This window comes from Streptomyces sp. NPDC096136 (assembly GCF_044763325.1).
GTDB lineage: Bacteria > Actinomycetota > Actinomycetes > Streptomycetales > Streptomycetaceae > Streptomyces.
In genome coordinates this window covers 114513-172183 of the sequence record NZ_JBIWFZ010000012.1, presented here as the reverse complement: position 1 = coordinate 172183, position 57671 = coordinate 114513, and the positions used below count along the sequence as shown (strand labels likewise).

The window sequence follows — 57671 nt, the reverse complement described above, 5'->3', positions numbered from 1 at the left end:
CTCCAGGGCGCGCACCGACCCGTCCAGGGCGAGGTACGGGACGTCCTCGCCCCTCTCCAGGGGGCCGCCCGGCCCGTTCTGGGCCCAGAAGGAGAGCCCCTTCTCGCCCGGGGCGGCGAACCATATCCGGCCGTCGGCGGTGGAGGAGGCGCAGCAGCCCTCGAAGGTCATGCTGCCCCGCAGGTCCTGCCAGGCGGCCCAGCCGCCCTTCCTGTCCTGGCGCTTGACGTGGATGCCCCGCCCGTTGTTGCGGACGAAGACGTGCGGCGTGCCCTGGGCGTCCACCGTCACGGCCGGCGGGCCGCCGCGCAGCGACATCTCGACGTTGTGGTAGAGGGTGCCGAGGGAGTCCCAGGGGCCCATCGGGCGTCCGCTCTGGTACTGCACGGCGTGGTGGTAGGTGAGGGTCTCGGTGCCGTCGCCGCCCTCGGCGCGGGCCCGGCGCCGGCCCGCGAAGTGGGCGTATCCGTCGGGGCCCTGACCCACCGAGAGGTCGGTCAGCCCGTCGGCGGGGAAGAGGTCGGGGCCGCTCCAGTCGGGGCCGCCGGGGACGCGCTCGGTCCAGCGGAGCAGACCGCCCTCGGCGCGCGCGTAGGCGGTGAGCCGTCCGTCCTTGCCGGCGAGGACCCAGCGTCCGGCCAGGGGTCCCAGGGCCACGGAGTTCCAGTCGCGGGCGCCGGGGCCGCCGGGCCCCGGGGGGCGTCCGGGGGATTTGTTCGGACTGCGTCTGGATCGCGTCGCCATGGACCGCAAGCAACCCTTCCCCCGCACGATTCGAACAGAATCAGGATACCCCGGGGGTCGTCCGGCGGGCCTCTGCGTCTATGTTGGAGCCCGCGCTCCCCCGCCGCACTCCCCCCGCCACCCGTTCGGAAGGACCGGTCCCCGGGCATGACTTCAGACGCCACCGCCACCGCCACGACCACGCCGGAGTCGGAGCCGTCGCCGTCGCCGGAGCAGGCCCCGGCCCGCTCGCGCGCGAGCCGGATCCGCCGGGGGCTGGCCTGGACGGCGGCCGTCCTGGTCCTCGGCTCGGCCGGAGCGGGCTGGTGGGTCTACAGCCACCTCGAGGGGAACATCGACAGCGTCGACCTGGACCGGGCCATCGGTGCGGACAACCGGCCGCCGAAGGTGGTCGAGAAGGCCCAGAACGTCCTGGTGCTCGGCTCCGACTCGCGGGCCGGGGCCAACGGCGAGCTCGACCACGGCAACGTCAGCGGAGCCCGCTCCGACACGGCGATGCTGGTGCACATACCCGAGGGCCGGTCCCGGGCCACCGCGGTGAGCATCCCCCGCGACACCCTGATCACCCGGCCCGAGTGCAAGGACCAGGACGGGAAGACCGTCCCGGAGGCGAACCGGGTCATGTTCAACTCCGTCTACTCGGTGGCCGGCCCGGCCTGCGTGGTCAAGACCGTCGAGCAGCTGTCGGGCATCCGCGTCGACCACTTCGTCGAGGTGGACTTCGCCGGGTTCAAGGGCCTGGTGGACGCCCTCGGCGGCGTCACCGTCACCCTCGACCAGCCGATGACGGGTGCGAAGGGCGGCCTGAAGCTCGACGCGGGCACCCACCGGCTGAACGGCACGGACGCGCTGAAGTTCGTCCGCACCCGCTACGGCTACGGCGACGGCAGCGACCTCGGACGCATAGGCCTCCAGCAGCAGTTCATGCTCGCGATGCTCTCCGAGATCAAGAAGCAGGACGCCCTCGGCAACCCGGCCCGGCTCTACAAGCTCGCCGACGCCGGCACCAAGTCCCTGACCACCGACTCCGACCTGGCCTCGCTCAGCGCGCTGGCCGACTTCGCGCAGAGCATGAAGGGCGTGGACCCCTCCACGATGGAGACCATCATGCTTCCGGTGGCGTACGACAAGGTGGACCCGAACCGGGTGGTGATCGCACAGGAGCAGGCCTCCCGGCTGTGGGAGGCCCTGCGCACCGACCAGAAGGTGCCCGCCTCGGCGAAGGACTCCCCCGCCAAGGGAGGCGGCAAGGGCGCCAAGTCCCCGGCGCCCTCGCCGTCCCCGTCGGCCTAGGCCGTACGCGCTCCGGCGGCCGCTCCTAGAACTCCGCGTCCCGGCCGGCCTGGGCCAGGCGGCTCTTGCGCTTGCCGTACAGGAAGTAGACGACCAGGCCGATCACCATCCAGATCGCGAACCGCAGCCAGGTCTCGGCCGGCAGGTTGAGCATCAGCCAGAGCGAGGCCGCCATCGACAGGATCGGCACCACCGGCACCCACGGGGTGCGGAAGGACCGGTGCAGGTCGGGGCGGGTCTTGCGCAGGATGATCACGCCGAGGGCCACCACGACGAAGGCGAACAGGGTGCCGATGTTGACCAGCTCCGCGAGCTTCTCCAGGCTGGTGAACCCCGCGACGACGGCGATGATCGAGCCGAGCAGCACGGTGGCCCGGTAGGGCGTGCGGAACTTCGGGTGGGTGACGGAGAAGACGCGCGGCAGCAGTCCGTCACGGCTCATGGCGAAGAACACGCGGGTCTGCCCCAGGAGCAGGATCATGCACACCGTGATCAGGCCGATGGCCGCACCGAGGCTGATGGCTCCGGAGAAGAAGGGCTGGTCGACGGCTTTGAACGCGGCGGCGAGCGGGGCGGTCGGAGACATCTCCTTGTAGTACTGCATACCGGTGACCACGATCGTCACGGCGACGTACAGCAGGGTGCAGATGAGCAGCGAGCCCAGGATGCCGCGCGGCATGTCCCGTTGCGGGTTCTTGGTCTCCTCGGCCGCGGTGGCCACGACGTCGAAGCCGATGAAGGCGAAGAAGACGAGGGAGGCCGCGGTGAAGATGCCCATGACGCCGAAGTTGGTGGGCTGGTAGCCGAACATCAGCTGGACCAGGGGCGCCGTCCAGCCGCTGCCGCCCGTTTGCGGCTCGGCCGGCGGGATGAACGGGGAGTAGTTGTCGGCCTTGATGAAGAACGCGCCCGCGACGATGACCAGCAGGACCACGAAGACCTTGATGGCGACGACGATCGCGGTGATGCGGGCCGACAGCTTCGTCCCGATGACGAGGATCGCGGTCAGCGCCAGGACCAGCAGGAAGGCCAGCAGGTCGAAGTGCCCGCCGTCGTCGGGTCCGGACAGCGCGGTGGGCATGTCCCAGCCGAGGTTCGTGTGCATGAGGTGGCGCACGTACCCCGACCAGCCGACGGCCACGACGGCGGTGCCCAGGGCGAACTCCAGGACGAGGTCCCATCCGATGATCCAGGCGGGCAGTTCTCCGATCGAGGCGTAGGCGAAGGTGTACGCCGACCCGGCCACCGGGACGGTGGACGCGAACTCGGCGTAGCAGAGGGCCGCGAGGGCACAGACGACGCCCGAAACCACGAAGGAGAGGGCGGTGGCGGGCCCGGCGTTGTTGCGGGCGGCGATGCCCGTCAGGACGAAGATGCCGGTACCGATGATGACACCGACACCGAAGACGGTCAGGTCCCAGGCCGAGAGGGATTTGCGGAGCGCGTGCTCCGGCTCCTCCGTGTCCCGGATGGACTGTTCCACCGTCTTGGTACGGAACGGGCTGTTGAGATCCGAGCTCACCGACGCACCTCCCACGAAGTACGCGAACGGGCCGGGAGGCCCACCCTTCAAGGGTGATCTCCCGGCCCGTGTGGTGCAACCGCGCGACCGCGGCGCCCGCCGCGGTACGGCTAGTCGACGGTGGCGGCCGGCTCGCTCTCGAAGCGGCCGTCCAGCTTCGCGACCAGGCCGGTGACCTGGCGCGCGATGTCCGGGGCGGTCAGGCCGATCTCGGCCATGATCTCCTTGCGCAGCGCGTGGTCGAGGAAGCGCTGCGGGATGCCGAAGTCGCGCAGCGGCACGTCCACGCCCGCGTCCCGCAGGGCCTGCGCGACGGCGGCGCCGACACCGCCGGTGCGGCCGTTGTCCTCGACGGTGACGACGACCCGGTGCCGTTCGGCGAGCGGGGCCATGGCCTCGTCCACCGGCTTGACCCAGCGGGGGTCGACTACGGTCGAGGAGATGCCCTGCTTGTCGAGCAGGTCGGCGATCTCCAGGCACATCGGAGCGAGCGCGCCGACGGAGACGAGCAGCACGTCGGGGCGGGTGACCTCGGGGGCCGGCAGGCGCAGCACGTCCATGCCGCCGACCTTGCCGACGGCCGGGACGGCCGGTCCGACGACGCCCTTGGAGTAGCGCACCACGGTCGGGGCGTCCTTGACCTCGACGGCCTCGCGGAGCTGGGCGCGCAGCTGCTCGGCGTCGCGCGGGGCGGCGAGCCGCAGGCCGGGGACGACCTGGAGGATGGACATGTCCCACATGCCGTTGTGGGAGGCGCCGTCGTCGCCGGTGACACCGGCGCGGTCCAGGACGAAGGTGACCCCGCACTTGTGCAGGGCGACGTCCATGAGGACCTGGTCGAAGGCGCGGTTGAGGAAGGTCGCGTAGACCGCGAAGACCGGGTGGACGCCGCCGGTGGCCAGGCCGGCGGCCGAGGTGGCCGCGTGCTGCTCGGCGATGCCGACGTCGTAGATGCGGTCCGGGAAGGTGTCCGCGAACTTCTTCAGGCCGACCGGGTGGAGCATCGCCGCGGTGATGCCGACGATGTCCTTGCGCTCGTGGCCGAGCTTGACCATCTCGTCGGCGAAGACGGAGGTCCAGCTGGCGGCGGAGGCCTTGACCGGCAGGCCGGTGTCGGGGTGGATCGGGCCGATGCCGTGGAAGCGGTCGGCCTCGTCCTGCTCGGCGTGCGTGTAGCCGCGGCCCTTCTGGGTCAGGCAGTGCACGATGACCGGGCCGCTGAAGCGCTTGGCGCGCTGCAGGGCGGACTCCAGGGCCTCGATGTCGTGGCCGTCGATGGGGCCGATGTACTTCAGGCCGAGGTCCTCGAACATGCCCTGCGGGGCGATGAAGTCCTTGAGGCCCTTCTTGGCGCCGTGCAGGGTCTCGAAGAGCGGCTTCCCGACGACGGGGGTGCGCTCCAGGATCTCCTTGCCGCGGGCCAGGAAGCGCTCGTAGCCGTCCGTGGTGCGCAGGGTGGCGAGGTGGTTCGCGAGGCCGCCGATGGTGGGGCCGTACGAGCGCTCGTTGTCGTTGACGACGATGACGAGCGGGCGGTCCTTGGCGGCGGCGATGTTGTTCAGCGCCTCCCAGGCCATGCCGCCGGTGAGGGCGCCGTCGCCGATGACGGCGGCGACGTGGTGGTCCTCGCGGCCGAGGACCTCGTTGGCCTTGGCGAGGCCGTCGGCCCAGCCGAGGACCGTCGAGGCGTGCGAGTTCTCGATGACGTCGTGGTCGGACTCGGCGCGCGAGGGGTAGCCGGACAGGCCGCCCTTGGAGCGCAGGCCCGCGAAGTCCTGGCGGCCGGTGAGCAGCTTGTGGACGTAGGCCTGGTGCCCGGTGTCGAAGAGGACCTTGTCCTTCGGCGATTCGAAGACCCGGTGCAGGGCGATCGTCAGTTCGACCACGCCGAGGTTGGGGCCGAGGTGCCCGCCGGTCTTGGAGACGGCATCGACCAGGAAGGACCTGATCTCGGCGGCGAGCTGGGTGAGCTCCTCCTGGCTGAGCCGGTCCAGATCGCGCGGTCCCTTGATGCGGGTCAGCAGCACCCGTGCCTCCTTGCAGTTGCTGGCTGGTCTGTCGAGTCTAATGTTCCGCTCGCGGGCGGATTCATCGGGCGGTGCCGGGAGGGGTACGCCCATGGTCATACCTGTACACCTCACGGCGGAATCACACCTCCCAAACGGACGTATAACCGCACACTCATACGTACATACGTACGCACAGGTGCCCGGCGCCACGCGGAGTGGCACCGGGCACTGTGACGGGTCTTACCGTCGGGGGCGAGGCCCCGGGCGCGCGGTCAGGCGCGTCCGGCGGTCTTCTGGGTCTTGCGGGTGACCGAGTCGATGACCACGGTGGCGAGCAGTACGGCACCGGTGATCATGTACTGGATCGGAGTCGCGATCCCCTCCAGGGCCAGACCGTACTGGATGGAGGTGATGACCATGACGCCGAGGAGGGCGTTCCAGGTCCGGCCGCGGCCGCCGAAGAGGCTAGTGCCGCCGATGACGGCCGCCGCAATCACGTTCATCAGCAGGTCGCCGGCGCCGGCGCTCTGGTTGGCCGCCGCGATCTTGGAGGCCCAGAAGAGCCCGCCGACGGCGGCGAAGGTGCCGGAGATGGAGAAGACCGCGATGCGGATGGCGTTGACGTTGATGCCCGCGCGGCGGGAGGCCTCGACGCTGCCGCCGAGGGCGAAGACGTTGCGGCCGAAGGTGGTGCGGCGCAGGAGGAAGTCCGTGCCGACCAGGGCCACCACGAAGAGCACCACCGCGAGCGGCAGGCCCTTGTACTGGTTGAAGACGACCGCGGGACCGAAGGTGAACACGGCCAGCAGGCCGGTGCGGAGCAGGATCTCGGAGAGCGGGCGCGAGGGGACCCCGGCGGCCGCCCGGCGGCGGTTGTCGAGGAAGGTGGCGAGGAAGTACACCGCCGTGGCGAGCGCCGCGAGGCCGTAGCCGGCGGCCACGTCCGAGAAGTAGTACGTCGTCAGCTGCCCGACCACGCCGTCGGGGTCGAGGTTGATGGTGCCGTTGCTGCCGAGGATCTGGAGCATGGCGCCGGACCAGAACAGCAGGCCCGAGAGGGTGACGGCGAAGGCGGGGGCGCCGATCTTGGCGAAGAAGAAGCCGTGGATCGCGCCGATCAGGGCGCCGCCGGCGACGGCGGCGAGGATCGCGAGCCATTCGTTGACGCCGTGGGTCACGGCGAGGACGGCGACGATCGCGCCCGAGACACCGCTGACCGAGCCGACCGAGAGGTCGATCTCGCCGAGCAGCAGGACGAAGATGATGCCGACGGCGATCATGCCGGTGGCGACCATCGTGATCGCGATGTTGGAGAGGTTCTCCGGGGAGAGGAAGTTCGAGTTCAGGCTCTGGAAGATGCCCCAGATGATGATCAGGCCGAGGACGACCGGGATCGAGCCCAGGTCGCCCGCCTTCATCTTGCGGCCGAACTCGCTCAGGTAGCCGGACAGGCCCTGCTCGCGCACCAGGAGGCGGGGGTCCACCACCGGGATGGCGTCCGCCGGCGCGGCGGGGTTGGCCAGCCGGGCCACCTCTTCCGCGTGGGTGTGGTGTTCGGTGCTCACTTGCGGGCCTCCCCGGTGCGGGCCGCCCGGCGGGTCACGGCGTTGTCCGTGGCCCCGGTGATGGCGGAGATGATCTCTTCCTGCGAGGTGTCGGCGACGTTGAAGACACCGTTGTTGCGGCCCAGCCGGAGTACCGCCACCTTGTCGGCGACGGCCTTCACATCGGCCATGTTGTGGCTGATGAGGATGACGGCGTGGCCGCGCTCGCGCAGCCGCTCGACCAGGTCGAGGACCTGGGCGGTCTGCTCGACGCCGAGGGCGGCGGTGGGCTCGTCGAGGATGACGAGCTTGGGTTCGCCCAGCATCGAGCGGGCGATCGCCACCGTCTGGCGCTGACCGCCGGAGAGGGAGGCGATGGGGATCCGGACACTGGGGATCCGGATGGACAGGGTGGTCAGGAGCTCGCGGGCGCGGCGCTCCATCTCCACCTCGTCGAGCACGCCGTAGCGCTTGAGCTCGCGGCCCAGGAAGAGGTTGCCGACGACGTCGATGTTGTCGCACAGCGCGAGGTCCTGGTAGACGGTCGCGATGCCGAGGTTCTGGGCGTCGTGGGGCTTGCCGATGGAGACCGGACGGCCCTCCCACTCGATGACTCCGTCATCGATGGGGTGCACGCCGGCGATCGTCTTGACCAGCGTGGACTTGCCGGCGCCGTTGTCGCCGACCAGGGCGACCACCTCACCGGAGTGGATCTCGAGTTCTACGTCGGTCAGGGCCTGGACGGCGCCGAACCGCTTCGAGACCCCTCGCAACGCCAGCACGGGCGCAGCGGACACATGAACCATCTCCTTCGCCGCCTGACCGGCGGGGATGTCGTGCAAAAGAGCAGGAGCGGGGCGGATGGGATACGACAAGCGAAAGGTGAAACGTTTCTGCCCAGCGCCCCGCGGCTGGCGGGGGCATGAGGGGCGGGGCGCCGGGCAGGGCGGGGGGCCGGCTCTCCTCGGAGGGAGGCGGCGCGGGGCCTTACTTGAGGCCGATGGCGGCGCAGGCGGCCGCGTACTTGTCGGTGCAGATCTCGTCGACCGTGTAGACGCCGTCCTTGACGACGGTGTCCTTGATGTTGCTCTTGGTCAGCGAGACGACCGGGATCAGCACGGAGGGGACGCCCTTGGTGGTCGGGCTGTCGACCTTGTTGTTGATGATGTCGTCGGCCTTCTTGCCCTGGGCGAGGGCGACGGCCATCTCGGCGGCGGCCGAGGCCTCGGGGGCGTACGGCTTGTAGACGCTCATGAACTGCTCGCCCGCGACGATCCGCTGGACGCCCGCGAGTTCGGCGTCCTGGCCGGTGACGGGGGGCAGGGGGCTGAGACCGGCCGCCTTGAGGGCGGTGATGATGCCGCCGGCCATGCCGTCGTTGGCGGAGTAGACACCGATCACCTTGTCCTTGCCGAGCGCGGAGAGGGCGCCCGCCATGTTGGTGTTGGCGTTCTCCGGCTTCCACTCCTTGGTGTCGTACTCCTTGCCGATGTTCACCTTGCCGTCGAGGACGGAGTGCGCGCCCTTCTTGAACAGCGCGGCGTTCGGGTCGGTGACGGAGCCGTTCATCATGACGATCTGGCCGTCCTTGGCCTTGTCGCCCAGGGCCTCCAGCAGGGCCTTGCCCTGCACCTTGCCGACCTCTTCGTTGTCGAAGGAGGTGTAGCCGTCGATCGGGCCCTCCGCCAGGCGGTCGTAGGCGACGACCGGGATGCCGGCGTCCTTGGCCTTCTTGACCGAGCCCGCGATGGCCTTGGCGTCCACGGCGTCGATGATCAGGACGTTCACCTTGTTGGTGATCATCGTGTCGACCTGCGAGTTCTGCGTGGTCGCGTCCTGCTTGGCGTTGGCGTAGACGACCTGGGCCTTGCCGTTGGTGAGATCGGAGATCTTCTTCTCGATCAGCGGCTTGTCGAACTTCTCGTAGCGCGCGGTCTGGTTCTCCGGCAGGAGCAGTCCGACCTTGATCGCGTCACCGGCGGCCACGGGGCCCGAGGGCTTCTCGCCCCCCGCTTCCTTGGCGCTGCCACAGGCGGCCAGCGAGACGGCCATGGCGCCGGCGGCTACGGCAACAGCGGCTCTACGCATACGCGTGTTCATGAAGTGAACCTCCCTGACGAGGCCGCAACACCGCGGCCGAGGTGGATGTGAGTCAACCCCGGCCGCGAGTTTGCCGTCAAGGAGTGAATCCTTAACGAGATGACAACGGAGTCATCCGTTATCTAAATGAAGACACGACGGCGGGAGTACGCATCCCACCCCCATTTTCCGCCAAAAGCGTCGAATCGCCCATCTCGCTGAGTACGAGCGCGAGCGCGCCGAGCACCTCCGCGCGGGCTCCCAGCGACCCCGTCAGGACCGACAGCTGCCGGGCCGCGCTCGGGATCGCGTACCGCCCCACGGATTCGCGGATCGGCGCCAGGACCAGCTCGCCCGCCTCCGCCAGCGAGCCGCCGAGCACGATCCGGCTGGGGTTCAGGAGGTTGCACAGGCTGGCCGCGCCGCTGCCGACGTGCCGCCCCACGTCGGCGATGACCCGGCGGCAGCCCGGATCGCCCTCGCGGGCCAGCTCGACCACCCGCTCCATCGTCAGTTCCGGCCCGTGGCTGCCCTGGAGCAGGGGCAGCACGTAGCGGGCGGCGGCGAAGGTCTCCAGGCAGCCGCGGTTGCCGCAGCGGCAGACCGGGCCCGACTCGTCCAGGGTGATGTGCCCGATCTCCCCGGCCGTGCCGCCGGGGCCGCGGTAGATCTGCCCGTTGATCACGAGGCCGGCGCCCACACCGCTCGCGACCTTGATGTACGCCAGGTCCCTGACCCCGCGCCCGCTGCCCCACACCAGCTCGCCGAGGGCGCCGAGGTTCGCGTCGTTGTCCACGTAGACGGGCACGCCGAGGCGCTGCGAGAGCTCCTGGCGCGGGTTGATCCCCGCCCAGCCCGGCAGGATCGCGGTCGACCCGAGGGTGCCGGACTCCACGTCGATGGGGCCCGGGACGCCGAGCCCGACGCCGATGACCTTGTCCCGGGCCACGCCGACCTGCTCGACCAGCCGTCCGACCAGCGCCTCCGCGCGGTCGAAGCCGTCCACCCAGGAGGCGTCCACGTCCAGCGGCTCGGACTCCTCGGCCAGCACCTGGTGGGCCAGGTTGCCGACGGCCACCCGCAGGTGGGTGTGGCCGAAGTCCACGCCGATCACGATGCCCGCGTCCCCGCTGAGCGAGACGCTGCGCGCCCGCCGACCGCCCGCCGAGGTGTCGGTGACCTCGACGGTCCCGCCCTCCTTGAGCTCGCGGACGATGTTGGAGACCGTGGCCGCCGACAGTCCGGTGGTGCGGGCGATCTCCGCCTGCGTCAGCGAACCCGCGAGGCGCACCGCCCGCACGACCCGTTCGAGATTCGCGCGATGCAGCGAGGACTGCGATCCGGGAGTCTGCACGACCCATCCACTCCTGCCCATAAGCGACGGCCATCCGTCGCCCCCCGGCCGGTCGTCGCGGTAGGTGTTCCGAGACCCCGGCTTCTCTCCAACTTGTGAACCTTAAGTCGAGCCTTTGGCCCCTGAGACGTCAAGGCCCTGAGGCAGACGGAAAAGGACACCGCAGGCCAAAAGGGTGAACACCACCCTCCGAGATCGTGTTACGGTCGCTGAGGCGCCCCGTCCTCTGCGGCCTTCCGGCCGGACCCGGCGCCGTGTACTGACGGCGCGACGCGAGGAGGTGTTCGGGATGAGTCCCGATCGAAGTCTTCGCCGCGTCCTCGCCGGCTGACCGTTTCCGCAGGGAACCGTTCTCTCCGAACCGTTCTTTCCCGGGGAACCTTTCCCCTTCCTTCCGCATGCCCTGACTCTCCTGTCAGGCATACGTCATCCGTGTCCACGGCGCACCCCGTGGCGGCCCCCGCCGCCCCGCGCCGCACCATGACCACTCCACGTGACCGCGCGGCTCCGCGCTGCCCGGACGCGGTGGAGGGAGGTATTCGTCATGACCATGCTCACCCCCCGTTCCCCGGCGAAGCTCGCACCGCCGGGCCGGACCCGCCGCGAGCGCAAGGCCGCCGAGCTGGAGGCCGCCACCCGTCTCGTCGGCGAGCGCCTCGCCGCGATCAGCACCCGCCCGGTGGTGCGGGTCCTCCAGGAGGCCGACTCCTCCCGGGGCGGCCTCACCCACGGCGAAGCGGTGCGCCGCCTGGGGCTGCACGGCCCCAACGCCGTCGCCCGGGAGCGCACCCCGCCGTGGCCGGTGCAGCTCGCGAAGGCGTTCTGCAACCCCTTCATCGGCGTGCTGGTCTTCCTGGCCGCCGTCATGTTCTGGCAGGACCCGAAGGACCCCGGCGTCCTCATCCTCTCCGTGATGGTGGCGCTCAGCGGACTGCTGCGGTTCTGGCAGGAGTACCGCTCCGGCCGCGCCGCCGACGCCCTGAAGCGGCTCGTCACCACCACCTGTGCGGTGCAGCGGCGGGCCGGCAGCGGCTCGGTGGCGACCACGCTCGAGATCCCCATGGACCAGGTGGTCCCGGGCGACCTCGTCAGGCTGGCCGCCGGCGACCTGATCCCGGCCGACCTGCGGCTGATCACCTCCAAGGACCTGATGGTCAGCCAGGCGGCCCTGTCCGGCGAGTCGTTGCCGGTGGCCAAGGCCGACGCCTCCCCCGGCACCGAGGACCTCGGCCGGCCCGGGACCACCGACCCGGTGGAGGCCGACAACCTCTGCCTGATGGGCACCTCGGTCACTTCCGGCACCGCCACCGGCGTGGTCGTCGCGACCGGCTCCGACACCTACTTCGGCTCCATGGCCGGCACCCTCGTCGGCGAGCGCCCGCAGACCAACTTCGACAACGGCGTGCGCAGGGTCAGCTTCCTGCTGATCCGCTTCATGCTGGTCATGGTCCCGGTCGTCTTCATGGTGAACGGCCTGACCAAGGGCGACTGGAACGAGGCCTTCCTGTTCGGTGTCGCCGTCGCGGTGGGCCTGACCCCCGAGATGCTGCCGATGGTCGTCTCCGCCAACCTGGCGCGCGGCGCGATGGCCATGTCCCGGCGCAAGGTCGTCGTCAAGCGGCTCAACGCCATCCAGAACCTGGGCGCCATGGACGTGCTCTGCACGGACAAGACCGGCACGCTGACCGAGGACCGGATCGTCCTGGACCGCTACCTGGACGTGCACGGCGACGAGGACGGCGAGGTCCTGGAGTACGGCTACCTCAACGCGCACTTCCAGACCGGCCTGCGCAACCTGCTGGACCAGGCGGTCATCGACCGTGTGAACGAGGCCGAGGAGGTTGTCGTCGACGCACGGTTCACGATGGTCGACGAGATCCCCTTCGACTTCGCCCGACGGCGGATGTCCGTGGTCCTGAACCGCAACGCGATGGTGGACGGCCCCGGCCGCTCCGAGCACGTGATGATCACCAAGGGCGCGGTCGAGGAGGTCCTGGACCTCTGCGGCCACATGACCGACCGGGGCGAGCGGGTGGAGCTCACCGAGGAGCTGCGCCGGCGCGCCAGGGCGATCGCCGAGGACAACAACCGCAGGGGCCTGCGGGTGCTGGCCGTGGCCACCCGGCGGATCGACGTCCCGCGCGACACCTACACCGTCGCGGACGAGGAGCGGCTGACCCTGGTCGGCTTCCTCGCCTTCCTCGACCCGCCGAAGGCCTCCGCCGCCCGGGCCCTGCAGGGCCTGGCCGACAAGGGCATCGCGGTCAAGGTGGTCACCGGCGACAACGAGCTCGTCGCGGCGCGGGTCTGCGCCGACGTCGGCATCGCGGTGGGCCACGTGGTCCAGGGCTGCGAGGTGGACGCCCTCGACGACGCCGGCCTGCGCGCGCTGGCCGCCCGTACGACGGTCTTCGCCAAGGTCAACCCGGTCCAGAAGGCGCGGATCGTCCGGGCCCTTCAGGCGGACGGCCGCACGGTCGGGTTCCTCGGGGACGGCATCAACGACGCCGCCGCGCTGCGGGACGCCGACGTCGGCATCTCGGTCGACACCGCCGTCGACATCGCCAAGGAGTCGGCGGACATCATCCTGCTGGAGAAGGACCTGACCGTCCTGGAGCAGGGCGTGGTCCAGGGCCGGACCACCTTCGGCAACACGATCAAGTACATCAAGATGACGGCCTCGTCGAACTTCGGCAACGTCTTCTCGGTCCTGGTGGCGAGCGCCTTCATCCCCTTCCAGCCGATGCTCGCGATCATGCTGCTGGTCCAGAACCTGGTCTACGACATCGCCCAGCTGGCCACGCCCTGGGACCGGATGGACGAGGAGTACCTGCGCAAGCCGCGGAACTGGGACGCCAAGGGCATCTTCCGCTTCATGGTGACGATCGGCCCCATCAGCTCGATCTTCGACATCGCCATGTTCGTGATCATGTGGAACGTGTTCGCCGCGAACACCGTCGCGGAGGCCTCGCTCTTCCAGACCGGCTGGTTCGTCGAGGGCCTGCTCTCGCAGACCCTCATCGTGCACATGATCCGGACCCGCAAGATCCCCTTCCTCCGGTCCCGCGCCTCCTGGCCGGTGATGGTGGCGACCGTCCTGGCGGTGCTGACCGGGCTCTGGCTGCCCTTCTCGCCTCTGGCCCCCGCACTGGGCTTCACCGCCCTGCCGGCGGACTACTTCCCCTGGCTGGTCGGCGTGCTCCTCGCGTACTGCACGCTGACCCAGCTGGTGAAGACCTGGTACGTCCGCCGGTTCGGCACCTGGCTGTGAGGGGGCCGGCCTACTTGAGGGTGGCCGAGGTCAGCCCCGCCTGGATCTGGCGCTGGAAGGACAGGTAGACCACCAGCATCGGGATCATCGCGATGGTCACGCCGGCGAAGAGCACCGGCAGGTCGGTCTCGTAGCCCATCTGGTACTGGAGCTGGATCAGGCCCTGGGTGAGCATGTAGCGCTCGGGGTCCGATCCGCTCTGGGGCTGCATCAGCACGGAGGGCAGGATGTACTGGTTCCACTGGCCCAGGACGTTGAATATCCCCACGCTGATCAGGCCGGGCTTGGCCATCGGGAGCATCACCTGGAAGAAGATCCGGGTGTCGGAGGCCCCGTCGATCACCGCCGCCTCGTGCACCGCCGTCGGCAGGGTGCGGAAGAAGGAGTGCATGAAGAAGACGGTGAAGGGCATCGAGTAGGCGACGTAGACCAGGATCAGGCCCTGGTACGTGTTCAGCATGTCCAGGCGCTTGACCATGAAGAACAGCGGGACGAGCGCCAGGAACACGGGGAACATGGCCCCGCTGACGAAGAAGTAGTAGACGACCCGGTTCCCCGGGAAGGGATAGCGGGCCAGCACGTACGCCGCCATCGAGCCGAGCAGCATGGTCAGCGGCACGGAGAAGGCCAGTACGACGAGGGTGTGGCCGAAGTAGCCGCCGATCCCCTTGTCCCAGGCCCGGCCGAAGGCGTCGAAGTGCCAGTTGGTGGGCCAGCTCAGGGCGGAGGCGCCGATCTGGGAGTCGGTCTTGAAGGAGCCGAGCGCCAGCCAGACCAGGGGCAGGACGATCAGCACCGCCCAGACGGCGAGGAAGCCGTGGGAGAAGACGTTCAGCACCGTGCCCTCGGAGCGGGCCCTGCCGCCGCCGTCGGGGCGGCCGCCTCCCCCGGACCGTTCGGCGGCGGACTCGCCGGGTGCCTTGACAACTGTGGTCATCGGGTCTCCCGCTCAGAACTCGATGCGCTCGCGGCGGGTGGCGCGCAGCGTGACGACGGAGAGGATCATGGTCAGGACGAGCATCACGACGCCCATGGCGCACGCGTAGCCGCTCTTGCCGAAGTAGAGGAAGTTGCGCATCAGCACGGTCGCCATGACCTCGCTGTGGTGGTCCGGGCCGCCGCCGAACTGGCCGGAGGTCATGGTGGACACCAGGACGAACATGTCCATGGCGGCGATGCCCAGGTAGACCGCCGAGGTCTGCACGGAGTCCCACAGCAGGGGCAGCGTGACCCTCAGGAAGGTCTGGGCGCGGCCGGCGCCGTCGAGCAGGGCGGCCTCGTAGATGTCCTTGGGGACGGACTGCATGGCCGCCGAGAAGAGGACCAGGTAGAAGCCGACCCCGTGCCAGACCACCACGAGCAGCAGGCACCACAGGACCAGGTCGGGCTGGTTGAGCCATTCGACGGGGTGGGCCGGGTCGACCAGGCCCGCCTTGGCGAGGAATCCGTTCAGCAGGCCGCCCGCGTCACTGCGGTACACCGCCCCGAAGAGGACCGCGAGGATGGCGAGGGAGAGGACCTGCGGGAAGAAGTAGACGATCTTGTAGAAGGCCGAACCGCGGACGCCGCGCACCCCGCCGGCCCCGCTGCGCCCTCCCGCGTTCACCATGAAGGCGAAGAAGAGGGCCAGCAGGATGGTGATGACGGGGACGAACACCAGGAGCAGCAGGTTGTGCCACAGGGCGCCGCGGAAGACCTCGTCCTCCATCAGGGCCGAGTAGTTCTCCAGGCCGACGAAGTCGAACGTCGGCGACTGGCCCGACCAGTTGGTGAAGGAGTAGCCGAACGTCTGAACGTACGGCCAGATGACGAAGGTCAGATACAGCGCGAGCGGCAGGACGAGGAAGCCGGCGATGAAGCCGGTCCGTCCCCTGCTCCGGGCTACTTGGCTCATGGTGTCCGTCCCTGGTGACGCCGCCGGTGGACGTGGGGTCAGCTGCGGTGGTTGTTCTTGGCGTTGGGGTCCTTGGCGGCCTTGTCCACCGCGGCCTGGGCCCGCTTGATCCACTCCTTCGGCTGGATGCGCTGGGCCATCAGCTCATTGGACGCGTTCTGGATCTCGGTGTCCATTTCGCTGTACCAGTCGGGGTACAGGTAGTTGAAGGTGTCCGCCCCGGCGGCCTTGACGGCGGCCACGGCGGACTGGGTGCCCGGGCGGAGCTTGACGCCCGGGTCCACGCCGTCCTTGACGACGGTGAGCGAGTTGGCCTGCTGGGCGAAGATGGTCGACCATTCGCGCGAGAGCATGGAGCGCAGGAACTCCAGGCCGGCGGCCTTGTTGGCGGCCTTCTCGGGGACGATGAAGGGCTCGTTCGCGCCCGCCCGGATGGCGGTGAAGGGGAGCTTGCTGTCGGCGAGGACCGGGACCGGCAGGAACTTCATGTCGAAGTCCGGGGGGGTCTGCTTGAGCTGCTCGTTCTCCAGCCAGGAGCCGGAGGGGATGAAGGCGGCCTTGTACTGGTTCCAGGCGGTCTGCGACTCCGTGTGGGTGAGGCCGTTGGTGCCGGGCATCAGGTAGCCCTTCTCGACCACCTCGTAGACGGCCTCGACGGCGGCCAGGGCGGCCGGGTTGCCCTCGAAGGCGTTCGGGGCGAGGTTGTCGATGGCCTTCATGGCCTCCAGACCGCCCTTCTTGGCGATCAGGTCCATGATCACGACATTGATGTAGTAGGGGTACTTCCCCTGGTGGGCCAGGCCGCCCATGCCGGCCTCCTTGGCCTTGGCACAGATCGCCAGGAACTCGTCCCAGGTCTTGGGCTCGGTCCAGCCCTTCTCCTGGAAGAGCTTGCCGGAGTACCAGAGGCCGAAGACGGTGTACACGTAGTTGAGGGAGACGAACCTGCCGCCCTGGGTGCCCTGTTCGACGGTGCCCGCGATCAGGGTGTCGCGGACCTTCTTGCCCGGATCGTCGAGCGAGGGGGCGTCGAGCACCGCGGTGAGGTCGGCGAGCTGGCCGCCCTTGGCGAGGACGTCGACCTTGATCTGCTGGGCGCCGGAGTCGTCGATGACGTCCGGCGGGTTCCCCCCGTTGAAGCGCGGCTGGAGCTTGGCGGCGATCTCCTGGGTGCCCAGGTGGGAGCTGGTGGTGCCCCACTTCTTGTCGAAGGCGGCCTCCCAGGCCTTCGCGTAGTCGTCGCCGAACCCGCCCTTGAAGACGACCACGTCGAGCTTGCCGCCCTTGGCGACTCCGAACGGGTTCTCCTTGGACACGAGCCCCTTGTCGGGCCCCTTCGTGGAGGTGTCCCCACCGCCGGAGGCACAGGCGGACAGGAAGCTCATCGTCGGCACGGCGATCAGTCCGAGCGCTGCGGAGCGCTTGATCAGATCACGGCGGCCGAAGCCCTCACCGGTGGATCCCATGCTCAAGTCCTCGCCTTCGTCAGGATTGGGGCACAGGTATAGTCCACTCCCGCTTTGCTGAGCAAGATCGTGCACAAGGATCGTTCCCGGCTTTTCCGAGTTGAGACCTGTCCGTCACCCGATTCCCCCGCCCCGAAAAGCGGAAGGGCCGCACCCCCTTTGACGGGGGTACGGCCCTATGGTGCCGACAAGCGGCGGATCACTCCGCCTGGCGCGCCCTTAGCCGCGGATGAGGTTGCGGAGGACGTACTGCATGATGCCGCCGTTGCGGTAGTAGTCGGCCTCGCCCGGCGTGTCGATGCGGACGACCGCGTCGAAGGAGACACCGGTGTCGGTGGTGACCTTCACCGTGCGCGGGGTGGTGCCGTCGTTCAGCTCCTCCACACCGGTGAAGGAGAAGGTCTCCTCGCCGGTGAGGCCCAGGGAGGCCGCGGTGGCGCCCTCGGGGAACTGGAGCGGGAGGACGCCCATGCCGATCAGGTTGGAGCGGTGGATGCGCTCGTAGGACTCGGCGATGACGGCCTTGACGCCGAGCAGCGCGGTGCCCTTGGCGGCCCAGTCGCGGGACGAGCCCGAGCCGTACTCCTTGCCGGCCAGGATGACCAGCGGGATGCCGGCGGCCTGGTAGTTCTGCGAGGCGTCGTAGATGAACGCGACCGGCGCGCCCTCGACGGTGAAGTCCCGGGTGAAGCCGCCCTCGGTGCCCGGCGCGATCTGGTTGCGCAGGCGGATGTTGGCGAAGGTACCGCGGATCATGACCTCGTGGTTGCCGCGGCGGGAACCGTACGAGTTGAAGTCGCGGCGCTCGACGCCGTGCTCCGTGAGGTACTTGCCGGCCGGGGTGTCGGCCTTGATCGCACCCGCCGGGGAGATGTGGTCGGTGGTGACCGAGTCGCCCAGCTTCGCCAGCACGCGGGCGCCGGCGATGTCGGAGACCGGGGTGGTCTCCATCGTCATGCCCTCGAAGTAGGGGGGCTTGCGCACGTAGGTGGACTCGGCGTCCCACTCGAAGGTGTTGCCGGTCGGGATCGGCAGCGCCTGCCACTGGGCGTCGCCCGCGAAGACGTCCTGGTAGGACTTCGAGAACATGTCCTCGCCGATGGCGTTGGCCACGACGTCGTTGACCTCGGCCTCGGAGGGCCAGATGTCCTTGAGGAAGACCGGGTTGCCCTCGGTGTCGGTGCCGATGGCGTCCGCCGTGATGTCCACCTTCATGGAGCCCGCGATGGCGTACGCGACGACCAGCGGCGGGGAGGCCAGGTAGTTCATCTTGACGTCGGGGTTGATGCGGCCCTCGAAGTTGCGGTTGCCCGAGAGGACCGAGGTGACCGCGAGGTCGTGCTCGTTGATCGCCTTCGAGATCTCCTCGTCCAGCGGACCGGAGTTGCCGATGCAGGTGGTGCAGCCGTACCCGACGAGGTTGAAGCCCATCTTGTCGAGGTACGGGGTCAGGCCGGCCTTGTCGAAGTAGTCGGTGACGACCTTCGAGCCCGGGGCCAGGGTGGTCTTGACCCACGGCTTGCGGGTCAGGCCCTTCTCGACCGCCTTCTTGGCCACGAGCGCCGCGGCGACCATGACGTAGGGGTTCGAGGTGTTGGTGCAGGAGGTGATCGCGGCGACGGTGACGGCGCCGTGGTCGATCTCGAAGGAAGTGCCGTCGGCCAGGGTGACCTGGGTCGGGCGGCTCGGGACGCCGTTGGTGGCGGCCGGGGCGTCGGAGGCCGGGAAGGACTCCTTGCCCGCCTCGTCGGCGTCGTCGACGTAGTTCAGGACGTCCACGGCGAACTGCTGCGCGGCGTTGGCCAGGACGATGCGGTCCTGCGGGCGCTTCGGGCCGGCGATGGACGGGACGACCGTGGAGAGGTCCAGCTCGAGCTTCTCGGAGAAGTCCGGCTCGGCCTTCGGGTCCAGCCAGAGGCCCTGCTCCTTGGCGTACGCCTCGACCAGCGCGACCTGCTGGGCGTCGCGGCCCGTCAGGCGCAGGTACTTCAGGGTCTCGTCGTCGATCGGGAAGATCGCGGCGGTGGAGCCGAACTCCGGCGACATGTTGCCGATGGTGGCGCGGTTCGCGAGGGAGGTGGCGGCGACGCCCTCACCGTAGAACTCGACGAACTTGCCGACGACGCCGTGCTTGCGCAGCATCTCGGTGATGGTGAGCACCAGGTCGGTGGCGGTGGTGCCGGTCGGCAGCTCGCCGGTCAGCTTGAAGCCGACGACGCGCGGGATCAGCATGGAGACCGGCTGGCCGAGCATCGCGGCCTCGGCCTCGATGCCGCCGACGCCCCAGCCGAGCACGCCGAGGCCGTTGACCATGGTGGTGTGCGAGTCCGTGCCGACGAGGGTGTCGGGGTAGGCCTGGCCGTTACGGACCATGACCGTGCGGGCCAGGTGCTCGATGTTGACCTGGTGGACGATGCCGGTGCCCGGGGGGACGACCTTGAAGTCGTCGAAGGCGGTCTGGCCCCAGCGCAGGAACTGGTAGCGCTCCTTGTTGCGGCCGTACTCCAGCTCCACGTTCTGGGAGAACGCGTCCTTGGTGCCGAACTTGTCGGCGATGACCGAGTGGTCGATGACCAGCTCGGCCGGGGAGAGCGGGTTGACCTTGGACGGGTCGCCGCCGAGCTCCTTGACGGCCTCGCGCATGGTGGCGAGGTCCACGACGCAGGGGACGCCGGTGAAGTCCTGCATGATCACGCGGGCCGGCGTGAACTGGATCTCCTGGCTGGGCTGCGCCTGGGAGTCCCAGCCGCCGAGCGCCCGGATGTGGTCGGCGGTGATGTTCGCGCCGTCCTCGGTGCGGAGCAGGTTCTCCAGCAGGACCTTCAGGCTGTAGGGAAGGCGCGCGGCGCCCTCGACCTTGTCCAGCCGGAAGATCTCGTACGACTCGTCGCCCACCTGCAGCGTGCTGCGGGCGTCGAAGCTGTTCGCCGACACGACAGTCTCCTTCATGCATGATTTCGCGCGTATGACCGCATCCTGCCGCCACGCCCTGTGGCCAATCCGCTAAGGTAAGGCTAAGTTAGGTAACCCTTACCCACGGGGGCGGCTGCGGTGCGCCTTCGGCAGATATCTCGATGTCGAGATAACTCTAGTACATGGCCGCGCCTCGGGTCAGCACGCCTCCGTGTCCGTCTCGGCACGTCGCACCGCCCCTCACCCGCCGTCCACTGCTGCCGCACATCTGGTCACGGCGCGCTCAACGGACGGAGGAGGTCCGGTGGAGCAGCGTCGCGGGGACGGTGAGCCCCTCCGGGGCGGCGGGGGCGCCGTCCTCCAGCAGGGCCACCAGGGCGGCCACCGCCGTCTCGGCGAGCGCCTCCGGGTGGAGGGTGACCGTGGTGACCGGAGGCAGGCAGTCCGCGTACGCCGGGTCCTCGCTCGCGCAGACCAGCAGCAGGTCGCCCGGCACCGACAGGCCGTGCCGGGCCGCGGCGGCCAGCGCCTGGCGGCCGCCGGGGTCGTACAGGGAGTAGACGGCGTCGGCCGCACCCCCGGCGAAGGCCCGGTCGAAGGCGTGGCCGGGCCCGTCGTGCGGGTCGAACCGGATCGGCAGCGGGGTCCGGCCGCGGCGCGCGCACCAGTGGCCGTACGCCTCGGTGACGGCCCGGGTGTAGTGCTCGTCGCCGAACCCGGTGTGCAGCGCGATGCGGCGCGCCCCCGCCCCGGCGAGGTGGTCGAGCACCTCGTGGGTGGTGGCGGTGTGGTCGTTGTCCACCCAGACGTCGCCCGGACGGGGGTCGGCGGGGCGCCCGTCGAAGACCAGCGGGATGCCCCGGGCCCGCAGGGCGCGCAGCACCGGGTCGTCGTAGGGGCTGTCGAGCAGCAGCATCCCGTCCACCGCGAGGTGGTGCCAGGGGGTTCCAGCGCCCCGGTCGGCGGGCAGGGTGGTCAGGGCGTAGCCGTGGGCGTGGGCCGCGGAGGTGGCGGCGGTCAGCCAGCGGGAGAAGTAGGCGACGGCCACGAAGTTCCAGGGCGCCCCGGCGAAGGTGGTGACGGCCAGGCCCAGGGTGCGGGTGCGGGGCGCGCGCGGGGCGCCGTACCCCAGGCCGGTGGCGATCTCGCGGACCCGGCGCCGGGTGCCCTCGGCGAGCCGGCCGGTGCCGTTGAGGGCGTGCGAGACCGTGGCGGTGGACACCTCCGCGGCGCGGGCGATGTCGGCGAGGGTCGGTCCGGGCGGCACGCGGGTCATCGTACGGATTCCGCGCCCGGCGGGGTACGGCGGCGACCGGCGGACCGGGGTCGGTCCGCCCGGGGGGCCGGCCGTGGCCCGCCGGGCGCCCCCGGTGCGGCGCGCCGTGCGGAATCCGTCGCGGCGGGCGGGTTCTGGTTAAGGGGTTAATCACCCAGTGTCCTGGCCACAGCCAACGGTTTGGAGTGGTCATGACGTCTTCTGTTTCCCGGCGTGGGCTCCTCGCGGCGGCCGGGGCCGCCGGAGCGGCGGGCCTGCTGGGCCCTGCGGCCGGCAGCGCCTCGGCGGCCCCGGCGCGCGGACCGGCCGCCCTGGTGGTGCACGGCGCGCGGGTGTTCACGGGTACGTCCGGCGGTGCGCCGGTGACGGCCGTGGCGGTCGGCCGCGACGGGCGGATCCTCGCCGCCGGCTCCGACGCGGAGGTGCGCAGGCTGGCCGGCCGGGACACCGAGGTGGTCGACGGGCGCGGCGCCACCCTGATGAGCGGGATCCACGACGGGCACGTCCACCCGCTGGGCGCGGGCGACCGGTCGCTGCGGCCCTCGCTGGAAGGGGCCGAGACCACGGCCGCCGAGCTGACGGAGATCCTCACGGGCTTCCTCGCCGACACCGGCGGCGCCGGGGCGGAGCCCGACACCTGGCTGGTGGTGGAGGACTGGAACCCGGTCGGGCTGCTGCCCGCCGGCACCCTCCCGCACCACGCGCTGCTGGACGCGCTGCCGACCCGGCGTCCGGTGGTCCTGGTCGGCGGCGACGGGCACAACCTCTGGGCGAGCCGGCGGGCGCTGGACATCGCGGGCATCACGGCCGCCACCCCCGACCCGGCGGGCGGCAGGATCGTCAAGGGCGCGGACGGGCAGCCGACGGGCGTGCTGAAGGACGACGCCCAGGACCTGGTGAAGCGGCACGTGCCGGAGCCCACCCGGGCCGAGCTCGTCGAGGCCTGCGCCAAGGTGCTGGCCCAGGCCGCGGCCTCCGGGGTGACGACGATGATGGACGCCCTGGTCGGACGGCACGAACTGGAGCTCTACCAGGCCCTCTCGGCGGCCGGGCGGCTCCCGCAGCGGATCGTGCCGGCGATCCGGCTGGACGTGGAGCAGACGAAGGACCCGGCGGCCTCGAAGGCCTACGCGCTGGGGCTGGAGCGGGAGTTCCGCGGTGTGGCCGGGCTGCGCTTCGGCACCGTGAAGGTGTTCCTGGACGGGGTCATCGAGTACCCGGCGCAGACGGCCGCCCTCCTGGAGCCGTACCTCGACGGCCAGGGCCGCCCCACCGCCAACCGGGGCGAGCTGTACACCTCGGCCGCCGACTACGGGCGGCTGACCGCCGCGTTCAACGCGGCCGGCTGGCAGATGCACGCGCACGGCCTGGGCGACCGGGCGGTGCGCACCGCGCTGGACGGGTACGAGGCCGCGCTGCGGACCACGGGCCGGCGCGACCTCCGCAACACGATCGCCCACCTCCAGCTGGTGGACCCGGCCGACCTGCGGCGGTTCGCCCAGCTCGGGGTGGCGGCCTGCATGCAGCTCCAGTGGGCCACCGCCGACACCTGGACGATGGAGGCGCTGCTCCCGTACATCGGTCCGGAGCGCCACCGCCGGATGTACCCGGCGCGCAGCCTGGAGCGGGCCGGGGCCCGGCTGACGGGCGGTTCGGACTGGCCGGTGGACGCGCTCCAGGTGTGGAACCAGCTCCGTACCGCCATCGACCGCCAGGGGGCGTACGGCGCGGGCGCGCTCCACCCGGAGCTGGAGGCGCTGGGCCGGACCTCCGTCCTGCGGATGCACACCCTGGGCACGGCCTGGCAGCTGCGCCAGGACGGGCTGACCGGGACCGTGGAGCGGGGCAAGGCGGCGGACCTGGTGCTGCTGGACCGGGATGTGACGCGCTGCCCGGTCGCCGACATCAGCGGGACGCAGGTGCGGATGACCCTGGTCGGCGGGCGCGTGGTGCACGACGCCGGGTCGGCGGCGGGCCGCGCCGCCGCGGCGGGCCTGGCCCGCGGGGCGGCGGCCCCGCGCCCCGCCTCGTACGCGGCGGTCCACGGCGGCCGCCACCGCGCCTGCGGCTGCACGGGCCACTGAGGGAGGGGCGGGTGGGGCCCCGGCCCCGCCCGCCCTCCCCCTCCCCCTCGTCCTGGGCCACGACCTGACGTCCGGTAAGCCCCTTCTCGCCCGCAACACCCTTATGTCACCCATTCGTACCACCCGATGCGATCACCATCTCATATCTGAGATAACGTGCACCCATGGCAGACGACTACCTCGTACGCATCGGCAAGCTCATCCGTGACGCCCGGCAGCACCGGGGCTGGACCCAGACCCAGCTCGCCGAAGCGCTCGGCACCAGCCAGAGCGCGGTGAACCGCATCGAGCGCGGCAACCAGAACATCAGCCTTGAGATGATCGCCCGAATCGGTGAAGCGCTCGACAGCGAAATCGTCTCCCTGGGCTACGCCGGACCGATGCACCTGCGCGTGGTCGGCGGCCGCCGCCTGTCCGGTGCGATCGACGTCAAGACGAGCAAGAACGCGTGCGTCGCCCTGCTGTGCGCCTCGCTGCTCAACAAGGGTCGCACGGTGCTGCGCCGGGTGGCGCGCATCGAGGAGGTCTACCGGCTCCTGGAGGTCCTCAACTCCATCGGCGTCCGCACCCGCTGGATCAACGACGGCGTGGACCTGGAGCTGATCCCCCCGGCCGTCCTCGACATGGACGCCATCGATGCGGAGGCGGCCGTCCGCACCCGCAGCATCATCATGTTCCTGGGCCCGCTGCTCCACCGGATGGACCACTTCCGCCTGCCCTACGCCGGCGGTTGCGACCTCGGCACCCGCACCATCGAGCCGCACATGATCGCCCTGCGCCGCTTCGGCCTGGACATCACCGCGACCGAGGGCATCTACCACGCCAAGGTCGAGCCCGGCGTCTCCCCCGGCCGCCCGATCGTCCTGACCGAGCGCGGGGACACAGTCACCGAGAACGCCCTGCTGGCCGCGGCCCGCCACGACGGCGTCACCGTCATCCGCAACGCCTCCTCCAACTACATGGTCCAGGACCTGTGCTTCTTCCTGGAGGCGCTGGGCGTGAAGGTCGAGGGCATCGGCACCACCACCCTCACCGTGCACGGCATCCCGAACATCGACGCGGACGTCGACTACTCCCCCTCCGAGGACCCGGTCGAGGCGATGAGCCTCCTGGCCGCCGCCGTCGTCACCGAGTCCGAACTCACCATCCGCCGGGTGCCGATCGAGTTCATGGAGATCGAGCTGGCGGTCCTGGAGGAGATGGGCCTGGACCACGACCGCTCCGCGGAGTACGTCGCCGACAACGGCCGCACCCGCCTGGTCGACCTCACGGTCCGCCCCTCCAAGCTCGAAGCCCCGATCGACAAGATCCACCCGATGCCCTTCCCCGGGCTGAACATCGACAACGTCCCGTTCTTCGCGGCCATCGCGGCGACGGCCCAGGGCCAGACCCTGATCCACGACTGGGTGTACGACAACCGCGCCATCTACCTGACGGACCTCAACCGCCTGGGCGGCCGCCTCCAGCTCCTGGACCCGCACCGCGTCCTGGTCGAGGGCCCCACCCGCTGGCGCGCGGCCGAGATGATGTGCCCGCCGGCCCTGCGCCCGGCGGTGGTCGTCCTCCTGGCGATGATGGCGGCGGAGGGCACCTCGGTGCTGCGCAACGTCTACGTCATCAACCGCGGCTACGAGGAGCTCGCCGAGCGCCTCAACTCGGTCGGCGCCCAGATCGAGATCTTCCGGGACATCTAGGACCGCAGCGTCCGCCCGCCCGCCGGACCGGGGGCGTTATTCGGCCGGTTGGCGCGCGGACGCTCGCCCGGGCGGGCGCGCGGACGGCAGAATCCCCCTCGTCGGTACGGAGTCGAGGGGGCGGCCATGGCAGTGGGGACGAGTGCGCAGACGGGTGCGGGGACGGAGGTCCCCGGCCTGGAGGGGGTGCCGCTGCTCGGGTCGCTCCTCGACCTGAAGGCCGACTCCCTGGGCACCTACCTGCGGGCACAGCGGCGCCACGGCGACGTCGTACGGATCGACGTGGGCCCGCCCGGACTGCGCATGGAGATGTACTGCGTCTTCTCCGCCGAGGGCGCGCAGCAGGTCCTGGCCTCCGAGTCGGCCAACTTCCGCAAGGACAACCCCTTCTACCAGGAGATCCGGGACACCTTCGGCAACGGCCTGCTGACCGCCCAGGACGAGGACTACCTGCGCCAGCGCCGGCTCGTGCAGCCGCTGTTCACCCGCAAGCGGGTGGACGGCTACGCCGGGGCGGTCGCGGCCGAGACCGCGGCCACCCTCGCGGCCTGGACGGATGCGCGGGACGGGATCGTCGACGTCTCGGACGAGATGATGCACCTGGCGCTGCGCGCGGTGTCCCGGATCCTCTTCGGCTCCGACGTGGACGCCACCGTCGACGTCGTCCACCGGTGCTTCCCCGTCATCACCGACTACGTCCTGGCCCGCGGCTACTCCCCCGTCAACGTCCCGCGCGGCTGGCCGACCCCGGGCAACCGGCGGGCCGCCGCAGCCATGGACGAGCTGTACGGGGTCTGCGACCGGATCATCGCCGAGCGGCGCCGGTCCGCGGACGCGGGCGGGGCGCCGGCCGAGGACCTGCTGACCCTGCTGGCCGGGGCGCAGAGCTCGGGCGACGCGGCCTTCGACGCCGCCGAGCTGCGCGACCAGGTGCTGATCTTCCTGCTGGCCGGCCACGAGACGACCGCCACCTCGCTGGCCTTCGCCCTGCACCTGCTCGGCCGCCACCCCGAGGAGCAGGCCCTGGCGCGGGAGGAGGTCCTGCGCGTCCTGGGCGACCGTACGCCGCAGGCCGCCGACCTCGACCGGCTGCCGTACCTCACCCGGGTGCTCAAGGAGGCGATGCGGCTGTACCCGGCCGCGCCGGTGATCGGGCGGGAGGCGGTGGCGGCCACCGAGATCGACGGGTACGCCGTGCCGGCGGGCGCCACGGTGATCCTGGCCCCCTGGGTGACGCACCGCCACCCCCGCTACTGGAGCGACCCGGACCGCTTCGACCCCGACCGCTTCACTCCGGAGGCCGAGGCCGAACGCCCGCGCTACGCCTGGTTCCCCTTCGGCGGCGGGCCGCGCGCCTGCATCGGCCAGCACTTCTCGATGCTGGAGTCGGTGATCGCGCTGGCGATGATCCTGCGGGCCTACGAGTTCGAGGCGGTGGACACGGAAGTCCCCCTCGGCGCCGGGATCACCCTGCAGACCAAGGGGCCCGTGCGCTGCCGGGTGCGCCGCACCGGGCGGTAGCGGACCGGCCGCGGTCCGCGGTGGCCGGCGTGGTCAGCGGCGGATTGCCGGGGCGGCGGCGGGCCGCGCGGTCAGCGGTAGTCCTCGGGGTGGTCCTGCATCCAGGTGGCGACCCCGTCCCGGGCGCCGAACACCGCGGGCTGGTGCCGCTTCAGGTTCTCGAAGCCGTGGTCGGCGCCCAGCTCCCGGTCGAGGCCGGCGATCAGGGCGATCGGCTCGGGGAAGTGGCCGGGGCCCTTGGGGTCCGCCTTCATCGCGCGGTCCACGCGGTGGAGTTCGTCGTGGACCCTGCCGAGGAGGTACGCGCAGTTCGCCGGGGTGCAGGAGTCCTCCAGGGTGGCCTGGAGCCCGGCGAAGGCGTCCCGGACCCGCTCCGGCTGCGGGGACGGCGGCTGGGGACCGGCGTCGGAGGCGGAGGCGGCGAGGGCGGCCGCGGCGGGCCCGGGCCCTGACGTCCGGCCGCTGTCGCAGGAGACGGTGAGCGCCGCCAGGGTGACGGTCAGGGCCGTCACGGCGGCGCCGCGCAGGATGGGTCGGAGCATCGGTTTCCCCCCGGTGATCGATGACCAGCCGACCCTACCCGGGGGATTCCCCCGGAACGCCCGCCGGGGTGTGGTTGCCCTTGAACCGCTCCAGGTCGGAGGCCCGGACCCGGATCACGAACACCGCGATCAGCGCCCCGACGAGGGTGAAGGCCGCCGCCGCCTCGAAGGCCGCGCTCACGCCCGAGGTGAGCACCAGGTCGGACCAGGGCTTGGGGAACTGGTGCGTGCGCAGGAAGAAGGCCTTCTGCTCGGGGGTGGAGGCGCGCACGAAGGGCAGCGCCTGGTCCTTCGCCTCGTTGCGGCTGGCGGTGCCGAAGACGGTGACGAGGATCGACAGGCCGAGCGAGCCGCCGACCTGCTGCATGGAGTTGAGGAGTCCGGACGCCGCGCCCGACTCGCGCTCGGGCACGTTGGACAGGGCCGTCAGGGTCAGCGAGACGAACTGCATGCCCATGCCGGCGGCGAACACGAGGATCGGGCCGAGGATGTTGCCCGGGTAGGTGGAGTGGACGTCGATCCGCGTCAGCCACGACAGTCCGGCCGCGCAGCAGAGCGCGCCGGTGACCATGAACGGTTTGGGCCCGAACCGGGGCAGCAGCCGGGAGGTGGCGGTGGCCGTCAGGGCCACCATGACGCTGACGGGCAGGAAGGCGAGGCCGGCGCGCAGCGGGCTGAAGCCGAGGACGTCCTGCACGAACAGGGTCAGGAAGAAGAACATGCCGAAGATCGCGCAGGCGAGGAAGAGCATGATCCCGTAGGTTCCGGCCCGGTTGCGGTCCGCGAACATGTGCAGCGGGGTGATCGGCTGCGGCGAGCGCCGCTCGTTGAGGACGAACAGGGTCAGCAGGACCACGGCCGCGCCGAAGGAGCCGAGGGTGCCGGGGTTGCTCCAGCCGTCCTGGGAGGCGCGGATGAACCCGTAGACCAGCGCGACCATGCCGCCGGTTCCCAGCAGCGCGCCCGCCAGGTCGAAGTGCCCGGGATGGCGTTCGGACTCGTGCAGGACCCTGCGCGCCATCACGGCGATGACCAGCGCGATGGGCACGTTGACGAAGAGCACCCAGCGCCAGTTGAGCCACTCGACGAGCAGGCCGCCCATCAGGAGCCCGATGGCACCGCCGCCCGCGGAGACGGCGGCGAACACCCCGAAGGCCCGGTTGCGGGCGGGCCCTTCGCGGAAGGTGGTGGTGATCAGCGCCAGGGCGGTCGGGGAGGCGATGGCGCCGCCGACGCCCTGGAGGGCCCGGGCGGCCATCAGCTGTCCGGAGTTCTGGGCGAGTCCGCCGAGCAGGGAGGCCAGGCCGAACAGCAGGACGCCGGAGACGAAGACGCGCTTCCTGCCGAGGATGTCGCCGGTGCGGCCGCCGAGCAGGAGGAGTCCGCCGAAGGTGAGGGTGTAGGCGTTGACGACCCAGGAGAGGCTCTCGGTGGAGAAATGCAGTGCCGTCTGGATGTGCGGAAGCGCTATGTTCACGATGGTGATGTCGAGGACGACCATCAACTGGCAGGAGGCGAGGACGAACAGGGCCAGCCCGTTGCCGTTGCCGGTGCCCTTCCCTCGGACCGTGCCGTCGGTCCCGGTGCTGTGCGGCGATGCGTTCGGGTCCACCAGTCGACGCTACGCCCGCCCCCCAAGGGTCACCACTCGAATGGGTTAGCCCATGTGATATTTCACATGGCAGACTGAGATCATGGACGATTTCCTCAGGCGGTCCGCCGCGACGGCCCGGTTCACCCACGGCTCGCCCCGCGCCTTCTCCTTCGGCGACGCCGGGCGCCTCCTCTGGTTCCTGCGCTCGACGGGCCCCGCCGACGCGGTCGAAAGCCTCTGGGTCCTCGACACCGCCACCGGCGAGGAGACCCTGCTCGCCGACCCCCGCGTCCTCGCCCCCGAACCCGGCGGACTCCCCGCGATCGAGCGCCGGCTGCGCGAGCGCACCCGTCTCGTGGCCGCCGGGATCGGCACCTACGCCCTCTCCGGCGACGGCCGCCGCGCCGTCTTCCCCCTCTACGGGCGGCTCTACGAGGTCGCCTGCGACGGCGCACCCGCACCGGTCCCCACCGCCGGACCCGTCTTCGACCCGCGCCCCGCCGCCGACGGCTCGCGCACGGCCTACGTGGCGGACGACGCCCTCCACACCGCGCCCGGGGGCCGGATCAGCCCCGACGACGGGGCCCGCTGGGGCGTCGCCGAGTTCGCCGCCGCCGAGGAGCTCGACCGCACCCGGGGCCACTGGTGGTCCCCCGACGGGCTCTCCCTGCTCGCCGCCCGGGTGGACGAGAGCGCCCTCCAGCGGCGCCACTTCACCGACCCCGCGCACCCCGAGCTCCCGGCCGAGGACTTCGCCTACCCGGAGGCGGGCGGTCCCAACGCCGACGTCCAGCTGTGGGTCCTGCGCTCCGACGGCGGCCGGGTTCGGCTCGACTGGGACGCCGCCGCCTTCCCCTACGTCTCCGACGCGGGCTGGGAGTCCGAGGACGAGATCCTGCTGACCGTCCAGGACCGGCTCCAGCAGTGCGTCCTGCTGCTCACCGCCGACCCCGCCACCGGCCGCACCCGCGAGCTCTCGCGCACCACGCACCCCCTGTGGGTGGACCCCCTGCCCGGCACCCCGGCCCGCCTGCCCGACGGGCGCGTCCTCACCTCCGCGGACGTCGGCGAGGCGGCCGCGCGCGGCCTCGCCGTCGACGGCAAGCCGCTCACCGGCGAGGACGTCCAGGTCCGCGCCGTGGTCGGGATCCACCGGGACCGGCTGCTCGTCGAGGCCGCCCTGCGCGACCCCTCCGAGCAGCAGGTGCTCCTCCTGGACCCGGCGACCGGCGCGCTCACCCCGCTCGCCGACGGGCCCGGCGTGCACACCGTGAGCGCCTGCGCGACCGGGGCGCTGCTGCTGACCTCCGCCGACGCCGACGGCGTCCGGCGCACCCTGTACACCGCCGACGGCCGCGAGCTCAGCCCCCGCGACCTGTCGGCGCCCCTGCCCTTCCGGGTGGTCCCGGCCCTGGAGCGGGTCACCGAACGCGCGATCCCCACCGCCCTCGTCCTGCCCCGCGGCCACGTCCCCGGCCGGCGCCTGCCCGTCCTGATGGACAGCTACGGCGGCCCCGGCGCCCAGGACGTCTGCGCCGAGCCCCGCCGCTGGCAGCACCGCCAGTGGTGGGCCGACCAGGGCTTCGCCGTCGTCACGGTCGACAACCGCGGCACCGCGAACGTCTCCCCCGCCCACACCCACGCCATGTACCGGGGCTTCTCCGAGGTCACCCTCGACGACCAGGTCGCGGCCCTGCGGGCACTCGGCGCCCGCCACGGCGACCTCGACCTCGACCGGGTGGGCGTCCGCGGCTGGTCCTACGGCGGGTACCTGGCCGCGATGGCGGTGCTGCGCCGCCCGGACGTCTTCCACGCGGCGGCCGCCGGGGCCGCGCCGACCGACTTCCGGCACTACGACACGGCGTACACCGAGCGCTACCTGGGCCTGCCCCAGGACCACCCCGAGGTGTACGAGCGGGACTCCCTGATCCCTGACGCGCCCCGGCTGGCCCGGCCGCTGCTGCTGGTCACCGGTCTGGCCGACGACAACGTCCACCCGTCGCACACCCTGCGGCTGTCGCAGGCGCTGACCGACGCGGGCCGCCCGCACCAGCTGCTGGCGCTGCCCGGCGTCACGCACATGACCCCGGGCGGGGCCCGGGAGAAGATCATGGCGCTGGAGCTGGAGTTCTTCCGCCGCGAACTGGCGTAGTCCCCCGGACCACCGGCAGGGCCCCGCGGACGCCTTCGCCCGCGGGGCCCTGCCTTCTTCCCGTGATGCCCGTCGCCACCCGGGCCCTTCCGCCTACACCACGTGGCAGGCCACCTCGCGCGAGGCGACGACCCGCAGCAGCGGCCGCTCGGTGCGGCAGATCTCCTGCGCCCGGGGGCAGCGCGGGTGGAAGGTGCAGCCCGGGGGCGGGGCGGCCGGGCTCGGCGGGTCGCCGAGCAGCACGATCCGCTCGCGCCGCCGCTCCGCCGCCGGGTCGGGCAGCGGGACGGCGGACAGCAGCGCCCGGGTGTACGGGTGCTGCGGGTTCTCGTACAGGGACCTCTTGTCCCCGATCTCCACGATCCGGCCGAGGTACATCACCGCGACCCGGTCGCTGACCCGCTTGACCACCGAGAGGTCGTGCGCGATGAACACGTAGGCCAGGCCCAGTTCGGCGCGCAGCCGCTCCATCAGGTTGACGATCTGCGCCTGGACGGAGACGTCGAGCGCCGAGACCGGCTCGTCGGCGATCACCAGCCGGGGGCTGGTGGCCAGCGCGCGGGCGATGCCGATGCGCTGGGCCTGGCCGCCGGAGAACTCGTGCGGGTAGCGGTCGATGTGCTCGGGGATCAGTCCGGTCAGCTCCATCAGCTCCGCGGCCCGGCGCCGGGCGTCGGCCGCGCTCCAGCCCTGCACCAGCAGCGGGTCGGAGATGATCCGGGCCACGGTCTGGCGGGGGTTGAGGGAGGAGTGCGGGTCCTGGAAGACCATCTGGATGTTCCTGCGCAGGGGCCGCAGGGCGCTCTGGGAGAGCCGGCCGATGTCCCGGCCGTCGAACACGACGCTGCCCGAGGTGGGTTCCAGCAGCCGCACCAGCATCCGGCCGGTGGTGGACTTCCCGCAGCCGGACTCGCCGACCAGGCCGAGGGTCTGCCCGGCCTCCAGGTCGAACGAGACCCCGTCCACGGCCCGGACGGGCGCCGAGCGGCGCCCGGTCAGGGTGCGCTTTCCGGGGAAGGCCATCGTCAGGTCGCGGACGCTCAGCAGCGGCCCGGACGAAGACCCCTCGCGCGCGGCGGCGGGGTGGGGGCGGGTGGCCGGGGCGGTCATCGGGGCACCTCCGGGGCAGGGGCGGCGGCGGGGAGCGCGCCGGCGAAGTGGCAGGCCGCCAGCCGGTCCGGGGAGCCGTACGGGCGCAGTTCGGGCCGTTCGTCCGTGCAGCGTCCCGCGTCCCCCGCGGGGGGCGCGGCGGCCACGGCGCAGCGCGGGGCGAAGGCGCAGCCCGGCGCCGGGTGGAGCAGGGAGGGCGGCGAGCCGGGGATGGACGGCAGCGGGACGTCGTCCGCGCTGTCGAGGCGGGGCAGCGAGTCGAGCAGGCCCCGGGTGTAGGGGTGGGCGGGGCCGTGGAACAGCTCCTCGGCCGGGGCCTGTTCGGCGGCGCGGCCGCCGTACATGACCAGCACCTCGTGGGCGACGCGGGCCACCACCCCCAGGTCGTGGGTGATCATCACGACGCCGAGGCCGCGCTCCTGCTGGAGGCGGGCGATCAGCTCCAGGATCTGCGCCTGGACGGTGACGTCGAGGGCGGTGGTGGGCTCGTCCGCGATGAGGAGGTCGGGTTCGCAGGCCAGGGCCATGGCGATCATCGCGCGCTGGCGCATGCCGCCGGAGAACTGGTGCGGGTACTCCCCCGCCCGGCGGGCCGGTTCGGGGATGCCGACCTCGCCGAGCATGTCGACCGCGCGTGCGCGCGCGGCGGCCCGACCGGCCCGGAAGTGCACCCGGAAGTGCTCGGCGATCTGCTCGCCGACGGTGTAGTAGGGGTGCAGGCTGGACAGCGGGTCCTGGAAGATCATGGCGATCTTCCGGCCGCGGACCGTGGCGAGCTGCTTCTCGGGGAGCCCGGTGAGCTCCCGTCCGGCGAGCCTGACGGAGCCCGTCACCTCGGCGCCGGCCCGGTGCAGGCCCATGACGGCGAGGGAGGTGACGGACTTGCCGGAGCCCGACTCGCCGACGATGCCGAGGGTGCGTCCGGCCTCGACGGTGAAGCCGAGGGAGTCCACGGCCCGTACGGTGCCGCGCGGGGTGCTGAACGTGACGCTGAGGTCGCGCACTTCGAGGAGGGGTGCGGCGGGGGCGGTCATCAGTACCTCACCCTCGGGTCGATGACGGCGTACAGGAGGTCGACGACGAGGTTCGCGACGACGATGAAGAAGGCGGCGAGCAGGGTGACCCCGAGGACCACGGGCTGGTCGGAGCTGGCGAGCGCCCCGTAAAACAGCCGGCCGATGCCGGGGAGCCCGAAGATGGACTCGGTGATCACGGCTCCGGCGAGCAGGCCGCCGAGGTCCATGCCGAAGAGGGTCAGGATCGGGGTCATCCCGGAGCGCAGGCCGTGCTTGACGACGACGGTCCGCTCGGGCATGCCCTTGGCGCGGGCGGTGCGGATGTACGGCTCGGCCATCGCCTCGATCATCGAGCCGCGGCTCTGGCGGGCGTACATCGCGGCGTAGAGCAGGGCGAGCGCGGTCCAGGGCAGCAGCAGGTTGCCGGCCCAGCCGAGCGGGTCGGCGGTGAGCTCGTGGTAGCTGGGGTAGGGCAGCAGCCCGGCGATGCGGATCACCCCGTAGATGAGCATGACGGAGGTGAAGTAGACCGGCAGGGAGGCGGCGGCGACCGCGCCGACCATCAGGGCCTTGTCGGTGGCGGTGTCCTTGCGCAGGGCCGCGGTGACGCCGGCGCCCAGGCCGAGCAGCAGCCAGAGCAGGGCGGCGCCGAAGGCCAGGGAGGCGGAGACCGGGAGGCGGTCCATGAGCAGGTCCCAGACGGGCAGCGAGTTCTCGTACGAGTAGCCCAGGCAGGGGAAGTCGCACTGGACGGCGTACTGGCCGGTGCCGAGGGTGCGGCCGGTGAAGATGCCGGTGAGGAAGTGGGCGAACTGCTCCCAGACCGGCCGGTCGAGGCCGAGGTACTCCCGTACGTCGGCCAGCCGTTCGGGGCTGCAGGTCTTGCCGCAGGCCGCGGCGGCGGGGTCGGTGGGCAGGACGTAGAAGATGAGGAAGGTGACGGCGGCGATGGCGACGAGCACGCCCGCCAGGGCGAGGAGCCGGCGCAGGAGGTAGAGGATCAACTGCGGCCGCCCCTCGGGTCGAGGATGTCGCGCAGGGCGTCGCCGAGGAGGGTGAAGGCGAGGACGGCGAGGAAGAGGAAGACGCTCGGGATGACGAAGTACATCGGGTCGGTCTCGTAGAAGGCGACGGACTCGGCGATCATCTGGCCCCAGGACGGGGTGGGCGGGCGCACGCCGACGCCGAGGTAGCTGAGGGCGGCCTCGGTGCTGATCATGCCGGGGATCAGCAGGGTGGTGTAGGCGATGACGGGGCCCGAGACGCCGGGGAGGATGTCGCGGGTCAGGATCCGCCAGGGGCCGGATCCGCCGACGCGGGCGGCGTCGACGTACTCGCGGTGTTTGAGGGAGAGGGTCTGGCCGCGCACCACGCGGGCGACGCCGGGCCAGCCGAAGAGCCCGATGACCGCGGTCATCAGCACGATCCGGTTGACGTCCTTGGCCACCGACAGCATCGCGATCATGAAGATGAGGGAGGGGAAGGACATGGTGAGGTCCATGAGCCGGGACAGGACGGCGTCGGTGCGGCCGCCGAAGTAGCCCGCCGCGATGCCGGCGGCGGTTCCGGTGAGGACGACGATGGCGGTGGCGGCGAAGGCGATGAGCAGGGAGACCTGGGCGCCGTGGACGACGCGGGCGAACAGGTCGCGGCCGGTGACGGGTTCGACGCCGAGCCAGTGCTCGGGGCTGATCCCGCCGAAGGAGCCGAGCGGCTGGCCGGCGAGGTAGGGGTCGACGGCGGACTTGTCGAACTCCTCGGGGGACCAGCCGCCGAGGGCGCCCAGCCAGGGGGCGGTCACGGCCGTCAGGACGAAGAGGAGGACGACGCAGAGGCTGACGCGGACGGCGGGGCGGCGGCGCAGTTCCCGCCGGGCGAGCTGCCAGGGGCTGCTGCCCGGGGGGACGGCCGCGGCGGGCGTCCCGGCCGGGGCCGCCTCGGGGGCGGCGCCGGGTGCGGTGGTGGTCATGGCGGCTTCGGGTCCCGGTCCCGGCCCCCTCAGCCCTGGCTCTTCGACGGGTCCTTGAGGCCGATGCTGCCGTAGTCGACGGTGCCGGTCCACACGGGGTGGCCGTAGGCGCCGGCGATGTTGGGTCCGACGAGGAGCGGCTTGCGCTCCAGCAGGACCGGGATGGACGGGGACTTCTTCATGACCTCGGCGTCGAGGTCGATCCAGGCCTGGTTGGCCTGCTTGGCGTCGGCCATGGCGTTGATCTCGTCGATCCGCTTCATGGTGGCGTCGTCGCGGAACTGGGAGTAGTTGCCCTGGTTGCCCTTGTCCTTGATGGTGCGCCCGTCGAAGACGAACGGCATCCAGGTGGAGCCGGAGGGGTAGTCGGGGCACCAGCCGGTGTAGGTCATGTCGGGGGTGGTGGAGAGGTCGCCGATGACGTCGTAGTACGCGCCGGGGTCGACGGTGTCGATGACGACGTCGATGCCGGCCCGGGACAGGCCCTGCTGGAGCGCCTCCGCCTTGGCCTTGTCGCCGGTGGAGACGGCGAGGGAGACCTTGAGGTGCTCCTTGCCGGCGGCCTTGAGGAGCTCCTTGGCCTTGGCGGGGTCGCCGGAGGCGGGGATCTTCAGGGTGTCGGCCTGCTTGCCGCCGGTGAGGGCGGGGGGCAGGTAGGCGGTGGCGACCTCGTTGAGGGCGGGGCCGCCGGCCGCGGTGACGACGGCGTCCTTGTCGACGGCGTACTGCAGGGCCTCGCGGACCTTGGGGTCGTCGAAGGGGGCGCGGGAGTTGTTCAGGTGGAGCATGGTCGTACAGCCCTGGGACTCGGCGAGCAGGCGGGCCTTGACGTCCGGCTTGGGCAGGACCTTCGGGGCGCTCTCGGGGCGCATGTTGAAGTACTCGACGGCGGAGGCGTCCGCGCCCTCGCCGGCGATCAGGCGGTCGTCGATCTGGCCGCCCTTGAGGCCCATGACGACGACGAACCGGTCCGGGTAGGCCTTGCGGACGGAGTCGGTCCTCGGGTCCCAGTGCTCGTTGCGGACCAGGACCAGCTTCTTGTCGCGCTCGTAGCTCTCGATCTTGTACGGGCCGGAGGAGAAGGGGCGGGAGTCGTACTGGGTGCCCTTCTCCTGGGACTGCGGGACCGGGGCGAAGGTGGGGAGGGTGGCGGTCTGGGAGAACTCGGCGACGGGGCGCTTGAGTTCGAAGACGATCGTGCGGTCGTCGGGGGTCTTGACCGAGTCGAGGTGCTGGCCCTGGAGGGGGCCCTTGTAGCCCTCGGTGCCGGCCAGGTACTGGGCGGCGTAGTCGGGGCCGCCGGTGAGGTCCGGGGCGAAGGAGCGCTCCACGTTGTACTTGACGTCCTGGGCCTTGACCGGGCTGCCGTCCTCGTACTTCAGGCCCTCCTTGAGGGTGAAGGTCCAGGTGCGGCCGCCGTTGGAGGGGGTGCCGAGGTCGGTGGCGAGGTCGGGGACGAGCTCGCTGCCGCCCTTGCCGGGCTCGGCCTTGAAGGTGACGAGCGTGCGGTAGAGCAGGCGGGTGCCGAAGTCCATGGCCGGCATGACCCAGTTGCGGGCGGGGTCGAGGTGGGAGAAGTCCTGGTTGGACAGGACGGTGAGGGTGCCGCCCTTGACGGGGGTGCCGCCGAGGGTCTTGCCGTCGTTGGCCGCGGCCGGGTTGGCGCCGCCCTTCCCCTCGGAGCCCTTCTTGGGGTCGGAGCAGCCCGAGGCGCCGAGTGCGAGCGACGCCACCAGGGCGGTGGCGAGGGCGAGTTGGGTGCGCTTGGTCATGGTCACTCCAGGGAAGGGCCGCGCTTTAGGATGTGACCGGTAACATAGTAATGTGAAATTGTACTGACAACCCCTTGTCGCCGACGTTATCCAGCCGTGTCCAAATCGGCTTCACGGCAGGGGAGTTGGGAGAAGAAAGGGCGCGCCGGACGCCGGACGCGAAAAGCCGCCGGGCTGGTGCCCGGCGGCTTCCGTGCGCGAGGAGCGGCCCCTACAGGCCAGAGCCCAGGCCCCCCTGGGGGCGGCCCACCGGTTCGTCGCGGCCCTGGGCCCACAGGGAGCGGACGTGGCCGAGGTGGCGGTGCATGCACTCCTCGGCCGCCTCCGCGTCCCCGGTCAGCATCAGGTCCAGCAGTTCGAGGTGCTCCTCGGCGGAGGAGACCAGCTTGCCGGCCTCGTCCAGGCCCGTCAGCCCGTACAGCCGGGAGCGCTTGCGCAGGTCGCCGACGGTCTCGACCAGGCGCTCGTTGCCGGCGAGGGCGAGGAGGCTGAGGTGGAAGCGGCGGTCGGCCTCCAGGTACCCGATGAGGTTGTGCTCGCGTGCGCTGCTGACGATCTCCTCGGCGATCGGGCGCAGCTCCTCCAGCTGCTCGCGCGTGGCCGTGCGGGTGATCCGCCCGATGGTCGGGACCTCGATCATCGTGCGCAGCTCGGTGTACTGGTCGAGGTCGCGCTCGCTGACCTCGGTGATCCGGAAGCCCTTGTTGCGGACCGGCTCGACCAGGCCCTCGCGGGCCAGGTCCAGCATCGCCTCGCGCACGGGCGTGGCCGACACGCCGAGTTCGGCGGCGAGGCCCGGAGCCGAGTAGACGCTGCCGGGGCGCAGCTCGCCCGCTATCAGCGCGGCCCGGAGGGCATGACCGACCTGGTCGCGCAGCCGTTCCTGGGCCTTGATGAGACTGTGCTGCTTCAGGTCACCCATTGCTCTTCCTCCGAGACCCCGCACACCACCGACGTGCGGAGGAACAGCGTACAATGTCACGTTTCGCTGTTCGCTCCGGTCGCGTGGTAGATCGCCACCGCGACGGCAAGATCTTCCCAGGCCATGCCCACGCTCTTGAAGAGCCGCGGGGCGTCCGCCCGCCCCCCGGGGAGGTCGCGTCCGGCGACCAGGTCCGCCAGCGTGCCGTGGATGTGTCCGGGGCCGATCGCCCCCTCGGCCTCGGGGACCAGCAGGTCCCCCGCCTCGCGCAGCGCCGCCGCGCGCGACTCCACGTACACCGCCGCGCGTCGCACGAGGGCGGTGTCCGTCTCCCGGGCGTCCGGCTCGTGGGAGCCGACGGCGACGACCACCGCCCCCGGGGCCACCAGCCCCCCGTCGAAGAGCGGCTCGCGGGCGGTGGTGCAGCACAGCACCAGGTCGGCCCCCGCCACGTCCTGCGGCGTGCCCGTGCGGGCCGGGACGCCCAGGGCCCGGGCGTGCGCCGCCAGTTCGCCGGCCCGGCCGGGGTCGCGGGCCACGACCACCGCCTCGGCGAGCTCCCGCAGCTCCAGGACCGCGTCGAGGTGCCCGTACGCCTGCGGGCCCGCGCCGAAGAGCACCAGCCGCAGCGGGCGCCCGGGGGCGGTGAGGTACCGCAGGGCGAGGGCGGAGACCGCCGGGGTGCGCAGGGCGGTCAGGGCGGCGCCGTCCAGGACGGCCAGCGGGCGCAGGGTGGGGCCGTCGAGGAGGAGGTAGCTGCCGGTGATCCGGGGCAGTCCGCGGGCCGGGTTGCCGGGGGCCACCCCGGCGATCTTCACCCCGGCGTACGCGCCCGACGCGGCCGGCATGAGCAGGAGTTCGCCGCCGGGGGTGGCCACGCCCGTGCGCTGCGGGCAGGCCTCGGGGTCGAGGCCCGCCCGCAGGGCGCCGGCCAGGGCGTCGGCCGCCCGCGCGGTGGTGAGCAGGCCCGCCGTCTCGTCCGCGCCCAGCAGGACGGGGCCCGGCGCGGGGGCGGCCGTCACAGCAGGAAGCCCGTGCCGAGGGCGTCGGACGGGTCGACGGTGAAGAGGTGCTCGCCCGTGCGGTAGGCGGTGCCGGTGACCTCGGTGACCCCGCCGTCGAGGATCCGGCCGGTGAACACCGTGCCCGTCACCGACTCGTGCAGCAGGTCCTCCCCCGCGCCCAGCCGGCCGTCCTGCGCCAGCAGCGCGAGCCGGGCGGAGGTGCCCGAACCGCAGGGCGAGCGGTCGATCTGCCCGTCGGCGAACACGGTGACGTTGCGCTGGTGCGGGCCGAACGGGGTCTCGGGCAGCTCTTCGTGGAGGATCACCCCGTAGACGCCGGAGAGCAGCGGGCCGTCCGGGTGCCAGGTCGCCGGGTGGGTGGCGAGGGCGGCGCGGATCTCCCGCCCGACGCCGACCAGGGCGGGCAGCGCGGCGCGGGTCACCTCCAGGCCGAGGTCGCGCGCGGAGACGGAGGCGTAGCAGGCCCCGGCGTGCGCGATGTCCACCTCGGCGAGGCCCAGGGTGGTGGCCACCGGAACCTTGCGGGCGCCCACCACGGCCGGGACGTTGCGGAAGGTGACCCCGGTGGTGCGGCCCCCGGCCCGGTGGACGGTGGCGGTGACCCGGCCCGAGGGCACGTCGATCCGCACCTGGGCGTCCCCGTCGTCGGGGGCCGGGACCCGGCCGGAGTCCACGGCCCAGGCGCCGAGGGCCATGGTGCCGTGGCCGCAGGCGGTGGAGTAGCCGTCCTTGTGCCAGAACAGCACCCCGAGGTGGGCCCCGTCGTCGTCCGGCGGCACCACGAACCCCCCGTACATGCCGGCGTGTCCGCGCGGCTCCTGGACCAGGAGCCGCCGTACGTCGTCCAGCGGGCCGCGCCGCGGCGCCGTCCCGGACCCGCCCGGGCCGATGGCGGTGGCGCAGCGCTCGGCGACGGTGTCGCCGGGGACGGGGGGCGTCCCGTCGCGGGCGGTGTCGACGATCCGGAAGGGCTCGCCGGCGGTGTGGTAGTCCACGGTGCGGACGGAGGTCGGGGCGGTCACAGCAGGAACCCTCCGGGGAAGGGGTCGGACGGGTCGAGGAAGTACTGGGCGGTCCCCGTGATCCAGGCCCGGCCGGTGACCGTGGGGACGACGGCGGGGCGGCCGCCGACGGTGGTCTCCCCGATCAGGCGGCCGGTGAACTCGGTGCCGATGAAGGACTCGTTGACGAAGTCGGTGTCGAGGGGCAGCAGGCCCCGCGCGTGCAGCTGGGCCATGCGCGCGCTGGTCCCCGTGCCGCAGGGCGAGCGGTCGAACCAGCCGGGGTGGATGGCCATGGCGTGCCGGGAGCGGCGGGCGTCGGAGCCGGGGGCGGCGAGGTAGACGTGCTTGACGCCGGAGATGGAGGGGTTCTCGGGGTGGACGGGCCGGTCCGGTGAGGCGTTGACCGCGTCCATGACCGCGAGCCCGGCGGCGATCAGGTCGTCCTTGCGGGACCGGTCGAAGGGCAGTCCCAGGGCGTCGAGTTCGACGAAGGCGTAGAAGTTCCCGCCGTAGGCGAGGTCGTAGGTGACGGTGCCGAAGCCGGGGACCTCGGCCTTCAGGTCGAGGCCCACGCAGAAGGAGGGGACGTTGGTGAGGGTGACGGCGGTGGCCGCGCCGTCCTCGACCCGTACGTCCACGCCCACCAGACCGGCGGGGGTGTCGAGCCGCACGGTGGTGACCGGTTCGGTCACCGGGACCATGCCGGTCTCGACCAGGACCGTGGCCACCCCGATGGTGCCGTGCCCGCACATGGGCAGCAGGCCCGACACCTCGATGTACAACACGCCGAAGTCGGCGTCGGGCCGGGTGGGCGGCTGGAGGACGGCACCGCTCATCGCCGCGTGGCCGCGCGGCTCGTACATGAGCAGCGTGCGGACGTGGTCCATGTGCTCGATGAAGTGGAGCCGCTTGTCGGCCATGGTGGCGCCGGGGATCACCCCGACTCCCCCGGTGATCACCCGGGTCGGCATGCCCTCGGTGTGGGAGTCCACCGCGTGGTAGACGTGGCGTGTGCGCATCGGTTCGCCCCTCCGGCCGTTCGCTGGTTCGTGCTGGGTGGCTGGGTAGCCGGGTGGCTAGTTGAGGCCCTCGGCGAGGGCCTTCTCGGTCGCGGCGCGCACGGCGGCCTCGGTCTCCCCGGTGAGCGGGAAGCGCGGGGGGCGGGTGGCGCCGCCGGGGCGGCCGGCCAGGTCCATGGAGAGCTTGATGGCCTGGACGAACTCCGTCTTGGAGTCCCAGCGCAGCAGGGAGTGCAGGGACTTGTAGAGCGGCAGGGCGGTGGCGGTGTCGCCGGCGACGGCGGCCCGGTAGAGGGCGGCGCAGGACCGGGGCAGGGCGTTGGGGTAGCCGGCGATCCAGCCGACGGCGCCGGCCAGGGCCAGTTCGAGGAGGACGTCGTCGGCGCCGATGAGCAGGTCGAGGCCCGGGGCGAGCTCGGCGATCTCGTAGGCGCGGCGGACGTCCCCGCTGAACTCCTTGACGGCGACGATGCTGCCGTCGGCGTGCAGGCGCGCGAGGAGGGCGGGGGTCAGGTCCACCTTGGTGTCGTACGGGTTGTTGTAGGCGACCACCGGCAGGCCGGAGCCGGCGACCTCGGCGTAGTGGGCGCGGACGGTCTCCTCGTCGGCACGGAAGGCGTTGGGGGGCAGGAGCAGGACCGAGCCCGCTCCGGCCTCGGCGGCCTGGTCGGCCCAGCGGCGGGCCTCGGCGCTGCCGTACGCCGCGACGCCCGGCATGACGCGGGCGCCGTCGCCGGCGGCCTCGACGGCGGTGCGCACCACGCGGGCCCGCTCCTCGTCGGTGAGGGTCTGGTACTCGCCGAGGGAGCCGTTGGGCACGACGCCGTCGCAGCCGTTGGCGATCAGCCAGGCCACGTGCTCGGCGTAGGCGTCGTAGTCGACGGAGAGGTCCTCGCGCAGGGGCAGGGCGGTGGCGACCATGATGCCGTGCCAGGGGCGGGTGCGGGTGTCGGGGCCGTGGTCGGCGGAGGGCGCGGGGGTGGGCGCGTCGGTCATGGAAGGACTCCCTAGTGTGGTGTGTGACATTTTACTAGTGGGTGTGGATCGGCCACAAGGGGCCGGAGGGCGCCGGTCGGGGCGCGGTGGTGGCGCGGGGGCGCGGCCCCGGCGCCTCAGGCGCCGGGCGGGGTCGGCGCCTGAGGCGCGGTGCCCGTCGGGGCCGCCGCCTCCGCCGGGGGCAGCGCGGCGAGGTGGCGCAGCGGGACCGGGCAGGACAGCGGCCGCCGGTCGGGCGCGGGTTCCCCGCCGGACAGGGCGGCCACCGCCGGACCGCACATCCGTCCCTGGCACCAGCCCATGCCGGCGCGGGTGAGGAGTTTGACGGTCCGCGCGTCCCGCGCCCCGAGCTCCTCGACCGCCTCGCGGATCCGGCCGGCCGGCACCTCCTCGCAGCGGCACACGTCGGTCTCCTCGCGCAGCCAGCCGGTCCAGCCGGAGCCGGGGCGGTGCGCGGCGGCCATCGCGCCGGCGAAGGCGCGCAGGCGGGCGCGGCGGCGGACGAGGGCGGCGGGGACCGGCCGGCCGGCGATCGCGTGGGCGGCGATCTCCCCCTCGGTCAGGGCCAGTCGGGCCCCGCCGATGCCACCGGTCTCGCCGGCCGACCAGACGCCGGGGACGGAGGTCCGCTGGGCCGCGTCCAGTTCCAGGGCGACCGTGCCGTCGGGGTCCGTGCGGGTGGCGCAGCCGAGGCCGGTGGCCAGTTCCAGCTGGGGTACGAGGCCGTGTCCCACGGCGAGGGCGTCGCAGGGGATCCGGCGGGCGGTGCCGGGCAGCGGGCGCCAGTCCTTGTCGAGGCGGGCGACGGTGACGGCCTCGACGCGGTGGGTGCCGTGCGCCTCGGTGACGGCGTGGCGGGTGAACAGGCGGATGCCGTGGCGGAGCAGGGCCCCGCCGTACGTGGCGCCTTCGGCGAGTTTGGCGGGGTTGCGCAGGAGGGCGGGGGCCTGGGGGGCGTACGCCGTGTAGGAGGCGGCCTCCAGGACGGCCGGGACGGTGGCTCCGGCCGCGGCGAGGGAGCCGGCCACGGCGAGGAGGAGCGGGCCGCTGCCGGCCACCACGACGCGCCGGCCGGGCAGGACGAGGCCGTCCTTCAGCATGGCCTGGGCGCCGCCGGCCCCGACCACGCCGGGGAGGGTCCAGCCGGGGAAGGGGAGCTGGCGTTCGTAGGCGCCGGTGGCGAGCAGTACGGCGCGCGCCCGGACGGTCTCCCGGGTCTCGTCGGGGGCGTGGCCGGCCACCGCGTGGAGGGTCCAGGCGCCGGAGGTGCCGTCGGGCACCACCGTCCACACGTGGTGCCGGGGGAGGTACGTGACGCGGCCCGACCGCTCGTGGGCGCGGAGGGCGGCCTCACGGGTGGCGAAGGCCCGCCAGTCGTGGTGCAGGGCCTCGGGGCGCTCGGCGCCGAGGGCGGCGGCCGGCCGGCGGTAGTACTGGCCGCCGGGGCGGTCGGCGGTGTCGAGGAGGGTGACGCGCAGGCCGAGCCGGGCGGCGGTGACGGCGGCCGCGAGCCCGGCGGGGCCCGCGCCGACGACCGCCAGGTCGGCGGGGGTCGCCCCGGCGCAGGGCGTGGACTCAGACGGCGAGGTCGGCATGGCCGGTGCCCTCCTGGGTGGTGACGGTGTCCCCGGGGCGGGCCGGGACGAGGCAGGCGCGCTGGTTGGGGCGGCCGTTGACGGTGACGAGGCAGTCGTAGCAGGCGCCGATCCCGCAGAAGGCGCCGCGCGGGGCGCCGCCCTCGCGGGTGGTGCGCCAGGCGAGGATCCCGGCCGCCCACAGGACGGCGGCGATGCTCTGGCCCTCCTGGGCGGGCAGGGCGCGGCCGTCGAAGTCGATCGGGTACGTGGCCGCCGGGCTGCCGCCGACCAGCTCGCGGGGGCTGCGCTTCAAGGGGGCTCCTGGGGTGTGCGGGGGTCGGGGCGGCCGGGGGTCACGGACCGAAGCGGTCCGGGCGGAAGGGGGCGGGGTCCAGCGGGGGTTGGGCTCCGGTGAGGGCCGCCGCGACGAGTACCCCCGTCGCGGGGGCCAGGCCGATGCCGGCGCCCTCGTGGCCGCAGGCGTGGAGGAGGCCGGGGGCGCGGGGGTCCGGGCCGATGGCCGGGAGGTGGTCCGGCAGGTAGGGGCGGAAGCCGTGGTAGGTGCGCAGGGCGCGGACGTCCGCCAGGACCGGGAAGAGGGCCGCCGCCTGGGCCGCCAGGCGGCGCAGGGCGTCGGTGGAGAGGGTGCGGTCGAAGCCGACCCGCTCGCGGGTGGCGCCGATCAGGACCGGGCCCGAGGGGGTGCCCTCGACCACCGCCGAGGACTGGAGGGCCGCCGAGTCGCTGGCCACGTCCGCGATGTAGTCCGCGGCGTAGACCTTGTGCCGGACCACCCGCGGGAGGGGTTCCGTCACCAGGACGAAGCCGCGGCGGGGCAGGACGGGCAGGGTGGTTCCGGCGAGGTCGGCGATCCGGCCGCCCCAGGTGCCCGCGGCGTTGACCACCGCCGCCGCCCGCAGCGTCCGGCGGGAGGTGCGCACGCCCCGGACGGTCCCCGACTCCAGGAGGAGCCCGGTGACCTCTTCGCCCAGGTGCATGGTGGCGCCGGAGGCCCTCAGGAGCTGTGCCGCCGCCTGGGCCGGCTGGACCTGGGCGTCCTGGGGGTAGTGGAATCCGCCCGCCAGGCCCGGGGCGAGGTGGGGTTCCAGCTCGCGCAGGCCCTCCGGGCCGACTTCGGCGCAGACCACGCCGGCCGTGCGCTGGCCTTCGGCGAAGTGGCGCAGGGCCTTGAGGGTCGTCTCGTCGGGGGCGACCACCAGGCCGCCCTTGGGCTCGTACTCGACGGCCCCGGGGAGTTCGGCGGACAGGTCCTGCCAGAGGCGGGCGGAGAGGAGGGCCAGGTCGAGCTCCGGCCCGGCCTCCTTGTCGGAGACGAGCAGGTTGCCCTCGCCGGCGCCGGTGGTGCCGCCGGCCACGGGGCCCCGGTCCACCACCGCCACGGAGAGACCGGAGCGGCTCGCGTAGTACGCGCACGCGGCTCCGACGACGCCGGCGCCAATGATCACGACGTCCATGTCAGTAATATGTCACATTCTTTTGATGGTGCCTAGGGTCGCCCGGGCCGGTTCCGCCCCCCGCGGGACTCGGAACCGGCCCGGGCGGGCGGTCAGCTGCGGAGGGGGCCCTCACAGCTGTAGGAGGAGGTGCCCGCCGCCTTGTTGTCCCAGATCTCCAGCGGCCCGAAGGAGCAGTTCATGTCCGCCAGGTTGTTCGAGGCCGCGCCCGCCCGGTCGAGCAGGAAGTAGTCGACCGTCTCGGACATGTCCTTGAAGTTCTGGTCGTCGCTGCGCCAGTTCTTCAGGTTCGCGGTGATGCGGCCCGTACAGGTGAAGCGGCGCTTGCCGGGGTCGCCGTTCTCCACGCAGTCCGGGGTGTTGTACGTCGCCGAGGCGAAGGAGGACTTGACCGAGGCGAGCGCGGAGTCGCGCAGCTGGTCGTTGGCCGTGAAGGTGGTGTTCGGGACGTAGAGCTGGTCCACCTTGGCGATCTGGGCGTCCAGGAAGCGGTTGTAGTCGCGCTGGAGGTAGGTGTCCGCGCCCATGCGGTTGCGCCAGGCGTCGAAGCCGGCGACGTCGTTGGCGCGCAGGTAGCCGTACATCTCGCGCAGCAGCGAGGGCTTCTCGGTCCAGAGGAACTCGAAGAACGTGCCCGCGTAGTTGTAGAAGCGGAAGCCGTCGCCGTCGTAGGTGGCGTGCAGGAGCTGGTCGATGCTCATGCGCGGGCCGCCGCCTGCGGTGTCGTTGATGATGCCGCGGACCAGGGACTTGCGGACGGCGATGCCGTTGTCGCGGGTGGAGCCGTCGAAGAACTCGGCGGTGCCCTCGTCCATGGCGGTGGTGCGGTCGCCCTGGTACCAGTCGCCCTGGCCGAAGAAGCCGGGGACGGCGAAGCGGCCGTTGAGGTAGTGCGTGTACTCGTGGCGGAAGAGCTCTTCCAGGGTGAGGGACGAGTCCTGGGGGACGCGGCGCTGATAGGTGTAGAAGGTGGCGCCGTTCTCGATGTAGATGCCGCCGTTGTTGGTGCCGTACCCGGTGAGGATCGGGTGGTAGTTCTCGTAGTCGGCGCGGGAGGCGTACAGCACGATGTTCAGGGTGCTGTTGGGGTCCCCGGCCAGCGGCTGGTCGGTGCCCAGGACGCGGTGGAACTGGGTCTTGACCTGCTTGCTCGCGTAGTACAGCTGGTCGACGGTGGCCCGGTCGAGGGCGGTGCGGACCTTGATGCCGCCGTTGTCGTAGGTGTAGGTGTTCGGGAAGAGCTGCTTCTCGATGTCCTCCTTGCACACCCCGTACGGCTTGCAGGCCTCGTAGAAGTTCAGCCAGGAGACCAGCTTGGCCCACTGCTCGCTGCCGTTGCCCCAGGTGGACTTCACCGGTTCGAGGAGGGCGCCGAGGTCGGCGGTGACCTGGTCCTTGAGGCCGTTCACCTGGCCGAAGCGGCCGTACTCGCCGAGCGCGTCGCGGGCGGCCCAGGCGTTGGCGGTGCCCTTGAGGTGGGTGTAGCCCGCGAAGGCCTTGAAGACGGCGCGGTAGGCCGGGTCGGCGGTGACGGCGGCGTGGAAGGCCGCGTCCTGGTTGCCCGGGTAGACGCCCAGGTAGTTGACGGAGAGGGCCGCGAGGGCCGCGCCGCCCCAGGAGGCGTCCGTGTTGGTGGCCGGGTGGGAGGCGTCCAGGGTGGCCAGGACCTTCTTGATCAGGCCGAGCTGGTGCTGGCGCAGGCCCGGGGCGCTGCCCGCGTAGAGGGCCTCGCGCAGGGTGCGGGCGTTGGAGGCGGTGACGTCGAAGGTGTGGGCCGCGTTGCCGAAATCGGCGATGGCCCGGCGCATGGCGTCGACGGTGGGGGCGTCGGTGACGTCGATCTCGGTGCGCGAGTAGTCGTGGTACACGACGGCGTGCAGGTAGGTGAACATCTCCTCCAGGTGGGAGGAGTTCCGGCCGTCGTGGGTGGCGGACAGGCTGGATATCCGGCGGGAGACGGCCTGGACGTGGGCGTCGGACATGACGGGCGCGAGGCGCGCGTCCCAGGTCCATATGAGGCCGCGCAGGCAGCCGTCGGCGGTGACGGCCGGGTCGGCGAGGAAGTCGGCGAACTGTTCCGGGCCGAGGCCGGTGATCCCGTCGAGGGTGCAGGGGACGCCCGCGGCGACGCTCTTCGCGGTGGGCGCGGCCTGGGCGGTGGCCGTCTTGCGGCCCTTGTCGGCGCCGGGGGCCGCGTCGGCGGCGCCGGGGACCCGGTTGTCGGCGACGGACTTGCCGCCGGGTGCCGGGGCGGGCGCCGGGGCGAGCTGCTTGGCGTCGGCGAGGCGGTCGACCTCGTCGAAGGGGTTCGGCGCGGCGGCCGGACCGGCGGCGAAGGCGGCGGGCGCCGACGCGGCGGGTGCGGCGGCGGGGGTGCCCCGCTCGGCCGCCTGGGTCACTGCCTGGCCGGCGGTGGCGAGGAGGGTGACCGTGACGGCGGCGGAGAGGAGGGACGTACGCACAGCTCTGTGCTGGGACACCTTGGGGCTCCTGTGGAAAGGGAGGTGGGGGTAGTGGTGCGTGAACTGCCCTGCTTCACACGGCGTTTGACGGGGATTCATGCGCCGCGCTGTGAGCTGTAACATAGTAATGTGAAATTGCACTGGCAAGACCTGTGCGCACACCAGTTCAGTCCTTCTTGAGGGAGCCTCCGTGACCGACACCCCCTCCCGTCTGAACACCGGCAGCCACGACCTCCCGGTATCGGCGGAGCTGTCCCGCTTCATGGCGGGGAACTGGGCGCCTTCACCCCTGCCGGCGGGCTCCCGGGTGACCGCGTACGACGTGACCCCCGCCCGCCGTGCCCGGCTCTCCGCCCGCTTCCCCGGCGAGCGTCTGATCGTCCCGGCCGGCGAGCTGAGGGTCCGCTCCAACGACTGCGACTTCCGCTTCCGCCCGCACAGCGCGTACGCCTGGCTCACCGGCCTGACGGGCGAGGACCAGGTGGGCCACGTGCTGGTGCTGGAGCCCGCCGGCCCGCACGGCCACGAGGCCGTCCTCTACCTGCGCCCCCGCTCCGACCGGTCCGACGGCACCGAGGAGTTCTACCGGGACCGCCGCTACGGCGAGTTCTGGGTGGGGCGGCGCCCCGACCTTGCCGAGGCCGAGCGGCTCACCGGTCTGCGCTGCGCCCACCTCGACGCACTCGGCTCCCCCACGGGACGCGACGCCGCCACCGACACCGCCCTGGCCGCCGCCCTGTCGGAGCTGCGCCTGGTCAAGGACGCCTGGGAGGTCGACCAGCTCCAGCTCGCCGTCGACCACACCACCGCCGGCTTCGAGGACGCCGTGCGGGCCCTGCCCCGGGCCCTCGCCCACCCGCGCGGCGAGCGATGGATCGAGGGGGTCTTCAACCTGCGGGCCCGCGCCGAGGGCAACGGCCTCGGCTACGAGACCATCGCCGCCTCCGGAGCGCACGCCTGCGTGCTGCACTGGATCCGCAACGACGGCCGGCTCGACCGCGACGAACTCCTGCTGCTGGACGCGGGCGTGGAGACCGACAGCCTCTACACCGCCGACATCACCCGCACCCTCCCGCTGTCCGGGCGCTTCTCCCCCGTCCAGAAGCAGGTCTACGAGCTGGTGCTCGCCGCCCAGGAGGCCGGCATCGCCGCGCTGCGGCCCGGCGCGAGCTTCCGCGACTTCCACCGGGCGGGCATGCGGGTCATCGCCGAGGGCCTCGCCGCATGGGGCGTGCTCAAGGACGCCGAGGGCGACCTGTACCGGCGCTACACCCTGTGCAGCAGCGGCCACATGCTCGGCCTCGACGTCCACGACTGCGCCCGGGCCCGCGCCGAGACCTACCTCGACGGGGTGCTGGAGGAGGGCCAGGTCCTCACCGTCGAGCCGGGCCTCTACCTCCAGCCGGACGACGAGACCCTCCCGGCCGAACTGCGCGGCATGGGCGTGCGCATCGAGGACGACCTCGTCGTCACCTCCGACGGGGCCCGCCTGATGTCCGGCGCCCTGCCGCGCACGGTGGCCGGCATCGAGGAGTGGATGGGCACCCTCCTCGACTCCGCCCGTTAGGTCCTCCTACGGGAGCACCGCGATCCCGTCCAGTTCCAGCAGGGCCTCGGTGTCCCAGAGGCGGACCACTCCGACCACGGCCATCGCCGGATACTCGCGGCCCGCCAGCCGGTGCCAGATCCGCCCCAGTTCGTGGGCGTGGGCGCGGTAGTCCTCCACGTCCACGGCGTACACCGTCACCCGGGCCAGGTCCGAGGGGACGCCGCCCGCCGCCGCCAGGGCCGTCAGCAGGTTGGCCAGGGCGCGCTCGAACTGCTCCGGCAGGGTCCGCCCCACCACCGCGCCCGATCCGTCGAGGGCGGTCTGGCCGGCCAGGAACACCAGCCGGCCGCCCGTGGCGGTGACGGCGTGGGAGAAGCCCGTCGCCGGGGACAGCTCCGGCGGGTTGATCCGGTGCGGGCCCGGACGGCCGGCGCTCATCGGGCCGCCACCCCCCGGTACAGCTCCTTGGCGATGATGCCGCGCTGCACCTCGCTGGCCCCCTCGTAGATCCTGGGGGCCCGCACCTCCCGGTACAGGTGCTCCAGCAGGTGGCCCCGCCGCAGGGCGGCCGCGCCGTGCAGCTGGACGGCGTGGTCGACCACGTACTGGGCCGTCTCCGTCGCGAGGAGCTTGGCCATCGCCGCCCGGCGGGGCACGTCCGGGGAGCCGTTGTCGTAGGCACCGGCCGCCGCGTACACGAGCAGCCGGGCGGCCTCGGTGCGCGTGGCCATCTCCGCCACCCGGTGCGCGACCGCCTGGAGGTCGGCCAGCACCCCGCCGAAGGCGGTACGGCCGGCGGTGTGCGCCAGCGTGGCGTCCAGCGCGGCCCGCGCCATGCCGACCGCGAAGGCCCCCACGCTCGGCCGGAAGAGGTTCAGGGTCTCCATCGCGACCCGGAACCCCTGCCCCGGCTCCCCCAGCACGTCCTCGGGGCCGACGGGCACCCCGGCGAAGGACAGCGAGCCGATCGGGTGCGGTGAGAGCATGTCGAGCGCCTCCCCCGTCAGGCCCGGCCGGTCCGCCGGGACCAGGAACGCGGTGATGCCCTTGGCCCCCGGCGCCTCGCCCGTCCGGGCGAAGACGGTGTAGAAGTCGGCCTCGGGAGCGTTGGAGATCCAGCACTTGTCCCCCTCCAGCCGCCAGCCCGTCCCGTCCGGCGCGGCCGCCAGCGCCAGGGCCGCCGCGTCGGAACCGGCGCCCGGCTCGCTCAGCGCGAACGCCGCCACCAGCCGCCCCGCCCGGACCCCCGGCAGCCACCGCTCCCGCTGGGCCGCGCTCCCCGACCGCAGCACCGGATGGCCTCCCAGGCCCTGGAGGGCCAGGGCCGTCTCCGCCTCGGTGCACCCGTAGGCCAGGGACTCCCGCAGCAGGCACAGCTCCAGCGCGCCGGAGCCGAAGACCCGCTCCAGCAGGCCAGTGTCCCCCAGCTCCGCCAGCAGCGGCCGGTTCACCCGGCCGGGCTCGCCCTTCTCGGCGAGCGGCCTCAGCCTCCGCTCCGACAGGGCGCGCAGCTGCGCGCACCACTCCTCTTCTTCCCCACCGAGCGCGAATCCGGCCATCCGAAGGCCCCCAAGTCCCGTCGAGTTCCTCTATCGCGTCCTGTTGACTGCCGTCACCATCACGATACGCTCTGGACAGATCAGCACGGCCGGCTCCACCCCAATCCGGACGTCGCAAGGGGGCGAACCCGCCTTGGAGCTCAAGCCTTCCGCCCACACCGACACCTTCGCGCGCGACAGCCTGCCGCCGGCCCACGCCTGGCCGCAGCTCCTCTTCGAGCTGCCCGAACTGGCCTACCCGGACCGGCTGAACTGCGGCGCCGAACTGCTCGACGCCACCATCGACCGGTTCGGGCCGGACCGCCCCGCCTTCCGCAGCGGGTCGGGCGAGGTGTGGTCGTACGGGGAGCTGCGCGAACGCGTCGACCGCCTCGCCCACGCCCTCACCGTCGACCTGGGCGTCGTCCCCGGCAACCGGGTGCTGCTGCGCGGCCCCACCGGGCCCTGGCTCGCCGCCTGCTGGCTGGCCGTGGTGAAGGCGGGCGCGGTGGCCGTCACCGTCCTGGCCCAGCAGCGCGCCCAGGAGCTGGCGACGGTGTGCGCCATGGCCAGGGTCCGGCACGCCGTCTGCCACGCCGACGCCCTCGACGACCTGGCCCGGGCCGAGGTCCCCGGACTGCGGATCACCCCCTACGGCGGGGACTCCCCCGACGACCTCCTGCGGCTGGCCGAGGCCCACCGCGCGCCGTACCCCGCCGTCGAGACCTCCGCCGACGACGTGGCCCTCATCGCCTTCACCTCCGGGACCACGGGCCGCCCCAAGGGCTGCATGCACTTCCACCGCGACCTCCTCGCCGTCGCCGACACCTTCTCCCGCACCGTCCTGAGACCCCGCCCCGACGACGTGTTCGCCGGCAGTCCTCCCCTCGGGTTCACCTTCGGCCTCGGCGGACTGGTCGTCTTCCCGCTGCGGGCCGGGGCCTGCGCCCTGCTGCTGGAGGAGGCCGCACCCCGCCGCCTGCTGCCCGCCCTCGCCGAGCACCGGGTCACCGTCCTGTTCACGGCGCCCACCGCCTACCGCTCGATGCTGGACACCCTCGGCCCCTACGACACGGGCGCGTACGACCTGTCCGCGCTGCGCCGCTGCGTCTCCGCGGGCGAGAACCTGCCCGCCGCCACCTGGCAGGCCTGGTACGAGCGCACCGGGCTGCGGATCATCAACGGCATCGGGGCCACCGAGCTGCTGCACATCTTCATCTCCGCCGCCGACGAGGACATCCGCCCCGGCACCACCGGCCGGGCCGTCCCCGGCTGGCAGGCCCGCGTGGTGGACCCCTCCGGCCGGCCGGTACCGGACAACGAACCCGGGCTCCTGGCCGTGCGCGGCCCGGTCGGCTGCCGCTACCTGGCCGACCCCCGTCAGGGCGAATACGTACGGGACGGCTGGAACCTGACCGGCGACACCTACGTCCGCGACCCCGACGGCTACTTCCGCTACGTCGCCCGCGCCGACGACATGATCATCTCCTCGGGCTACAACATCGCGGGCCCTGAGGTGGAGGAGGCGCTGATGCGCCATCCCGACGTGGCGGAGGTCGCGGTCGTGGGCCGCCCGGACGAGCGGCGCGGGCAGGTCGTGGTGGCCTACACCGTGCCGCGCGAGGGGGCCGTGCTCACGGAGGAGGGGCTGCGGACCTTCATGATGGGGGAGCTGGCCCCCCACAAGTGCCCCCGCACCTTCGTCTTCCTGCCGGCGCTGCCCCGCACCCCCACCGGCAAGCTTCAGCGCTTCCGGCTGCGCGATCTAGAGTGAACCCGTGGTCGAGCAGCACACTCCGCGATCCCTGATCGTCACCTTCTTCGGCGCCTACGGACGCTCCTTCGACGGCGCCGTCCCGGTGTCCGCCCTGGTCCGCCTGCTGGGCGCGGCCGGCGTCGACGCGCCCTCCGTCCGCTCCTCGGTGTCCCGGCTCAAGCGGCGGGGCTTCCTGGTGCCCGCGAAGGCCGCCGACGGCTCCGCCGGGTACGAGCCCTCCGAGGAGGCCCGGCTGCTGCTGGAGGACGGCGACCGGCGGATCTACGGGGCCGTACCGGTCTCGCCGGAGTGGCTGGTCGCCGTCTTCTCCGTCCCGGAGCAGGAGCGCCACAAGCGGCACCTGCTGCGCTCGCGCCTGGCCCGGCTGGGCTTCGGGGCGGTGGCCCCGGGGGTGTGGATCGCACCGGCCCAGCTGGCCGAGGAGACGGGACACACCCTGGAGCGGCTGCACCTGACCGGGTACGTGGAGCTCTTCCGCGGCGCCCACCTCGGCTTCGCCCCGACGGCCGAGGCGGTGGCCCGCTGGTGGGACCTGGCCGCCCTGGCCAAGCAGCACGAGGAGTTCCTCGACCTGCACGAACCCGTCCTGCGGGCCCTCCACTCGGGCCCCGAGCCCACCCCCGAGGCCGCCTACCGGGCCTACCTGCCCGCCCTGGACACCTGGCGGCGCCTGCCCTACGCCGACCCGGGGCTGCCGCGGGAGCTGCTCCCGGCCGACTGGCCGGGCGACCGCGCCGCGGCGGTCTTCACCGAGCTACACGCCCGGCTGCGCGACACGGGCGCCCGCTTCGTACAGCCGTAGCGGAGCGGTGCGCGTCGCCCGGCCGGTCGGTTCCTGAGCGTTCATGGTTCCTCCTCGTCCGAAGGCCCGAGGGCCCGAGGGCCCGCCGCGGGTCGGCGGGGCCGCTGTCCTGCTCGTACTCCCAAGATCCCAGCGGCACGACGCCGACTCCTCCCCCGCACGGGGGGACCGCCTCCCCCGGCCGGGGGAGCGCCCCCGCCGCACCGGGCGCCCCCCGGAACACCCTGTGCGGGACCCGGAAGACCCGGTGTGGACCGCGGAGAACCCGGTGCGGGCCGCGGAAAACCCGGTGCGGGCCGCCTCCCGCGCCCGTCACGATGGGGCATGGCCTGGACCTTCAGCACCGATCTGGCGGCCTGCCTGGCCGCCGCGCGCCCGGCCGTCGCGGCGCACCCCGTCGTCAACACCATCCTGCTGAGCGTCATCGACGCCCTGGAGCGGCGCGGCCCCCGGGCCTACGGCGACACCGAACCCGTCTTCGGCTGGTGGACCGGAGCCGACGGAAGGGCCGGCGGGGTCGTGCTGCACACCCCGCCGCGCCCGCTCCTGCTCGGCGTCCTGCCCGCCGAGGCGGTCCGGGCCCTGGGCGGCGCCCTCTCGTCGGAGCCCCTGCTCGCGCGCGTGCGCAGCCTGACCCTCCGCGCCGCCGACGCGCGGACGCTGGCCGAGGCCTGGGCCGCCCCGACCCGTGTCGCCGAGGAGCTCCGCCTGTACCGGCTGGGCAAACTCAAGGCCCCCGACCCGGCCCCCGCAGGACGGGCCCGGCGCGCCACCGGGGCTGACCTGCCGCTGCTGGCGCGGTGGTGCGCGGACTTCAACCGGGAGTGCGGCATCCCCGGCGCCCCCTCGGAGGCCTCCCTGCGCGACCGGATCGCGTACGGCGGGTTCCTCGTCTGGGAGCGGGACGGCCGGCCGGTGTCCCTGGCCGGCTTCTTCCGGCCGATCGGCTCCGCCTCGCGCATCGGCCCCGTCTACACCCCGCCCGCCGAGCGCCGCCGCGGTTACGCCGCCGGGGTGGCGCACGCGGTGAGCGGGGCGGCGTACGCGGCCGGGGCGAGCGAGGTGCTGCTCTTCGCCGACCTGGCCGACCCCACCGCCAACGGCGTCTACCGGCGCCTCGGCTTCACGCCCGTCGAGGACCGCGTCGAGCTGGTCCGCGCCTGAGCCCCGGGGGCCCCGCCCCCGGCAGCCGCCTCACCCCTTCCCGGTGGGCGGCTTGCGGCTGCCCGCCCGGTACGGGGCGGGCCACGGGGCGCCCGGGCCCGCGTACCCCTGGTCGGCGGCCGCGTGCAGGGTCCAGTGCGGGTCGTACAGGTGCGGCCGGCCCAGGGCGCACAGGTCGGTGCGGCCGGCCAGCAGCAGGGAGTTGACGTCGTCCCAGGAGGAGATCGCCCCGACGGCGATGACGGGCACGCCCAGGGTGTTGCGGATCCGGTCGGCGTAGGGGGTCTGGTACGAGCGCCCGTACTCCGGGGCCTCGTCCGCGACCACCTGTCCGGTGGACACGTCGACGGCGTCCGCGCCGTGCACGGCGAAGGCGGCGGCGATCCGCTCCGCCTCCTCCGGCGTGGTGCCCCCGGGGGCCCAGTCGGTCGCCGACAGCCGGACCGTCATCGGGCGGTCCTCGGGCCAGACCTCGCGGACGGCGTCGAAGACCTCCAGGGGGAAGCGCAGCCGGTTCTCCAGGGGGCCGCCGTAGGCGTCCTCGCGGCGGTTGGTGAGCGGGGAGAGGAAGCCGGACAGCAGGTAGCCGTGCGCACAGTGCAGTTCCAGCAGGTCGAACCCGCAGTCGGCGGCCCGTACGGCGGCCGCCGCGAAGTCGGAGCGGACGGCCGCGAGGTCGGCCGCCTCCAGGGCGCGCGGAACGGCGGAGACGCCGGGCCTGTAGGGCAGGGCGGAGGCGGCGACCAGGGGCCAGTTGCCCTCGGGGAGAGGATCGTCCATGCCCTCCCACATGAGCCGGGTCGAGCCCTTGCGGCCGGAGTGGCCGAGCTGGACGCCGAGGGCGGTGCCGGGCGCGGAGGTGTGGACGAAGTCGGCGATCCGCTTCCAGGCGGCCGCCTGCTCGGCGGTCCACAGGCCGGCGCAGCCGGGGGTGATCCGGCCCTCGGGGCTGACGCAGACCATCTCCGTCATGACCAGGCCGGCCCCGCCGAGGGCCCGCGCGCCGAGGTGCACCAGGTGGAAGTCGCCCGGCACCCCCTCCTCGGCGGAGTACATGTCCATCGGCGAGACGACGACCCGGTTGCGCAGGGTCAGCCCGCGCAGGGTGAACGGGGTGAACATGGGCGGGGTGGGCGTCCCGTCGGGCCCTTGCGGCGGGCAGCCGAAGTCGGCCTCGACCGCGCGGGTGAACCGGGCGTCGCGCAGCCGCAGGTTGTCGTGGGTGACCCGGCGGCTGCGGGTGAGCAGGTTGAAGGCGAACTGCCGGGCGGGCTGGCCGACGTAGCCGCCGATCTCCTCGAACCAGCGCATGCTGGCGGCGGCCGCGCGCTGGGTGCTGGCCACGGCGGGCCTGCGCTCGGCCTCGTACGCGGCCAGGGCGTCGGGGACCCCGGGGTGCGCGGCCAGCGCATCGGCGAGCGCGAGGGCGTCCTCGACGGCGAGTTTGGTGCCGGAGCCGATGGAGAAGTGGGCCGTGTGGGCGGCGTCGCCGAGGAGGACCAGGTTCCCGTGCGACCAGCGCTCGTTGACGACGGTGCGGAACCGGGTCCAGGCGGAGCGGTTGCCGCGCAGCGGTCGGCCCCGCAGCGCCTCGGCGAAGATCTTGGCGCAGCGGGCGGCGGACTCCTCCTCGTCGCACAGGTCGAGGCCGGCCGCCCGCCACACCTCCTCGCGCATTTCGACGATGGCGGTGGAGGAGTCGGCGGAGTACGGGTAGGCGTGCAGCTGCATGATGCCGTGCTCGGTCTCCGCGATCTCGAAGCGGAAGGCGTCGAAGGCGAAGTCGGCGGCGAGCCAGACGTAGCGGCAGCGGCCGGGGGTGACGGTGGGACGGAAGTGGGCGGCGCCGCTCTCACGGGTGGTGCTGTGCACTCCGTCGGCCGCGACGACCAGGTCGTGGGAGCGGGCCAGGGCCCAGGCGTCGGGCGCCTGGGCGCGGAAGCGGAGCCTGACTCCGAGGGCCTCGCAGCGTGCGTGCAGGATCTCCAGGAGCCGGCGCCGGCCGAGGGCGGCGAAGCCGTGGCCGCCGGAGGTCAGCAGCCGGCCCCGGTGGACGATGTCCACGTCGTCCCAGCGGACGAACTCGGCGGCGAGGGCGGCGTGGACGACCGTGTCGGCCCGTTCGATGCCGCCGAGGGTCTCGTCGGAGAGGACGACGCCGAATCCGAAGGTGTCGTCGGGGGCGCCGCGCTCCCACAGGTCGACGGCGTGCCCCTGCCGGGCCAGCAGTGCGGCGGCGTAGAGCCCGCCCGGTCCCCCGCCGACGACGGCCACCCGCCGGGCGGGCGCGGACCCGGTGACGGAGACGGACACGGGGCTACCTGCCCTTCCACTCGGGCGGCCGCTTCCCGGTGAAGGCGGCGTGGAACTCGGCGTAGTCCTGGCCGTGCATCAGCAGGGCCTGGGTGCTGGCGTCCAGCTCCACGGAGGCGGCCAGCGGCATGTCGAGCTCGGCGGTGAGCAGGGCCTTGGTCTGGGCGTGCGCGAGGGCCGGCCCGGCGGCGAGGCGGGCGGCGAGTTCGGCGGCCCGGGCGTCGGCCTCGCCCTCGTCGACGAGCTCGCTGAGCAGCCCGATCCGCTCCGCCTCGGGGGCCCGTACGGGCTCTCCGAGCATCAGGATCCGGGTGGCGTGGCCGAGGCCGACGACCCGGGGCAGCAGGTAGGCGGCGCCCATGTCGCCGCCGGAGAGCCCGACCCGGGTGAAGAGGAAGGCGAAGCGGGCGGTGGGGTCGGCGATGCGGAAGTCGGCGGCGAGGGCCAGTACGGCGCCGGCGCCGGCGGCCACCCCGTGGACGGCGGCGATCACCGGGAAGGGGCATTCGCGGACGGCGCGGACGACCTGGCCGGTCATCCGGTTGAAGTCGAGGAGTTCGGAGGTGTCCATGGCGAGGGTGGCGCCGATGATCTCGTCCACGTCCCCGCCGGAGCAGAAGCCGCGGCCCTCGCCGGCCAGCACGAGGGCGCGCACGGAACGGGTCCGGGAGAGTTCGGCGAGCAGATCGCGCAGGTCGGCGTAGGCGCCGAAGGTGAGCGCGTTCAGCTTCTCGGGGCGGTCGAGGGTGACGGTGGCGATGCCGTCCTGGCGGGTGACCCGCAGGTGGCGCCACTGTCCGGTCGCTGGTGTGGAACCGGTGAAGGGGCTCACGCGTACGACGCTATCACTGACTTGTGACTGCCGTCACGGAAACGCGACATCCGGGGGAGGGGCGTCGCCGGGAGGGACGGCCGCGAGGGGCCGGGGTGCCCTACGGGGCGCGCCGGCCGCTCCGTAAGGTTGAAAGCGGGAGTTCCTCTTCCCCTGCCCACCACCCCGACGGAACGGAAGGACCGGCCGTGCCCGACGCCTCCGCCTGGCGGCTCGCGCTGCCGCACACGGCCGCCGCCGTGCCCATGGCCCGCGCCCTGGTCCGCACCGCCCTCACCGACACGGGGCCGCACGCCGACCGCGACACCGCCGAGCTGCTGACCGCCGAGCTGGTCGCCAACGCCGTGGAGCACACCACCGCGGGGGCGCCGATCGAGCTGGTCGTGCGGACGCGGGC

43 protein-coding genes (2 of these 43 cut by a window edge) are annotated in these 57671 nt (G+C 72.6%); 11 read left to right on the top strand and 32 right to left on the bottom strand.

Annotated features, from left to right (window positions below):
• Window positions 1–657, bottom strand: partial view of a hypothetical protein gene (locus tag ACIRBY_RS24445; protein ID WP_403903862.1) — the 5' portion only. The gene continues 393 nt to the left of window position 1, outside the view; the window shows 657 of its 1050 coding nt (coding positions 1–657); it begins with the start codon at window positions 655–657; its stop codon lies off the left edge, out of view.
• A gap of 234 nt (window positions 658–891) precedes the next feature.
• Here ACIRBY_RS24445 and ACIRBY_RS24440 point away from each other — a divergent pair, with 234 nt between their 5' ends.
• The gene (locus ACIRBY_RS24440; protein WP_403903859.1) at window positions 892–2037 is read left to right on the top strand and encodes an LCP family protein; all 1146 of its coding nucleotides are present in this window, start codon (window positions 892–894) and stop codon (window positions 2035–2037) included.
• Between the two features lie 25 nt (window positions 2038–2062).
• Here ACIRBY_RS24440 and ACIRBY_RS24435 read toward each other — a convergent pair whose 3' ends face one another.
• The 6 genes from ACIRBY_RS24435 to ACIRBY_RS24410 all read right to left on the bottom strand — a co-directional run bounded on the left by ACIRBY_RS24435 (window position 2063) and on the right by ACIRBY_RS24410 (window position 10545).
• A complete protein-coding gene (locus ACIRBY_RS24435) occupies window positions 2063–3559 on the bottom strand; it encodes an amino acid permease (protein WP_403903856.1) in 1497 nt (498 codons plus the stop codon).
• Window positions 3560–3669: 110 nt separating this feature from the next.
• Window positions 3670–5586, bottom strand: a complete 1917-nt coding sequence (gene dxs / locus ACIRBY_RS24430) for a 1-deoxy-D-xylulose-5-phosphate synthase (protein WP_403903855.1) — start codon at window positions 5584–5586, stop codon at window positions 3670–3672.
• A gap of 254 nt (window positions 5587–5840) precedes the next feature.
• Window positions 5841–7133: a sugar ABC transporter permease gene (locus tag ACIRBY_RS24425; RefSeq protein WP_403903852.1), complete on the bottom strand. Its 1293-nt coding sequence runs from the start codon at window positions 7131–7133 to the stop codon at window positions 5841–5843.
• The gene (locus ACIRBY_RS24420) at window positions 7130–7918 is read right to left on the bottom strand and encodes an ATP-binding cassette domain-containing protein (protein WP_042818391.1); all 789 of its coding nucleotides are present in this window, start codon (window positions 7916–7918) and stop codon (window positions 7130–7132) included. The genes ACIRBY_RS24425 and ACIRBY_RS24420 overlap by 4 nt, the downstream gene beginning before the upstream one ends.
• A gap of 181 nt (window positions 7919–8099) precedes the next feature.
• On the bottom strand, window positions 8100–9200 hold the full coding sequence (locus ACIRBY_RS24415; RefSeq protein WP_403903850.1) for a substrate-binding domain-containing protein: 1101 nt from the start codon (window positions 9198–9200) through the stop codon (window positions 8100–8102).
• 130 nt (window positions 9201–9330) lie between these two features.
• Complete coding sequence (locus ACIRBY_RS24410) at window positions 9331–10545, bottom strand: ROK family protein (protein ID WP_403903847.1); 1215 nt, start codon at window positions 10543–10545, stop codon at window positions 9331–9333.
• 544 nt (window positions 10546–11089) lie between these two features.
• Between ACIRBY_RS24410 and mgtA the strand changes: the two genes are divergently transcribed.
• Window positions 11090–13816, top strand: coding sequence for a magnesium-translocating P-type ATPase (gene mgtA / locus ACIRBY_RS24405; RefSeq protein ID WP_403903844.1), 2727 nt, complete (start codon window positions 11090–11092; stop codon window positions 13814–13816).
• Window positions 13817–13826: 10 nt separating this feature from the next.
• Here mgtA and ACIRBY_RS24400 read toward each other — a convergent pair whose 3' ends face one another.
• From ACIRBY_RS24400 to ACIRBY_RS24380, 5 genes are all read right to left on the bottom strand, one after another.
• Window positions 13827–14753: a carbohydrate ABC transporter permease gene (locus ACIRBY_RS24400; RefSeq protein WP_403903842.1), complete on the bottom strand. Its 927-nt coding sequence runs from the start codon at window positions 14751–14753 to the stop codon at window positions 13827–13829.
• A gap of 12 nt (window positions 14754–14765) precedes the next feature.
• Window positions 14766–15710 carry a sugar ABC transporter permease gene (locus ACIRBY_RS24395; protein WP_366456526.1) on the bottom strand — a complete coding sequence of 315 codons (945 nt, stop codon included), beginning with the start codon at window positions 15708–15710 and terminating at the stop codon, window positions 14766–14768.
• Window positions 15711–15748: 38 nt separating this feature from the next.
• On the bottom strand, window positions 15749–17176 hold the full coding sequence (gene ngcE, locus ACIRBY_RS24390) for an N-acetylglucosamine/diacetylchitobiose ABC transporter substrate-binding protein (RefSeq protein ID WP_403903838.1): 1428 nt from the start codon (window positions 17174–17176) through the stop codon (window positions 15749–15751).
• Between the two features lie 219 nt (window positions 17177–17395).
• Entirely contained in the window at window positions 17396–20110 is a 2715-nt protein-coding gene (gene acnA / locus ACIRBY_RS24385) for an aconitate hydratase AcnA (RefSeq protein WP_403903836.1), read from the bottom strand.
• A gap of 262 nt (window positions 20111–20372) precedes the next feature.
• Window positions 20373–21365: a LacI family DNA-binding transcriptional regulator gene (locus ACIRBY_RS24380; RefSeq protein ID WP_403903834.1), complete on the bottom strand. Its 993-nt coding sequence runs from the start codon at window positions 21363–21365 to the stop codon at window positions 20373–20375.
• A gap of 191 nt (window positions 21366–21556) precedes the next feature.
• Here ACIRBY_RS24380 and ACIRBY_RS24375 point away from each other — a divergent pair, with 191 nt between their 5' ends.
• The 3 genes from ACIRBY_RS24375 to ACIRBY_RS24365 all read left to right on the top strand — a co-directional run bounded on the left by ACIRBY_RS24375 (window position 21557) and on the right by ACIRBY_RS24365 (window position 26664).
• Window positions 21557–23449, top strand: a complete 1893-nt coding sequence (locus ACIRBY_RS24375) for an amidohydrolase (RefSeq protein WP_403903831.1) — start codon at window positions 21557–21559, stop codon at window positions 23447–23449.
• Between the two features lie 164 nt (window positions 23450–23613).
• On the top strand, window positions 23614–25143 hold the full coding sequence (locus tag ACIRBY_RS24370) for a helix-turn-helix domain-containing protein (RefSeq protein WP_403903828.1): 1530 nt from the start codon (window positions 23614–23616) through the stop codon (window positions 25141–25143).
• Window positions 25144–25269: 126 nt separating this feature from the next.
• Window positions 25270–26664 carry a cytochrome P450 gene (locus tag ACIRBY_RS24365; RefSeq protein WP_403903825.1) on the top strand — a complete coding sequence of 465 codons (1395 nt, stop codon included), beginning with the start codon at window positions 25270–25272 and terminating at the stop codon, window positions 26662–26664.
• A 71-nt stretch (window positions 26665–26735) separates the two neighbouring features.
• On the opposite strand, the gene ACIRBY_RS24360 is transcribed toward ACIRBY_RS24365, so the two are convergent.
• On the bottom strand, window positions 26736–27206 hold the full coding sequence (locus ACIRBY_RS24360) for a hypothetical protein (RefSeq protein WP_403903823.1): 471 nt from the start codon (window positions 27204–27206) through the stop codon (window positions 26736–26738).
• Window positions 27207–27240: 34 nt separating this feature from the next.
• A complete protein-coding gene (locus tag ACIRBY_RS24355; RefSeq protein WP_403903820.1) occupies window positions 27241–28818 on the bottom strand; it encodes an MFS transporter in 1578 nt (525 codons plus the stop codon).
• Between the two features lie 82 nt (window positions 28819–28900).
• Here ACIRBY_RS24355 and ACIRBY_RS24350 point away from each other — a divergent pair, with 82 nt between their 5' ends.
• Entirely contained in the window at window positions 28901–30952 is a 2052-nt protein-coding gene (locus ACIRBY_RS24350) for a prolyl oligopeptidase family serine peptidase (protein WP_403903817.1), read from the top strand.
• A 93-nt stretch (window positions 30953–31045) separates the two neighbouring features.
• Here ACIRBY_RS24350 and ACIRBY_RS24345 read toward each other — a convergent pair whose 3' ends face one another.
• From ACIRBY_RS24345 to ACIRBY_RS24280, 14 genes are all read right to left on the bottom strand, one after another.
• Window positions 31046–32062, bottom strand: coding sequence for an ABC transporter ATP-binding protein (locus tag ACIRBY_RS24345; RefSeq protein WP_403903815.1), 1017 nt, complete (start codon window positions 32060–32062; stop codon window positions 31046–31048).
• Window positions 32059–33096: an ABC transporter ATP-binding protein gene (locus ACIRBY_RS24340; protein WP_403903812.1), complete on the bottom strand. Its 1038-nt coding sequence runs from the start codon at window positions 33094–33096 to the stop codon at window positions 32059–32061. Before ACIRBY_RS24340 ends, ACIRBY_RS24345 begins: the two co-directional genes overlap by 4 nt.
• A complete protein-coding gene (locus tag ACIRBY_RS24335; RefSeq protein ID WP_403903809.1) occupies window positions 33096–34082 on the bottom strand; it encodes an ABC transporter permease in 987 nt (328 codons plus the stop codon). The genes ACIRBY_RS24340 and ACIRBY_RS24335 overlap by 1 nt, the downstream gene beginning before the upstream one ends.
• Window positions 34079–35047, bottom strand: a complete 969-nt coding sequence (locus ACIRBY_RS24330; protein WP_403903807.1) for an ABC transporter permease — start codon at window positions 35045–35047, stop codon at window positions 34079–34081. Before ACIRBY_RS24330 ends, ACIRBY_RS24335 begins: the two co-directional genes overlap by 4 nt.
• A gap of 29 nt (window positions 35048–35076) precedes the next feature.
• Window positions 35077–36819: an ABC transporter substrate-binding protein gene (locus tag ACIRBY_RS24325; protein ID WP_403903804.1), complete on the bottom strand. Its 1743-nt coding sequence runs from the start codon at window positions 36817–36819 to the stop codon at window positions 35077–35079.
• A gap of 211 nt (window positions 36820–37030) precedes the next feature.
• On the bottom strand, window positions 37031–37741 hold the full coding sequence (locus ACIRBY_RS24320) for a GntR family transcriptional regulator (RefSeq protein WP_403903801.1): 711 nt from the start codon (window positions 37739–37741) through the stop codon (window positions 37031–37033).
• 56 nt (window positions 37742–37797) lie between these two features.
• The gene (locus ACIRBY_RS24315) at window positions 37798–38763 is read right to left on the bottom strand and encodes an ornithine cyclodeaminase family protein (RefSeq protein ID WP_403903799.1); all 966 of its coding nucleotides are present in this window, start codon (window positions 38761–38763) and stop codon (window positions 37798–37800) included.
• On the bottom strand, window positions 38760–39788 hold the full coding sequence (locus tag ACIRBY_RS24310; protein WP_403903797.1) for a proline racemase family protein: 1029 nt from the start codon (window positions 39786–39788) through the stop codon (window positions 38760–38762). The genes ACIRBY_RS24315 and ACIRBY_RS24310 overlap by 4 nt, the downstream gene beginning before the upstream one ends.
• The gene (locus ACIRBY_RS24305; RefSeq protein WP_403903795.1) at window positions 39785–40789 is read right to left on the bottom strand and encodes a proline racemase family protein; all 1005 of its coding nucleotides are present in this window, start codon (window positions 40787–40789) and stop codon (window positions 39785–39787) included. The genes ACIRBY_RS24310 and ACIRBY_RS24305 overlap by 4 nt, the downstream gene beginning before the upstream one ends.
• Window positions 40790–40846: 57 nt before the next feature.
• The gene (locus tag ACIRBY_RS24300) at window positions 40847–41785 is read right to left on the bottom strand and encodes a dihydrodipicolinate synthase family protein (RefSeq protein WP_403903793.1); all 939 of its coding nucleotides are present in this window, start codon (window positions 41783–41785) and stop codon (window positions 40847–40849) included.
• 116 nt (window positions 41786–41901) lie between these two features.
• Window positions 41902–43380 carry an NAD(P)/FAD-dependent oxidoreductase gene (locus ACIRBY_RS24295; RefSeq protein ID WP_403903791.1) on the bottom strand — a complete coding sequence of 493 codons (1479 nt, stop codon included), beginning with the start codon at window positions 43378–43380 and terminating at the stop codon, window positions 41902–41904.
• Window positions 43361–43675, bottom strand: a complete 315-nt coding sequence (locus ACIRBY_RS24290) for a (2Fe-2S)-binding protein (protein ID WP_366456401.1) — start codon at window positions 43673–43675, stop codon at window positions 43361–43363. The genes ACIRBY_RS24295 and ACIRBY_RS24290 overlap by 20 nt, the downstream gene beginning before the upstream one ends.
• Before the next feature lie 40 nt (window positions 43676–43715).
• Window positions 43716–44837 carry an NAD(P)/FAD-dependent oxidoreductase gene (locus ACIRBY_RS24285; RefSeq protein ID WP_403903788.1) on the bottom strand — a complete coding sequence of 374 codons (1122 nt, stop codon included), beginning with the start codon at window positions 44835–44837 and terminating at the stop codon, window positions 43716–43718.
• A 92-nt stretch (window positions 44838–44929) separates the two neighbouring features.
• A complete protein-coding gene (locus ACIRBY_RS24280; protein ID WP_403903785.1) occupies window positions 44930–47317 on the bottom strand; it encodes a collagenase in 2388 nt (795 codons plus the stop codon).
• Between the two features lie 172 nt (window positions 47318–47489).
• On the opposite strand from ACIRBY_RS24280, the gene ACIRBY_RS24275 reads away from it, so the two are divergent.
• Entirely contained in the window at window positions 47490–48866 is a 1377-nt protein-coding gene (locus ACIRBY_RS24275; RefSeq protein ID WP_403903782.1) for an aminopeptidase P family protein, read from the top strand.
• Between the two features lie 6 nt (window positions 48867–48872).
• Here ACIRBY_RS24275 and ACIRBY_RS24270 read toward each other — a convergent pair whose 3' ends face one another.
• Both ACIRBY_RS24270 and ACIRBY_RS24265 read right to left on the bottom strand, forming a co-directional pair.
• Entirely contained in the window at window positions 48873–49286 is a 414-nt protein-coding gene (locus ACIRBY_RS24270; protein WP_403903779.1) for a RidA family protein, read from the bottom strand.
• Window positions 49283–50407, bottom strand: a complete 1125-nt coding sequence (locus ACIRBY_RS24265; RefSeq protein ID WP_403903776.1) for an acyl-CoA dehydrogenase family protein — start codon at window positions 50405–50407, stop codon at window positions 49283–49285. The genes ACIRBY_RS24270 and ACIRBY_RS24265 overlap by 4 nt, the downstream gene beginning before the upstream one ends.
• Window positions 50408–50540: 133 nt before the next feature.
• On the opposite strand from ACIRBY_RS24265, the gene ACIRBY_RS24260 reads away from it, so the two are divergent.
• The 3 genes from ACIRBY_RS24260 to ACIRBY_RS24250 all read left to right on the top strand — a co-directional run bounded on the left by ACIRBY_RS24260 (window position 50541) and on the right by ACIRBY_RS24250 (window position 54129).
• On the top strand, window positions 50541–52160 hold the full coding sequence (locus ACIRBY_RS24260) for an AMP-binding protein (protein WP_403903773.1): 1620 nt from the start codon (window positions 50541–50543) through the stop codon (window positions 52158–52160).
• Between the two features lie 4 nt (window positions 52161–52164).
• Window positions 52165–52965 (top strand): PaaX family transcriptional regulator C-terminal domain-containing protein, encoded by an 801-nt coding sequence (locus ACIRBY_RS24255; RefSeq protein ID WP_403903770.1) that lies wholly within the window; start codon window positions 52165–52167, stop codon window positions 52963–52965.
• A 324-nt stretch (window positions 52966–53289) separates the two neighbouring features.
• Window positions 53290–54129 (top strand): GNAT family N-acetyltransferase, encoded by an 840-nt coding sequence (locus ACIRBY_RS24250; protein ID WP_403903768.1) that lies wholly within the window; start codon window positions 53290–53292, stop codon window positions 54127–54129.
• Between the two features lie 30 nt (window positions 54130–54159).
• On the opposite strand, the gene ACIRBY_RS24245 is transcribed toward ACIRBY_RS24250, so the two are convergent.
• A complete protein-coding gene (locus ACIRBY_RS24245; RefSeq protein ID WP_403903765.1) occupies window positions 54160–56442 on the bottom strand; it encodes a bifunctional salicylyl-CoA 5-hydroxylase/oxidoreductase in 2283 nt (760 codons plus the stop codon).
• A gap of 4 nt (window positions 56443–56446) precedes the next feature.
• A complete protein-coding gene (locus tag ACIRBY_RS24240; RefSeq protein WP_403903763.1) occupies window positions 56447–57274 on the bottom strand; it encodes an enoyl-CoA hydratase family protein in 828 nt (275 codons plus the stop codon).
• A 188-nt stretch (window positions 57275–57462) separates the two neighbouring features.
• Here ACIRBY_RS24240 and ACIRBY_RS24235 point away from each other — a divergent pair, with 188 nt between their 5' ends.
• On the top strand, window positions 57463–57671 hold the beginning of the coding sequence (locus ACIRBY_RS24235; protein WP_403903761.1) for an ATP-binding protein. It continues 244 nt past the right edge of the window; 209 of the gene's 453 nt are visible here — the first part of the coding sequence; it begins with the start codon at window positions 57463–57465; the stop codon falls past the right edge of the window.

Excerpts from the sequence above, each read along its gene's own strand:
- ACIRBY_RS24440 (WP_403903859.1), top strand. The coding sequence starts at position 892 with ATGACTTCAGACGCCACCGCCACCGCCACGACCACGCCGGAGTCGGAG.
- ACIRBY_RS24420 (WP_042818391.1), bottom strand. The coding sequence starts at position 7,918 with ATGGTTCATGTGTCCGCTGCGCCCGTGCTGGCGTTGCGAGGGGTCTCG.
- ACIRBY_RS24415 (WP_403903850.1), bottom strand. The coding sequence starts at position 9,200 with ATGCGTAGAGCCGCTGTTGCCGTAGCCGCCGGCGCCATGGCCGTCTCG.
- mgtA (WP_403903844.1), top strand. The coding sequence starts at position 11,090 with ATGACCATGCTCACCCCCCGTTCCCCGGCGAAGCTCGCACCGCCGGGC.
- ACIRBY_RS24400 (WP_403903842.1), bottom strand. The coding sequence starts at position 14,753 with ATGACCACAGTTGTCAAGGCACCCGGCGAGTCCGCCGCCGAACGGTCC.
- ACIRBY_RS24395 (WP_366456526.1), bottom strand. The coding sequence starts at position 15,710 with ATGAGCCAAGTAGCCCGGAGCAGGGGACGGACCGGCTTCATCGCCGGC.
- ngcE (WP_403903838.1), bottom strand. The coding sequence starts at position 17,176 with ATGGGATCCACCGGTGAGGGCTTCGGCCGCCGTGATCTGATCAAGCGC.
- ACIRBY_RS24380 (WP_403903834.1), bottom strand. The coding sequence starts at position 21,365 with ATGACCCGCGTGCCGCCCGGACCGACCCTCGCCGACATCGCCCGCGCC.
- ACIRBY_RS24375 (WP_403903831.1), top strand. The coding sequence starts at position 21,557 with ATGACGTCTTCTGTTTCCCGGCGTGGGCTCCTCGCGGCGGCCGGGGCC.
- ACIRBY_RS24370 (WP_403903828.1), top strand. The coding sequence starts at position 23,614 with ATGGCAGACGACTACCTCGTACGCATCGGCAAGCTCATCCGTGACGCC.
- ACIRBY_RS24365 (WP_403903825.1), top strand. The coding sequence starts at position 25,270 with ATGGCAGTGGGGACGAGTGCGCAGACGGGTGCGGGGACGGAGGTCCCC.
- ACIRBY_RS24360 (WP_403903823.1), bottom strand. The coding sequence starts at position 27,206 with ATGCTCCGACCCATCCTGCGCGGCGCCGCCGTGACGGCCCTGACCGTC.
- ACIRBY_RS24350 (WP_403903817.1), top strand. The coding sequence starts at position 28,901 with ATGGACGATTTCCTCAGGCGGTCCGCCGCGACGGCCCGGTTCACCCAC.
- ACIRBY_RS24345 (WP_403903815.1), bottom strand. The coding sequence starts at position 32,062 with ATGACCGCCCCGGCCACCCGCCCCCACCCCGCCGCCGCGCGCGAGGGG.
- ACIRBY_RS24340 (WP_403903812.1), bottom strand. The coding sequence starts at position 33,096 with ATGACCGCCCCCGCCGCACCCCTCCTCGAAGTGCGCGACCTCAGCGTC.
- ACIRBY_RS24330 (WP_403903807.1), bottom strand. The coding sequence starts at position 35,047 with ATGACCACCACCGCACCCGGCGCCGCCCCCGAGGCGGCCCCGGCCGGG.
- ACIRBY_RS24325 (WP_403903804.1), bottom strand. The coding sequence starts at position 36,819 with ATGACCAAGCGCACCCAACTCGCCCTCGCCACCGCCCTGGTGGCGTCG.
- ACIRBY_RS24320 (WP_403903801.1), bottom strand. The coding sequence starts at position 37,741 with ATGGGTGACCTGAAGCAGCACAGTCTCATCAAGGCCCAGGAACGGCTG.
- ACIRBY_RS24305 (WP_403903795.1), bottom strand. The coding sequence starts at position 40,789 with ATGCGCACACGCCACGTCTACCACGCGGTGGACTCCCACACCGAGGGC.
- ACIRBY_RS24300 (WP_403903793.1), bottom strand. The coding sequence starts at position 41,785 with ATGACCGACGCGCCCACCCCCGCGCCCTCCGCCGACCACGGCCCCGAC.
- ACIRBY_RS24295 (WP_403903791.1), bottom strand. The coding sequence starts at position 43,380 with ATGCCGACCTCGCCGTCTGAGTCCACGCCCTGCGCCGGGGCGACCCCC.
- ACIRBY_RS24285 (WP_403903788.1), bottom strand. The coding sequence starts at position 44,837 with ATGGACGTCGTGATCATTGGCGCCGGCGTCGTCGGAGCCGCGTGCGCG.
- ACIRBY_RS24270 (WP_403903779.1), bottom strand. The coding sequence starts at position 49,286 with ATGAGCGCCGGCCGTCCGGGCCCGCACCGGATCAACCCGCCGGAGCTG.
- ACIRBY_RS24265 (WP_403903776.1), bottom strand. The coding sequence starts at position 50,407 with ATGGCCGGATTCGCGCTCGGTGGGGAAGAAGAGGAGTGGTGCGCGCAG.
- ACIRBY_RS24250 (WP_403903768.1), top strand. The coding sequence starts at position 53,290 with ATGGCCTGGACCTTCAGCACCGATCTGGCGGCCTGCCTGGCCGCCGCG.